Here is a 57,528-nt window from a genome sequence, read left to right as displayed (position 1 = left end):
CTATCACCTCGTCGGGCAATATCGCTGCCGTCGCCAAGGGCAGGGCACGGATTTCCTGCATCGGCACCCGGTCTTTCCTGCTCGAGGCACCGGGCGAATTCGATCTGCCCGCGCAGCGGTGGATCTGGGCTTTGGCGCAGACGGTAAGGGGGTGGGCCGATATAGCGGAAGTGATCCCCGGAATGACCAATCTTCTGGCGATCTTAAAGGAGACGCCCGAAGACCCCGAGATGGTCACGATCCGGCTTCTTGAGGCATGGAACACTGCCGAGAGCCTCGATCTCGCGGGGAAGACCATCGAGATCCCGGTTCACTATGGCGGCGCTCATGCAATCGATCTTCCCGCCATCTGCGATTTCTGCGGCTTGAGCGACCGCGAGGTCGTGCGCCTGCATCACGAGGCGAGCTACCGCGTCTTCGCCTTGGGCAGCGCTCCCGGCTTCGGCTATCTGCACGGGCTCGACCCGCGCATCTATATGCCGCGCAAGACCGTGCCGTCGCTCAGGATGGAGAAGGGCAGCGTGACGATCGGCGGAATGCAGACAGGCGTTGCGATGCTGACAGGGCCGAACGGGTGGAATTCCCTCGGCCACGCGGAGCTGCAGATGTTCGATCCGACTTCGGCGACGCCGGCTTTGATGATGCCCGGGGATATCGTCCGCTTTCTGCCGGCAAGGATCGAGCTATGATCGAGATCATTGAAACCAGCCCGTTCAACACAATCCAGGATCTCGGCCGCCCCGGCTATCGCGACATCGGCGTTACAGCCAGCGGCGCGATGGACCCTCTTGCGGTGAAGATCGGCAATATCCTCGTTGGCAACGACGACGATGCGGCTGCTATAGAGGTTCAGACCTTTCCGTTCAAACTGCTGTTCGTGACGGGTGGCGTCTTTGCGGTCACCGGTGCAGACGGCTGCCCGACATTGGATGGCCGGGAACTGCTTGCCTGGTGCGTCCATCGCGCCGAACCGGGTCAGATCCTCGAATTGAGACAGCCGCCGACATTGGCCCGCGCCTATCTCCTGTTTGCCGGCGGACTGGATGTGCCGGTTCTCATGGGCTCGCGAAGCACATCGCTGCGCGGCGGCTTCGGCGGAAATGCCGGCCGGCCGCTCATCAAAGGCGACAGGATTGAATTCGGCCAGTCTTGGGATGCACTTCCCTTGCCGGCAAGCGGCATTGCGGTCATCGAGCCGGCTGTCGCTTTGCGTGATGTCTTCCCGGCTCCCATCGACGGCGCATTGCCGATCCGTGCGATGCCGGCCGGCGAGCATGAGTTGTTCGCCGGGGATGGCGAGGCCTTCTGGAGCCAGACCTGGAGGATATCGTCGAGCAGCGACCGTACCGGCTATCGCCTGTCCGGGGAACCGATCATACCCACGGCGACGGTCGAGATGCGCTCGCATGGTGTCGTGCCCGGCGTGATCCAGGTCCCGCCAGCGGGCGAGCCGATCATTCAGATGAGCGATGCCAATACGGCAGGCGGCTATCCCAAGATCGCCGGCGTGATCGAGTGCGATCTCTGGCGGCTTGGCCAGGCTCGGATCGGCACCCGACTCCGCTTCGTCCGCTCGACACATGCCGAGGCGCGCGCGGTCGAACAGGCCGTGACCCGCTATGTCGAAGATGTCAGGCGGACGTCGCAAATGGTCAAGCGTGCCTTGAAGGCGATGGCCTGATCAGAATGGCGGGGACGAAGAGGAGGAAGCGGTGAAGATCGATCTGAATTCCGACATGGGCGAAGGCTTTGGCCCCTATCGGCTATGCGATGACGAAGCGATGATGAAGATCGTGTCGTCGGCCAACATCGCCTGCGGCTTTCATGGCGGCGATCCGGAGACGATGGCGCGCATGGTGCGTCTCGCAAAGGAAAACGGTGTGGGTATCGGCGCGCACCCAGGCTTGCCGGACCGGTCCGGCTTCGGCCGGCGCGAGATCCCGTTCCAGCCGGACGAGCTTCGGCAGCAGATGCTTTATCAGCTCGGCGCGCTGATCGCGATCGCCCGGAGCGAGGGCATGACCGTCGGACATTTCAGCTTTCATGCGGCGATGGGCAATATGGTCAACCGCGATCCAGCGCTCGCCGATCTGACGATGAATGCCATTTTCACGATCGACCCACATCTCGTCGTGTTCGTAACGCCTGACAGTGAAATCGAAAAGGCGGCAAAACGTGCGAAACTCAAGACGCTGGCGCTGTTTCTGGCCGACCGCGCCTATGATGCCGATGGCAGGCTCGTCGCCCGCGGTCTGCCGGGCGCACTGGTCAAGGACGAGACTTCGGTTCGGGCGCGGGTGCGCCGTTTCCTGACAGACGGAACCGTCGAGGCGATCGACGGCTCCATATTCGAAATGCCGGCCCGCTCGATCCTTGTCCACAGCGATACGCCCGGCTCACTTGAACTTGCCCGCATCATCCGCAGCGAAATCGAGGCTTCCGGTGCCACGCTCACGGCTGCGGCCGAGCTTGCGTCCTGATTGCCTCTGGCCACCAAGTTTTTCGTTTCCACTGAAAGAGCACGCCAATGCCCTCCACCGCCAATCGACTAAAGAACGTTTCCATCTCTGCTTCTGCCGCCATGACCCAGCGCGCCCGCGAACTGGCCGCCAAGGGCATCAAGGTCGTCAGTCTTTCATCCGGGGAACCGGATTTCCCGACACCAGCCCATGCAATCGAGGCAGCGCATGCAGCTGCACTTGGCGGCGATACAAAATATCCGCCAATGGATGGCACGCCGGCGCTGAAGGCCGCGATCAGCCGAAAATTCAAGCGCGACAACAACCTCGACTACGACGCAAGCCAGATCGTCGTTTCGGGCGGCGGCAAGCAGGTGATCTTCAATGCGATGCTCGCCACCTGCAATCCAGGCGACGAGGTCGTCATTCCCACCCCGTCATGGGTCAGTTATGCCGATATCGTCAAGTTTGCCGGCGGTGTCCCGGTCGCCGTGCCTTGCTTCGAGCAGGCCGGCTTCAAGCTGCGTCCGGAGGACCTTGAGGCGGCGATCACGCCGCGCACCAAATGGCTTCTCCTGAATTTTCCGAACAATCCCACGGGTGCCGCCTGTTCGCGCGCGGACATGGCCGCGATCGCCGACGTCATGCTGCGCCATCCGAACGTCTGGATACTGACTGACGATATCTACGAGCACCTGGTCTATGACGGATTCGAATTCTGCACGATCGCCGATGCCGAACCCAGGCTCTATGATCGCGTCCTGACGATGAACGGCGTCTCGAAGGCCTATGCCATGACCGGCTGGCGCCTGGGCTATTGCGCCAGCGGATCGAAGGAATTGATTGCCGCCATCAGCAACGTCAACGGTCAGAATGGTGGCGGTATCGCCACCGTCTCGCAAGCGGCGGCGATCGCGGCGCTGGACGGTCCTCAGGATCTTCTGAAGGAGCGGGCGGCGATCTATAGGGAAAGGCGCGATTTCGTTCTCGATCAACTGTCGAAGGTCGAGGGATTGCGCTGCCACAAGCCGGAAGGTGCTTTCTACATCTATCCCAATATGTCCGGCTTGATCGGCAAGACCACCAAGGGCGGACGCAAGATCGAGACGGACGTCGATTTCGTCATGGCGCTGGTCGATGAGCACCATGTCGCGACGGTGCAGGGCTCCGCCTATGGAATGAGCCCTTATTTCCGCATCTCCTATGCGACAAGCATGGAAAAGCTTGGCGAGGGCTGTGCCCGTATCGCTGAGTTCTGCCGCGATATGCACTGAGGCGTGACAATGGCTTCCGGCCCAGCTTCCAGGCCGGAAGGCACGAGGCCTATTCCCAGCCTTTAGAGCTTCAACTGCTCGGTCAGCTCGACGAGGATGTCCTTGACGGCAAATGCCGGCTCCGACAGCGAGTTCTGATCGGACGTGCAAAGCGACAGCGTTTCCTCGATCCGCGGCGAAATCAGCCGGCAGACGAGAGGCTCGCTCGATTCCGAGACGATGCGGTCGGCAATCGCCTTCGGCATGATAGTCGCGCCAAGCCCGCTGCCGACAGTGCGCGCCAGGGTTCGCACGATTTCGACCTCGGCCACGACTTTGAGATTGATGCGGCTGCGCGCAAATGCGGCATCGACGGCCCGGCGCACGAAATTGTAAGCTGGCGGCAACAGCATCGGCATCCCATCCAGCGCACTGACGGGCACGGGTTTCTGGTCTGAATCGATCGCGAAATTGCGGTGGGCAACGAGGTAGAATTCCTCCCTCAGGATCGGCTCGAACCGTACGCCCTTGATCGGCCCCGTGCCGTGGATCAGCGCCATTTCCAGCCGGCCGGTCATGATCATCTGGCTGTAGGTCTGACCGACGCTCTCCGTCAGATGAAGCAGAATTCCGGGGTGCCTCTTGCGTGTTTCCGCCAGAAGATCGACCGAAAGCGTGGCGGCGCTGCTGAAGGGCACGAGGCCGACCGAGACGCGTCCGGCAAGCGAATTGCCGGCGGCAGCGGCATCCGCTTGCGCCTGCTCCATCTGGCGCAGAATGATCTGCGCGTGGCGATAAACCGCGTGTCCGGCGTCGGTCATGCTGACGCCCTGCTGGCTTCGGATCAGAAGTTTCTGGCCGAAATGTTCCTCGAGTGCCGCCAATTGCTGGCTCAGAGCCGGCTGGGCGAGATGCAGGATATCGGCGGCCCGCGTTATGCTGCCGCTGTCGACGATGGCGATGAAGGATTTGAAGCGTCTGATATCCATGGCATTGAGTACTGTTCTGTCTTTGCGAGACATGTTTGCAGACGCGCATCTGTTTTGCAACGCGCGTTGATGCCGGAAAACCATCCAGCTTTCATGAGAGGGCACGATTGCCCGTATCCGCGGCCCGCTCGCCCGCGGCCGACCAGTCTCCATAAAACTTGCTTATTGCTCCAAAAGTAATCGGTCTTAGGCAAGGCGTTGAAGCTTCGCTAATGTCCATGACAACAACAAGGGGATCAGAATGCCATTCTCCGATTACAAGACCGCGCTGGTCACGGGCGCTTCCTCCGGTATCGGCGCCGCGGTGGTGGAGCGGCTTTGCCGCGAGGGCATAGAGGTGCATGCGATCGCCCGCAGCGGCGGCGCCCTGAAGGAACTAGCCGAGCGCACGGGATGCATCGCGCACGTCATCGATGTGACGGATCGCGCTGCTATCGCCGATCTTGCGAAGCGCGTAGAGTTCGACATTCTGGTCAACAATGCCGGCGCCGACCGGCCGAAGAAATTCCTTCAGGCGGACGAAGAGGACATCGATCTCCTCATCGACGTCAATCTTCGCGCCGTCCTGCACATCTGCCGTCTGATCGTGCCGGGGATGGTGGCCCGCGACCGCGGGCATGTCGTCAACATCTCCTCGATTGCCGGCAATTACAATTTCGGTGGCAATTCCACCTATCATGCCGTCAAGGCCGGCGTCGCCATGCTGTCGAACCAGCTGCGTATCGATGCATTCGGCAAGCGGGTCCGCGTCACCGAAATCTGCCCCGGCCGGGTCGCAACCGATATCTTCAACCATGTCCATGGCAGTGACCCCAGCGTGCGCGAACGCTTCATCGACGGGTTCGAACTGCCGCAAGCCGCCGATATCGCCGATGCGATCGCCTTTGCGATTTCAGCGCCAGTCGCGGTCAACATCGGCCACATGGAGATCACGCCGACACTACAGGTCATGGGCGGCCTGCAGACGGCAAAGCCCGAGACCTCAGCCGCCACCTATGATGCGGAAGGTGCCAAGCGGTGAGCGGGTTCGATCTGTCGGCCATTCTGAGGAATCCGGATTACGTCTCGATGCTCTTGCAGGGCGTCGAGATGACCTTCGTCATCTATATCGGCTCCTGGCTCCTTGCGATGACGCTGGCCATCCTGCTTTTCGCCCTGCGGGTCTCGCCGCTTCGCATCGGCGATCCGATCGTGAAAGCCTACGTTTCGTATCATCGCAACGTTCCGACGCTCGTGCAGCTGATGTTCTGGTACTTCGGAATTTACACGTTGATGCCGCAGGGTATCACCGACTGGCTTGCCGACCACAATGCCGAGGCGATCTTCGCCATCATTGGGCTGGGATTGTGCCAGGCCGCTTATTTCAGCGAGGATTTGCGCTCCGGCCTGCGGTCCGTCAGTCCGGGACAGATGGAAGCCGCGAAAGCCCTCGGGCACGGCTATATCTCGGCCATGCGTTTCGTCATCATGCCTCAGGGCGTGCGCAACGCATTGCCGCCGCTCATCAATCACAGTGTTTCCCTGTTCAAGAACAGCAGCCTCGCCATTGTCGTAGGTGCGTCGGAGCTTACGCATGCCGTCAAGGAAATCGATAATGTCAGCTTCCGCACCTTCGAGATCTATTTGATCGGTACGGTCATCTATCTGTTCTTCTCCCTCATCATCATGGCTTTGGGCGCATATTTCTCCCTGCGCAGCGATCCGGCGCGGAGGGCGCGCACGTGATCCAGGACGTCATCAAGATCATCCATGACTATTGGCTGCTGTTGCTCATCGGCCAATATCCCAACGGCCCGCTTGGCGGCCTTGCCAATACGCTTATCCTTTCGGCGCTTGCCATCGCGTTCGCATTCCCCGTCAGCATTCTGCTTGCCATGGCCCGTCTTTCCAAGTGGGCCATCCTCAGATGGCCCGCAACCGGCCTCGTCTACATCACCCGCGGCGTTCCGCTTCTGATGTTGATCCTCTGGTGCTATTTCGTCGTTCCGCTGTGGACGGGTGCGGACGTTCCAAGCTTCCTGATCATGCTGGTAACGCTTGTCATCTATGAGGGGGCGTTTCTGAGCGAGGTCGTACGGGCCGGAATTGTCTCGCTTGGTCAGGGGCAAATGGACGCCGCCAGGGCGCTCGGCCACAGTTACATCGGCGCGATGCGCTTCGTGATCTTGCCGCAGGCGCTCTACAATATGATCCCGAGCATGATCTCGACCTTCGTTTCGACAATCAAGGACACGACGCTCGGCTACATCATCAACGTGCCGGATCTGACCTTTGCGGCAAGCCAGGTAAATAACCAGCTTCTGTCGCAGCCCTTCCAGGTCTTCTTCATCCTCGCCGTGGTCTACTATGTGCTCTGCTGGGGCCTGACCTGCATCGCAAACAGTGTCGAAAGGCGAATTGCACGGCGGCGAGCCGGGCCAAAGAAAATGCGCCTGCGCAGCGACGTCGTTCCCTTAAAAACATTTACGGAGCAGCTATGAGCATCCCAGTTTCCGGATCGCAGGACGCTCAGGAGATCCGTCTTCATGCGGTCTGCAAGAGCTACGGTCATTACCAGGTGTTGAACAACATCAATGCCGATGTCAGCCGCGGCGAAGTCGTCGTCATTTGCGGACCGTCCGGTTCCGGCAAGTCGACGCTGATCCGCACGATCAACCGGCTGGAAGAGATCAATAGCGGTTCGATAGATTTTGAGGGAAAGAATATTCATGCCGCGATGGGCGCTGCCGAGCTCAATCGGCTGCGCAGCCGTATCGGCTTTGTTTTCCAGAATTTCAACCTGTTTCCCCATTTGTCCGTCATAGACAACGTTTCCATGTCGCCGATCCGGGTCAAGGGCGTGCCGACAAAGGTGGCGCGCGAAAAGGCTCTGACACTGCTTCATCGTGTGGGTCTTGCCGACAAGGCGAATGCCTATCCCGGCCAGCTTTCCGGCGGCCAGCAGCAGCGCGTAGCCATTGCCCGCGCGCTCGCGATGGAGCCGCCGGTCATGCTCTTTGACGAGCCGACCAGTGCTCTTGATCCCGAAATGGTCGGCGAAGTGCTGAGTGTCATGAAAAGCCTGGCGGCCGAAGGAATGACCATGCTCTGCGTCACCCACGAAATGGGCTTTGCCCGTGATGTGGCCGACCGGATTTGGTTCATCGACGCCGGCGAGATCCTGGAGACTGCGCCTCCAGAAGAGTTTTTCAAGAATCCGCGTCATCCCAGGGCTCAGCGCTTTCTTTCAGATCTGCGCCACTAAGCATCTGAAATCAATAACAAGGAGAACAGCTATGGACTGGAAATATCTTACCGTGACATTGGCGCTTTCCGGCGTCGCCATTGCCCTACCGGCCAAGGCGGATCAGCTCGACACCATCATGTCGGCAAAGACGCTTCGCTGCGCAACCTATGCCGACGTACCGCCGTTTTCCTCGCCCGATCCGAAGACCCGTGAAATGGTCGGCTTCGACGTCGACCTGTGCAAGGCAATCGCAAATGAACTCGGCGTAAAGGCTGAGATCAAGCCGATTTCGGTCGAGGCTCGCGTCCCCGAAGTGAAGCTAGGCCGCGTCGATATCACGGTCGCCAACCTCGCCTATACACTGAGCCGCGCGGAGCAGATCCAGTTCAGCGATCCCTATTATATCGCCAAGGAAATGCTCATCGTTCCCGCGGATGACGCCGGCAAGGGCAAGGCTGACTACGAAGGCAAACGTCTTGCCTCAACTAAGGGCTCGACCTCGGAGCTGGCGATCAAGCTCAACAAGTCCGATCCGTTGACCTTCCAGGATACCGGGTCTGCCTATCTCGCCGTTCAGCAGGGCAAGGCGCGTGGTCTCGTCGCTAATACCATGACGACGACGCTGCTTGTCAACGAATCCAAGACGAAGGGCAAGCAGATGCGCATGATCGACGAACCCATGCTACTGGAACCGGTCGGGATCGGCATGCAAAGGGACCAGCCGGCACTGACTGCAAAGATCAACGCAGCCCTTCACAAGCTTGATGATGCGGGAGAGATCAACAAGATCTGGGGGAAATGGCTCGGCCCCAATACCGAGTACAAAATGACTCGTACCGAAAAGGTGGTACCGATCACCGAATTGAAGTTCGACCCGATCCCCTGACCACGGGCTGCTTGGCCCTGCCAAGCATCCATCCAAAAATTGTCATCGATTAGAGGCGGTGGGCATGACCACCGTCGGCTTAACCATGGGAGGTTTCCGTGACCCACATCAAAGATATTGCCAAACGCCCGAGCAAGGTCGACATCGCCGCGCTTTCCAAATTCTCGCCTGCGACGATCCACGAGGCCCAGGGCCGCCGTGGTGCGCTGTCTTCGCGGCTGAAGCCCGTGGATTATCGCATGAAGCTATGTGGCCCGGCATTCACTGTGAAATGCGCGCCGCGTGACAACATCATGCTGCAGCTTGCGATCAACTACGCCAAACCCGGCGACATCATCGTCGTCTCCGCGGGCGAGTATGAGGAAGCAGGCTCCTTCGGCGATGTGCTCGCCAATGCCTGCCTTGCAAAGGGTATCGGCGGGCTGGTGACCGATACCGGCGTGCGCGATACACTCCAGCTGAGGGAACTTGGGTTCCCGGTCTTCTCCTTTGGCGTGTCCATCAAAGGCACGGTCAAGGAAACGATCGCGGCCGTCAACGATCCGATCATCGTCGGTGGGGAGGTCATCAATCCCGGCGATATCATCGTGGGGGACGCGGACGGTCTCGTTGTCATTCGCCAAGAAGAAGTGCGAGAGGTTGCGCAGCTGTCACAGGCCCGCGACGATGCCGAGGCCGGCTACATAAAAGCTTATAAGCAAGGCAAGTCGGTCGTTGAAGTCAGCAAGCTTGAACCTGTGTTGAAGGCAAAGGGCCTCATTGTCGGGTTCTGACCAGGCAATCGATCTTCGCATTTATTCACGCTTGGGCACGCCGCAATTCTGTCGGCGATTGCCCAAACAGCCTTCGGAAAAGCCTGGCGAAATGTGAGGCGCTGTCGAAGCCGACCTCGAGAGCAATCTCGATGAGCGGCGCCTGCGTCTGGAGAACCAGCTGCCTGGCTCTCTCCATGCGGACGCGCGTATAGACCGCTCCGGGGGAGGCTTTCATCTCCTCCATGAAAAGCCGCTCAAGTTGTCTCCGGGAAAGACCCACGGAAGCGGCAAGTTCTTCCATGGGCACAACATCCTCGATGTGGCTTTCCATGGTAATGAGGACTGCCTTCAGGCGCGGGTCCTCGCACTGGATGGCGAGCGGCTTGCGTGTCTGTATGTCAAACTCGGATCGCGCCCGCTCGATCTGCAGCACCTCCAGCGCGTTTCGTTCGGCGTCTTTGCTGATATGCCGCCGGACGAGATAGGCGGCCATATCGGCTGCACTGCTTCCACCGGCACATGATCCGCGGTTTCGATCGAGATTGAACAAGCGGTCGGAGCGAACGGGATTGTCAGGAAACCGCTCACGGTAAGCCTGATAGTGGAGCCAGCTGACGCAGGTCTGATGGCTTTTCATCAATCCCAGATGGGCCAAGATGAAGGTGCCGGTGCAAACGCCGATCAACGGCACCTTTTGAATGGCTGCCTTTTTCAGATAGTCGGACGTTTGAGTATCAATCGCGGTATCGGAGTTTAAAAGTCCGCCGACCACGACGATGTAATGGAATTCCTTCGGGTCGACGAAATCGGAAGTCGGCGCGATCTGCACGCCGCAGCTGGACGTAATGAGATGCCGCGTGCTCCCCAGGACCTGCCAATCGGCCAGCACCCTTCCGGATCTGTCGGCTTCGTCGCTTGCCAGCCTCAGCGTATCGACGAACAGGGCGAATGCGGAAAGCGTGAACGATCGGGCAAGGACAAATCCTACCTTCAAAGGCCCGTGCTTTGGTCCATCTCCGACGGCTTTTATTGATCGCATTCGCTCACCAGCTTTTCCGACAGGGCCTGAGCCTTGCGAAAGGCGGCCTCCAATCCAAGGCGGATCGCGTTTTCAAATCCATTCTCGCGCATCGCGACAATGCCTTCCGCCGTGGTCCCCTTGTAATCCAGGAAGGACTTTACCGTTTCGGCCGGGGATGCACCATGCAATTCCTGAAGCCGGCCGGCACCGATTATGACCTGTTGCGCGGCACGACATGCAATTTCGCGTGGCAAGCCGCGAGCCGCAGCATCGTTCATCAATGCTTCGGCAAGGAGTGCCGGGAATGCCTCGCCGGAGCCGGACATTGCCGTGAAATAGTCGATGTGTTCTTCTCGAAACACGGTGTCGACCATGCCGCAGCTGCGGAAAAGGACTTCGACGATCTCCCGGTCGTCCGGCTCCGAAGATGCCATAAAGAGAGGCGTGTAGGAGCGCCCGACCTCGGCAGCCGCATTCGGCAAAACGCGGGCGATGCGGGTGCTGCCGGTCTTCCGCCGGATACTCTCCACGTTTACACCGGCCATGACCGAGACCATGAGTTTCCAGGATGCGTGAATATCCACAGCATTCCAGTCTGCGGGCCGAACCGAAAGGATGATGATGTCGGAATTTTCGACCAGCTGCTGATTGTCCTGTGTCCATCTGCACTCGAGCGCGCCATCAGGTTTCCTGTTGCGGAAAGAGCAGGTGAGCTGTTCGGCCGGGACGGTGCCGGAATCGACAAGCGCCTTCGCGATGGCGCTTCCCAGCCATCCGGCTCCACCTATAATTCCCACGCGGCCAATGTCGCCCATTGATCGATCCTTCTAGTCGATCTGGAAACCATGCATCAAGGGATCGCGCTCGTCCACGAAGATCGTGTTGTGGCCGATGATGCGTGCCCAGCCCGCGATGCGTGGCTTGATGCCCCCGAAGCTTCCGACGTGGGTTTCCGCTTCGATACGGCCCTCAAAAATGGTGCCGATCAGGCTTTCCTGGCGGAATGTGTCGCCCACCTTCAGGCGGCCCTTGCCATGCAGTTGCGCCAACCGGGCCGATGTTCCGGTGCCACCCGGCGAACGGTCTATCGCCTTGTCTCCATAGAACACCGCGCCTCGGCCATCGGCATTGCCATTCGTCGCCTTGTCACACCAGAGCACGTGGTGAACGCCGCATATCCTTTGGTCTTCGGGGTGAACGGGATCGCAGATCGGGGCGAGCGCGTCCCGCAGTTTCCGGCTCAGATCGACGATGTCTCCCGCCGACATGCCGTCCAAACCGGCCCAGTTTTCCTGCGGCTCGACGACGGCGTAATAGTTGCCGCCATAGGCGATGTCGACGACGAGAGTGCCGAGGCCCGGTATGTCCACCCTGACGTCCGCCGCATGCAGATAGCTCGCGACGTTGAACATGCGGACGGTCTCGACGAAGTCGCCGGGCTTGTCATAGGCGACGTCCACCCGGCCCGCGGGCGTTTCGATGGAAAGCTTTCCGGGAATGCGTGGCCTGACGAGACCTTCCTCGATCGCGGCCGTCACGAGGCCGATCGTCCCGGCGCCGCACATCGGCAGGCAGCCGCTCACCTCGATGAAGATGACCGCAAAGTCGCAGTCCTCGCGATAGGCGGGGTAGATGATGGCGCCTGACATGATGTCGTGACCGCGAGGCTCGAACATCAGGGCTTGCCGGACCCAATCATGATCGCGGGCGAAGATTTCGCGGCGTTCAGCGATGGGCCTGTGGGGCAGCATGGGAGCGCCACCGGCGACCAGCCGTACCGGATTGCCGCAGGTGTGGGAGTCGATGCAGAAGAAGCTATGGCGCATTTGCGAATCTCTCTGTTCAAGCGCTCTTTGCCGATCGTCGCGACTGCCCCTGCAGTGCAGCCTTTGACAGCCTGTCGAGCAGAATTGCGATGGCGACAATCGCCAGCCCCGCCCGCAGGCCGAGCCCCATTTCCATTCGAGTGAGACCTCTCGTCACTTCAGCGCCAAGTCCTCCGGCGCCGACGAGACCGGCGAGCACGACCATTGCCAAGGACAGGAGAATGCACTGGTTGAGACCGACCAGCAGCGTGGGCATTGCTGACGGGATCTCGATCTTGAACAGGATCGAACGTGGCGGGGCGCCGGTCGCCTGGCCGAGTTCGAGAAGATCTTTCGGCACCTGATTGAATGCCAATGTCGTCAGACGCAGCATCGGCGGTACGCCATAGACGATTGTGGCGATGATCGCCGGCACCCGGCCAAGGCTGAAAAGCATGACGGCCGGTATGAGATAAACCCAGGGCGGAACCGTCTGCATGATATCGAGCAGGGGCCTTATGCCGGCCTCGAAGCGTCTGTGACGCGAGGCGAGTATGCCAAGCGGAAAGGCAATCGCGACGGAAAACGCAACTGCCACGGCCACCAATGCCAGCGTCTGCATGGATGCCGTCCAAAGACCGGCGCCGAAGCAGAAGGCGAGGGCAACCGCCGATACGATCGCGGCCCCGACGTTGATGGTGAGGGCCGCCAGAACAACCACAATCGGTATCATCGCATAGGGAGGCAGATAGAGAAGAGAAGCCTCGATGGTGCTCAGTACCGTTTCGATCAGGCTTGTGACACCCTCGAAAAACGGGTGGAAGTTGGTATTGAGCCAATCGACGCCCGGTGCAAGATAGAAGCCTGGTGAAAATCGGAGAAGGTCGACGCTCATCTTACACCTACCTTGGCGCGGCGGGCCGCACTCTGCGTCAATCTGTCGAGCACCATGGTCAATATGACGATCGCAATTGCGGCGTTGATCGATGTTGCCATATCAAGCGTGCGTACAGCGCTATAGATGGTTTCGCCAAGCCCGCCGGAACCGACGATGCCGGCGATCACCACCATGCCGAATGCCATCATCAGACTTTGATTGATGCCCGCCATGATGCTTGGAATGGCGAAGGGCAGCCTGATCTTCGTGAACATCTGCCACGGCGTCAGCCCGCTTGCCTGTCCGAGTTCGATGAAGGCGTGCGGTGTCATCCGGATTCCGAGTGCCGTCAAACGAACGGCCGGCGGCATCGCGACGATGAACGTCGCAACCAGCGCGGTTGCGGGACCAAAGCCGAGAAGCGCAATGGCGGGAAGAAGATAGATATAGGGGGGCAGCGTTTGAATGAGATCCAGGATCGGCTCGAGCAATCTGTCGAACCAGCGCACGAACCCCGCCAGGATACCGATCGGGATTCCAATGATCAATGCGAGGATCGTGGCGGTGACGACAAGAGCAAGTGTGCTCATGGTTTCGCTCCACAATCCCATGAACGCACAAAAGACGAGCGCTGCCCCGATCACTATGCCGGACATGGTGTTGATGAGGCGCCAGCCGAAAAGAGCCAGGATCGCGGCAATGACGTAGAAGGGTGCAAATTGGAGAAGCCAGAGGATGCCATTATAGGTTCCTTCGAGCGACGCCCTCAACGGATCGAACAGCCAATTGCCATTGTCGCCGATCCACCCAAGTGCATCGTCGGTCCAGGCATCGAAAGTATTCGCAATGACCGAGATGTCCATTTGCGTTTGTCCTTTCAGACTGTCGCGGAGCGTTGTTCCGGAGATCCGGCAACGCCCCGAAGCAGGCCGCGTGTCGTGACGACGCCGATGATGGAGCCGTTCTCGACGACAGCCAGTGCGTCCCGATCGGACTTCATGGTAAGGTCGATCAGTTCGCCGATGTCGGCCTCGGGAGTGGTCTTCAACAGTGCATTCACGTCATGCTGCGGCTGCAGGCTTTTGTACTCGGCGACCGAACGCATCACGGAATGCGCCTTGACGAGGTGGAGCCTGGATATTCCCGCGACGAAATCCGAAACATAGTCGGCGGCCGGGTTGGTGACGATTTCCTCTGCCGTTCCGACCTGAACGATGACGCCATCCTTCATGATGGCGATGCGATCACCGATGCGGATAGCTTCCTCCAGATCATGTGTGATGAACACTGCCGACTTGCCGAGCGACTTCGTCAATTGCCGGAACTCGTCCTGAAGCTGGCGGCGGATCAGCGGATCGAGCGCGCTGAACGGTTCGTCCATGAGAATGATTTCGGGATCTGCGGCCAAGGCCCTGGCCAGGCCAACACGCTGCTGCATTCCACCGGAAAGCTCGGACGGATAGCGTGATGCCCAGTCCGTCAGTCCGACTTTTCCGAGGGCCGCAAGCGCAATCCTGTTGCGCTCCTCCCGGGCAATGCCGCGCACTTCGAGACCGAAAGCGGCGTTTTCCAGGACCGTCCTGTAGGGCAAGAGAGCGACGCTCTGAAACACCATGCCGATATTTCGGGCGCGCATGTCACGCAATTCCGATGCGTTCAGCCTGCTGATCTCTTTGCCCTTGACGACGATCCGCCCGAGGCTTGGTTCAATAAGGCGGTTCAAAAGACGTACCAGAGTGGACTTGCCGCTGCCGGACAGGCCCATGATACAGAAAATCTCGCCGCGGCCGACCTGAAGGCTCGCATTGGATACGCCAACAACGCAGTCGAAATCCTGCAGTACCTGCTTTTTCGACGAACCCTTTTCCGAGATAGCCTTCACAGCATCGGATGCACGGGCGCCAAAGATTTTCCACACTCCTTGGCAGTCGATAAGAATATCGTTCGGATCATTGATCGTAGCGGTCATAGCATTCCCCGTGGGCCAGTCTTGCCGAAGCCCTTCTTGTTCTTGGAGTGTCGAAGGGGCGGACCGACCAGATGTCGGCCCGCTCCAGCAAGGCTAGTTGCTCTTGATGTTTTCCCAGCGCTTCAGGAGATCGGCATGAGAACCGGTCCAGTCCTTGACGGCTTCGTCCATTGTCTTGCCGTCGCTGACGGCACCGTTGATTGCGGTGATATCGGCAAGCGGTACATAGACACTGGCGATGACCTCGCGAGCATGGGGATTGTCAGCCGAGAAGCCCTTCTTGCCGACCCAATAATAGCTCTGCGGCGGCGGAAAGACGCCCTTGGGGTCTTTCAGGAACTTCACCGGATACTTCTGCATCATCCATGACGGTTCCCAGATCGTTACGGCAACCCATTCCTTGCGATCGATGGCCGACTTCAGGGCCGCGGTCATCGCTGCCGTGCTGCCTTCGACAAGCTGAAGCTTGAGCCCATATTGCTTTACGGCATTGGCCGCATCCCGCATCAGGCCCGAGCCTGGCTCGATGCCGACGATCTTGCCGCCGAACTTGTCGGCGTTGTCGTTCAGCTGGTCGACGGAGTCGATCGTTACGTAATTGGGGACGGCGATGGCTTGGTAGAGGCCGTGAGATACAGGCGAGATTTTCTCAAGACGATTCTTGTTCTTGTCCCAATAGTCCTGCGCCACATAGTCTGTCTGGGAGGCCAGAATCTGGACGTCTCCCTTGGTCAGGGCAGCATAGGCGATGCCCCATTCGGAGAAGGGAACGACCTTGACGGTGTAGCCTGAATCTTCAAGGACCTTCTTGGTGATCCCGGTGATCGGCGTCAGATCTTCCCAGGACATGGTGCCAATTGTAATGGTCTTCTCTTCCGCGTGCGCGGAGAATGCGGTCATCCCGACCATCGCAGCGGCGCATAACGCTTTCCACAAAGTCTTCATTTTGTTTTCTCCTAGTTTTTGTTCCCATTTTCGTTGAAGACCTGCAGTCGGCTCAGTCTTCACATTGCACGGCGACGGATCATCCCTCGCGGCCTGCGCGCAATTCCTGCAAACGGATCACCGAATTGATGCCGAGCCACGCGAAGGGTTCCGGCGGCAGCCGGCTCGGCTCGGCGTGATCCATGTATTGTTCGAGTTCGTGGGAGGCCGTGCCGGTCGCCAGTTCGGCGGCCATCATCCCCGCCAAGGTGCTTTTGACTGTGCCGAGGCCGTTTTCGCAGCATGCCGAGTAAAGCCCTTCGTCAAGCTCGCCGAAGGCCGGCACATGATTTCGGCTCAGACACAGGCGCCCCGCCCAGCTATATTCAAACGGGATGTTCTTGAGCCCGGGAAACCGCGTATCAAGCGATTGCCTGTGTTTCTCGGCCATCATGGCCATCCGACGACCAGAAACGGTGATCGTCGTTTCGTAGGTGTATCTTGTGCGAATGACGATACGGGACCGACCACCCGAGGTGATCTTGCGCACGGTCGCGCCCATGGCGTCGGCGGGAAGCAGGGCCCATCTGTCGTCTCCCGAAACCTGGCGGGCGAAATCATCCGCGGGGAAGGATGCGGTCATGGAGGCATAGGCAAAGATATGCATCAACCGGCCGCGGAAGTGACCGAAGTCGTCGATATGACCGTTGACACCCAGGATAACGTTCGGGGCTGTGACCCTGCCGTGAGTGGAGGCGGCGATCCACGTTCCATTCTCGCGCGTCAGGGCGGTAACCGGAGACCCCTCGAATATGTCGATCTTGCGCGAAAGCCCCGCGGCAAATTCTCGGACATAGTCAGCCGGCTGGATCAGTACCGCCCCCGGCGTATGGAGACCGCCAAAATAATAGTTGGAACCGGTAAGTTTGCGCATCTCCGACGCGTCGAGGAAGCGGTGCTCTTCGCCCGCGCTCTTCAAGGATCGACCGAAACTGGCGTTCAATTTCATTCCCCGCGCGGTTGCCGCGGCGTTGATCTTGCCTGCCGGGTCGACAGTTTCGGACGACATGCCATATTCCGCAGCGGCATCTCTTGCGAAGGCGATTGCAGCCCGGTTCTGAGCCATCTCCAGACGTGTGGCGTCCAGGCCAGCGCTGGAGTATTCGCCCGATGACAGGTTATGCGGGACGTCGATCATGAAGCCGGAATTGCGGCCGGATGTGCCTTTGCCCACTTCGCTTGCTTCGAGCACGACGATCTTGTCGTCGGGCCGGAGCTGCAGCAGCCGGCGCGCGGCCGAGAGCCCGGCAAAGCCGGCACCGATGATCAGCCAGTCCGCGGTCATGTTGCCTTCCAGGCTCCGAACCGGGAGAGAACGTCGACTGGTCGCCTCCCAGCCCGAGATGCCGTTTTCTGCCGGCAAACGCTTGACGGACGCCGTGATCATCGGATCGTCTCGTCCACCGAGCGGTCGGAGACATCGATCCAGATCGTCTTCAGCTCGCAATAATTGTCGTGCGCGAAGATCGATTTGTCGCGCCCGCCGAAGCCCGACTCCTTGTAGCCGCCGAATGGTGTCGTCGCGTCGCCTTCGCCGAAGCAGTTGACGGTGACGACACCGGCCCGGATCTCGCGCGACAGCCGGATGGCCTTCTTGAGACTTCCGCTATAGATCGACGCCGTCAGGCCGTAATTGGTGTCGTTGGCAAGTGCTATGGCCTCGGCAAGGGTCTCGAATTTCGTTACCGACAGGATCGGTCCGAAAATCTCTTCCTGGAACAGCCGGCTTGAAGGAGTGACGCCGTCGACGACAGTCGGCTCGATATAGATGCCCTTTTGAGTTTCGCCGCCATAGGCTATCGAAAGCTTTTCGGTCTTCACATCGTCGAGAAAGGACGACACCTTGTCGAAATGGCTTTTGCTGACGAGGGCACCGATGCGGTTTTCCGGGTCGAGCGGATCGCCCGTCTTCCATTCGCGCATATAGGCGCCGATACGCTTCAGCAGCTCGTCCTTGACGCTCGATTGCACGATCAGGCGCGAGGTCGCGGAGCAATTCTCGCCCATGTTCCAGAAGGCACCATTGACCACCTGCTCGGCGACGAGATCCAGATCCTCGGCATCGTCAAGCACGACGGCGGGGTTCTTGCCCCCGCATTCGAGGACGATCTTCTTCAAGTTGGAATCCGCCGCATAGCGCAGGAAGCGCCGCCCGGTCGGGGTGGAGCCCGTAAAGGCCACCATGTCCACATCCATGTGCAGGCCGATCGGCTCGCCGACATCCTTGCCGCCGCCGGGGACGACATTGAAGACGCCGGCCGGTATGCCCGCCTCATGAGCGAGTTCGGCGACGCGCAGCGTGGTCAGCGTCGTTTCCTGGGCAGGCTTGACGATGACCGAGCAGCCCGATGCCAGAGCAGGTCCGATCTTCCAGGCCAGCATCAGAAGCGGGAAGTTCCAGGGCAGCACGCAGCCGACAACACCGATGGGCTCGCGTACGATCATCGTCAGTGCGTTTGCGCCGACCGGGGCGGTATTGTCGTAGAGCTTGTCGATCAGCTCGGCGTGCCAGCGGATGGTATGGATCGTGTCGGGGACGTCGACCGTCTGGCATTCGCGGACCGGCTTGCCGCTATCGAGGCTTTCCATGACGGCAAGCTCGTGGCGGTTGTCTTCCAGCAGTTTTGCGAACTTGATCAGTATGGCTTTGCGGTCGCCCGGTGACTGAAGGCACCAGCGGCCGTCTTCAAATGACTGCCTGGCTTTTGCGACTGCATAATCGACATCCGTCGCATCGCAGGCGGCAATCTCGGCAAGCGTCTCGCCCGTGGCCGGATTGGTTGTCTTGAATGTCTTGCCGGAATGGGAAGGGCGGAAGGCGCCATCGATGAAGGCGTTCGTCGGCAGCTCAAGGCTTGCTGCAATCGCCCTGTATTCGGCGGCGCTCAGAGGTTCATGCATGATTGGCTCCCGACGTGATCTGGGCGACCGTGCGCTTCAAGGTGGCGACGACAGTCTGGAGGGTTGTTTTCTCTTCGAAGGTCATTCCACGCAGCGGCGCGCGGACTGGTCCGGCTTTGAGGCCGATGATCTCGCAGCCATGCTTGATCGATTGCACGAACTTGCCGGTTTCGAGGAAATCCATCAGCGGCAGCATCGCCGACATGATGGCGCGACCCTTGTCGAAATTCTTCTCGATGACGCAGGCTTCGTAGAGCGCGACATGCTCGCGCGGCAGGAAGTTCGAGCCGGCGCATACCCAGCTTTTTGCACCCCAGGCGAAGAATTCGAGAGCCTGGTCATCCCAGCCGCAAGACAATGCGATGTGGGGAAATTTCCGCGCCAGGAGATGGACGTTCGCCATCTCTCCGGAGCTTTCCTTGATGGCCTTCACGTTCCTGGATTTGCCTACGCGCGAGAAATATTCGTCGCCCATCATCACACCCATGCGGGCGGGGTAGTTATAGAGCATGATCGGCAGGTTGGCGGCGCGGTCGACCGTCAATGCGTGAATGGCGTTTTCCTTCTCGGTCGGCAGGGCATAGGGCGGCGACGTCACGAGGATGGCATCGGCGCCGATCTCTTTCGCCGAGACTGCATAGGCAACTGAGTCTTCCGTGCGGATCGCGCCCGTACCGACGATCAGCGCCAGTCGATTGCCGATAACCTGCTTGGCATGGGCTGCGAGGTCGAGCCGTTCCTGCATGGATTGGGCATAATACTCGCCAGTCGATCCGCCGATGATAACGCCATGCACCTTGGCCTCGACGAGGGATTCCAGCACTGCTGCGAATGCGGTTCTGTCTATCTGGCCGTCCGGCCCATGCGGCGTGATCGCCGGGGTATAGATGCCTTCGAAATTCAAGATGATTTCTCCATCGATGCGGCGGGCACTTCGACGAGCGCATCCGCCTTCATTCCCTGCGGCGCGATGAACATCTCCATGTTTTCACGCGACAGTTCCCAGTGCTCGAAGACGAGATCGACGACCGTATCCTCGTCATGCGCGGCAATTGCAGCGATGAAGCCGTCATGATGATCCGCGGCAAGTTGCAGACGTTGACGCATGTCATCGTTCTTCGGCCGAAAGAAGGTATGGCCGATCCGCGCATGGTCGATCAGCAAGCGACCGAGGCTTGGCTGCAGATAGGCGTTGAAGGACATTTCACCGATGATCTCGTGGAAGCGATTGTTTTCCAGAACCATCGAAAGAGCATCGCCCGATGTGGTCGCCGTGCGAAACCGCTCCTGCGTGTCCTTGAGGTCGGTGAGTTGCTTGGGTCTGAAGTTCTGGACCGCGAGGCGACCGATTGCGGCATAGATCATCGGCGCGACGAGAAAGAAGTGCCGCAAGGTCTGATGGTTCATCGGGCTGACACGCGCGCCGCGATTGGCGCGAATGTCGATGTAGCCTTCGCCCTCGAGACGTCGGAAGATTTCCCGAACTGGCGTGCGCGACAGGCCATACTGCTCGCTCAGACTGACCTCGTCGAGGTCTTGATCCGGGTCCAGCTCCATTGTCAGGATCTGGCGCTTGAGATCGTCATAGAGGCTGTTCTTTCCACCCTTCATCGAGACCTTCCTCCTCATGTTTCCGCAGGTGAGCGACGTCGGCGATCCCTGCCCATAAGGGGAAGGTCGCACGGGGCAATCGGCGTGTCAATAAAATTGTATAATCTATGTACACATTAAGTACTACAACAGAACACAATCCGCTGAGGTCGCGCTATCCCTGGGTGCCAAAGGTTCGCGAGCGAGTGCAACCTCTCAGTCCCGACGCCGCGTGACTGGAAGGTCGCTGGTACAAACCAGACTCGGGAGCTTGCTCGCGCGTGGCTTAGATTTCGCTGTTTGATTGGTGAGCAATTCCAAACGCTGCCAGCGGATCGGTTGACGGGGAGGAGATGAGCCCTAAGGTCCCTGCCTCGGGAGCCATGAAAGTTTCATGGGAAGCATTGTGCCCGGTGACCCGATTGCGGGGCCGATAGTTCGCCTCCCTTCAAGAGCAAAGCCTCTTTCCTTCAGGTGGGCCAAGCCTGTTGAGTTGCGCTGTGGCTCGGCACGGGCGGGCAAGCATAAAATCACAATCGGGGGGCGAATTCCCACGAAACTCAACGCATTCGGATCTAACTCAGGCTAGGATTGTGTGGAGCGGTTATGACGATGTGGCGCCTGCCGCTCGTCGTTAGCCCAATGACGAGCTCTGCGGCTTTGCCGACAGTCGCCGCGTGCGCGGTAAGGATTTTCTGCGCCTCCGCCGCATCGTCTTCCGTCAACACGCTCTGCGGCTTGAGCGGGCGGCGCCCGCGCCGAAACTCTGCCGGGCTACAGCCGAACCGAGCTCGGAACTTGTTATAGAAAACCGCGGGATTGCCGAAACCGTTGCGTTCCATGACGATGCCAACGGTCTCGTCTCCGGTACGCAGCTCGTCGGCGGCGTTGTCGAGGCGGAGATTTTGAGAGTAATCCCGATAGCCGATGCCGACATGGCGCTTGAACAATCTCGACAGGTGGCTGAGCGTCAGCCCTTCGGTTTCGGCGATCCGGCTCAGATGCTGGCTTTCATCATTGTCTCCCAGGGTATCCATGATCCGCACGATGCGATGCCGGCTGTCGGAGCGCAGCTGGGCTCCGGCGGGGTCGGATTTTTCGTAAGGTATCCAGCGATAGACATAGCTTGCCAGCAGATTGGCGACGGTCTGGCGCGCCATGGGTTCATCGGGATGGCTCGTTTGGTCGAGTATCAAACGCGCCATAAGCGCCTTGATCGGCGCGACTTTCGTCATGAACGATCGGCTGTGCAGGAAGGTGCGGCACAGATATTGCCGGGAGCTGAAACCGGGCAGGCCCATGCGCTCGAAATGGGCGGCATCGAGATGGACGCCGCAGATCAGCGCATCGCGCGAAATCGAGGTCGAATTGTGCGGAACGTCGCCGTTGATGATGATCATGTCATCCTCGCCCATCTCGCAGGTCTGGCCGTCGACGACTAGCCGAAAGCTTCCGCGCAGAACGAAAAGTATCTCCATCTCGCGATGCCAATGATAGGGAACGTCCGCATAGCCATGGACGAAGGGACGGCAGTGCGATTCCGCCGAAGGCCCGTGGTTCTGGAAGCCACAATCCATGTTTTCATGGGGCGGGCTGGTCCTCAGATAGGCGATATTCATTGTCATCCTCCTCACTTCCGTGGGTAGTAAATATCAAAAACTGTCGTAATTCCAGAGCAATTTTCGCGGCTAGATGACGGCGTTTTCCTGTGTCATCAATTCATCGTTCTTTGATGCGGACGATGGTTCCGCACAGGCGAGGAGGCCTGCAAAGGCTGCCGGATCGCCTGGCATAATGGGATGGAGTACCGATGACGTGGAATATTTCCGATAAGGAACTTGGGCAGCTCGTCGAACAGATGACGCTCGAGGAAAAGGTCGCGATGGTGAGCGGCTGCGGCCTCTGGCGCACCGCTGCCAACTACCGCCTCAATATCCCGGAAGTCCTGATGACCGACGGCACCTACGGGGTGCGCTACTCGATCGAGCAGATCGATGGCCCGCAGGACAGCGAAAGCCAGCTTGCCGCCTTCCTCGGCGTCGTCAATGCGGACCTGTCGCGCGGTGTCGAGGGTGCTTTCGGTTCGACCCGCCCGGCCACCTGCTTCCCGAACGGGTCCTCCTTCGCCTGCTCCTGGGACGTCGATCTGGCGCACGAACTCGGCGAGGCGCTGGCCGCCGAATGCCAGGCCTTCGGCGTCAACATCCTGCTGGGGCCTGGGATCAATATCCGTCGTACTCCGCTTGCCGGCCGCAGCTATGAATATTACTCCGAAGACCCTGTCGTCACCGGCGAAATTGCAGCCGCCGTCATCAACGGCATGCAGGAAAACGGCGTCGGCGCCTCACTCAAGCATTTTGCCTGTAACAATTCCGAGGTCCAGCGCACGACGATGAGCTCGGTGGTCGAGGAGCGTGCCCTGCGCGAAATCTATCTCGCAGGCTTCGAGCGCGCCATCCGCAAGTCCAATCCGTGGACTGTGATGAGTTCCTACAATCGGCTGAACGACGTGCAGGCGGCGGAAAACCATTGGCTCTTGACGGAAGTCCTGCGGGACGACTGGGGCTATGACGGGGTCGTGGTTTCCGACTGGCATGGGATCAAGGATCGTCCGGCGTCGCTCAACGCCGGCAACGATCTCGACATGCCAGAAAGCGGGGCTCGCAAGCAGGAATTGCTGGAGGCGGTCGAGGCCGGCCGCGTTCCGACTGAAGTCCTTGATCGCTCCTGCCTGCGGATGCTGAAGCTGGTGCGGCTCGCCCGCAACAACATCAAGCCGAACGCGACAGCAGACTACAAGAAGCATCATGCTCTTTCGCAGCGTATGGCGGCGGAATCGATCGTTCTTCTGAGAAATGAAGGGGCTCTGCTGCCCCTGGACGGCGGCCAACTCCGCAAGATTGCGCTTGTCGGTGCGGCTGCCACCGAACCGGTCATCCAGGGATCGGGCTGCGCCACCACGCGGCCGACCGAAGTCGACATCCCGCTTGCTGAAATCCGCCTGATGGCGCCGGGCGCGGAGATCAGTTTCCATGTGGTTTCTGATTTCGAGGCCGGCACTTCGACGGAAGCATCCGCGCTCGCTGCGGTCGATGGCGCCGATGTCGTCCTGTTCTTCGGCAATACCGAAGTCGGCTACGACGGCGAGGGCTCGGACCGCACGCATCTCAATCTGCATGATGGCCAGGACGAGCTGATTGAGCGCCTATCTCGGCGCAACGGCAAGTTTGTCGTCATCCTCGCAACGCCGGATGCGGTCGTCATGCCCTGGATCGACCGGACCGCGGCCGTGCTTGCTGCCTTCTTCGGCGGGCAGGGGGCCGGACATGCCGTCGCCCAGGTGTTGTTCGGCAAGCAGAATCCTTGCGGCAAGCTCACCGTTACATTCCCCGTGCAGCTCGAAGACACGCCCGGCTTCCTCACCTATCCGGGTGAAAACAACCGGCACATCTATAGTGAGGGGATCAATGCAGGCTATCGTTCCTACGACAAGCGCAAACTCGCGCCGCTGTTCCCCTTCGGCTTCGGCATGAGCTTCACGTCGTTCGAATACGCCAACATCGCCATCGACGTCGATACGATCGACGCATCGAGCACCTTCAAGGTTTCCTTCGATGTCACGAATACGGGCAGTGTTGCAGGCAAGGAAATTGCCCAGATCTATGCCCGGCCGCACGCGCCGCGCCTGATCCGTCCGATCCGCGAGCTCAAGGGTTTTGCAAAGATTGCCCTGCTACCGGGCGAAACCAGGCGTGTGGAGGTGACGATCGAGGCGCGTGATCTGCGATACTATGATCCGGACCACCGCCAATGGCTTCTGGACGCCGGCGATCTGATCATAGAAGTCGCGGCATCTTCACGTGACATTCGCCTCGAAGCGGTGCTTCGCGCGCAGGCGCCGGCGCTGCCATCAAGCATCCTCAATGTCGAAAGCCAGCCATATCTCGTGCTGGAGCAGGAGTTTGCCCGCAAGCGTTTCGGCACGTTCCTCAAGGAGCAGCTCGGCCTGGACGACGAGGAGACCGAGAAGATGCTTGAATATTGCGGCGGTTCGTTCCTTGGCATCCACAACACTGTTGCCTGGGTGGCTGGGGACAAGATCTCCAAGACCAACATGGCGGCATTTCTGGACAACCTCAACAAGGAAATGGGCGTGGTCGTCGGCAAGGCGGCATGACATCCGGAGGCGCCGGCCTCCCGGCGCCTCCCAACCAATCAACAATAAGAACTCCAGAGCTAGGGTAGTGATATGAACATCAGACATTTCTCCTCGGCCGCCGTGTTGCTCGGCATGCTGGCGGCTTCGACGTCAGCTTTCGCACAGACGGTGGACGTGCTGCAGTACTGGACCAGCGCCAGCGAATCCAAGGCGATGAACGCGATTGCCGATGCCTACAAGGCGCGCGGCGGTAAGTGGATCGACAGCCCGGCGGCGGACTTCGATTCCGCCGTTGCGGCAGCGACTAGCCGTATTGCCGGCGGCGAGCCTCCTTCGGCGGTGCTGATGACACCGAGCGCGGCCATGCGCGATCTTGCAAAGGCCGGTCAGCTGCGGAATTTCGACGATCTTGCCGCTGCCGGCGGGTGGCAAAAAGTGATGCCGCCGCTCGTATGGGACAAGCTCAGCGTGGATGGTCACCTTGTCGCGCTGCCTGTCGGCATCCACGCCGACAACTGGATCTGGTACTCCAAGCCGCTCTTTGCCAAGCTAGGCATCGAGGAACCGAAGAACCTCGACGAGATGTTTGTCGCCGCCGACAAGCTCAAGGCGGCCGGCTACACGGGCTTTGCCGTTGGCGGCGAGCCGTGGCAGGAAGTCTCCATTCTCACCGATATGATCATCTCGCTCGGCGGTCCCGAGTACTGGAACCAGCTCTTCATCAAGCGCGATCCCGAAGCGATGAAATCGCCGATCCTGCCAAAAGCCTTCGATCTGTTCCGGAAGGTGTCGACCTACGCTGATCCGGCAAGTCCCGGCCGGTCGTGGAACGATACCACCAACATGGTCATCACCGGCAAGGCGGGGATGCAGTTCATGGGCGACTGGGCAAGGGGCGAATTTCTCGCCGCAGGCCAGGTGGCGGAAAAGGATTTCGGTTGCTTCCTGGCACCTAGCGACAAGCCCGCTTACGCCGTGATCGTCGATATCTTCGCCTTCCCCGCCAATAAGGATGAAGACCGCATCAAGGGGCAGACGATGCTTGCGGAGACCGTCATGGACCCTGGGGTCGAAGCGAAGATTGCCGCCGTCAAGGGCTCCGTACCATCGCGGTCCGATGTCGACACCAGCAAGCTCGATGCCTGCGCCGTAAAGGGTGCCAAATTGCTGGCCAATCCGGCGACCGCCGTGTCGGCAGCCTATGATGCCCTTACCGGCGATCTGAACGGCCAGATGACCGACCTTGCGACGCAGTTCTGGACCGATCCGTCCATGACAAGCGATGCTGCGGTGGAAAACTTGACCACCATCCTGATGAGCAAGTGAACCCCGGACGCCGGGGAGGGAGGGCGACCTTCTTCCCCGGCACCCGTTTCATCGGAGGAGCGGCAGGATGAATTTTCACGCACGGCGCGTCACGGGAACTGCGGTTGCCGCAGGCTGCGACCATAAGGGACTTGCAATGACGACATGGCTTAACCGGCAAGCCTTCCGGCCGGATATCACGGTGGTGATCTTCTTCGCCATCGTGGCGCTTTTCTTCTACGGCTCGATCGCCTGGACATTCTATATGTCGTTGACGCGCTCGACGCTGCTTCCATCCTACGAGATCGTCGGCTTCGGGCAGTATGTGCAGCTCTTTACAAATCACCGCTGGCTCGTTTCGTGCCTGAACATGGTGATCTTCGGCGTGCTCTATATTGTCGGTACGCTGGCCTTCGGGATGCTGCTGGCCGTCTTTGCCGATCGACAGATCAAGGCGGAGTCGCTCTTTCGCACCATCTTCCTTTATCCGCTCGCCGTTTCGCTGATCGTGACCGGACTTTCCTGGCGATGGCTTCTCGACCCGGTCAACGGTTTGCAGGCTCTGATGCACAGCCTTGGCTGGGAGGGCTTCGTCTTCGACTGGCTGACAAGGCCGGATCGCGCCATCTACACGCTCGTCATCGCCAGCATCTGGCATTCGGCGGGGCTTGTCATGGTGATCGTGCTCGCCGGCCTGCGCGGGATCGATAGCGATCTCTGGAAAGCCATCCGCATGGAGGGCATTCCGATCTGGCGGGCCTACCTCCAGGTCATTTTTCCCGGCATGCGCCCGGTGATTGCGTCCTGCGTCGTGTTGCTGATGTCCGAAGTCATCCGTGGCTATGATCTGATCATTGCCATGACCAAGGGAGGGCCGGGCATATCGACGGAAATGCCCGCCAAGTTCGCCGTCGACTTCTATTTTGCCCGCGTCAATCTCGGCCTCGCCTCGGCTGCATCGATCATGATGCTGGTGCTATCCCTCGTCTTGCTGACGCCTTATTTCCTGAGCGAATTCCGGAGGCGCACATGATAGCCGCCGCACAAAAACCGCCCTTTGGCCCCGCCCGCATCGGTCTCTATATCTTCCTCGTCGTCTCCGCGATCTTCTTCCTGCTGCCGCTGCTGGTGGTGGTGATGAATTCGCTGAAGCCGATGGAGGAGATCCGGCAGGGCAATCTGCTTGCGTTTCCCGTCAATCCGAATTTCGATGCCTGGATTGCGGCCTGGAAGACGGCCTGCACCGGTCTTGAATGCGCCGGCGTTCGCCCGGGTCTTTGGAATTCGATCAAGATCACCTTGCCCGCCGTCGTCATTTCGACCCTTGCGGGCGCTCTCAACGGCTATGCTCTGGCACAATGGAAGTCGCGCCACGCCAACATGACCATGTTCCTGATCACGGTTGGGCTGTTCATCCCATATCAGGCGATGCTCTATCCGACGGTCAAGATCCTCAGCAATGTCGGGCTTTTCCGCACCTATCTCGGCATCGTGTTCGTACATGTCATCTACGGACTACCCTATACGACGCTTCTGTTCCGAAATTTCTATGTCGGCGTTCCAGACGAGATCAGCCGCGCGGCGCGCATGGAAGGCGCAAGCTTTCTGCGGACCTTCTGGTCGATCATCCTGCCGATTTCGACCAACATTCTCGTGGTCGTGGCGATCCTGCAGTTCACGGGCATATGGAACGACTACCTGCTTGGCCTGATCTTCGCCGGCAACGACAACCTGCCCATGACCGTGCAACTCACCAATATCGTCAACAACACCCGCGGCGCCGCCAATCCGAACATCAACATGGCCGCGGCGCTGATCACCGCCATCCCGACGCTCGTCGTCTATTTCCTCTCCGGCCGCTATTTCGTCCGCGGCATCGCCGCCGGCGCCGTAAAGGGTTGAACATGTCCAGTATTTCTCTTCGCCAGATCAAGAAATCCTTCGCTGCCCTCACCATCCTGCAATCGGTCGACATGGAGATCGAAAAGGGCGAGTTCATCGTCATCCTCGGCTCGTCGGGCTGCGGCAAGTCCACCTTGCTCAACGTCATTGCTGGCCTCGACGATTGCGATGCCGGCGAGATCGTGATCGACGGCAAGGATGTGAGCGGGCTGGAGCCGAGCCAGCGCGGGCTTGCGATGGTATTCCAATCCTACGCGCTCTTCCCAGCCATGACCGTGCGGCGCAACCTGTCCTTCGGCATGGAGATTGCCGGCACGCCGAAGCAGACGATCGCCGAGAAGGTCGCCTGGGTCGCCAAGCTCTTGCAGATCGAGGCGTTGCTCGACCGCAAACCCAGCCAGCTTTCGGGTGGGCAGCGTCAGCGCGTTGCGATTGGCCGTGCCCTCGTGCGGTCTTCCAGCATCTGCCTGTTCGACGAACCGCTATCAAACCTCGATGCGAAGCTGCGCGCCGAAACCCGGGTCGAGCTCAAGCAGCTTCACGAGACGCTCCAATCCACGATGATCTATGTCACCCACGACCAGATCGAGGCGATGACCATGGCCGATCGCGTGGCGGTCATGCACAAGGGCAAGGTAGAGCAATTCGCTCATCCGCAACTCGTCTATGAAAAGCCAGCAAGCCTGTTCGTGGCCGGCTTCGTCGGGTCACCAGCCATGAACTTCCTGGAGGGCAGGCTTGAAGAGAACGGGCGCTTCGTGAGCGGCGATACCTCGATCGATGTGTCCGCCTACAATTTTGAGAGGCCACGGCAGGAAGGCGAGGTTGTTCTCGGTATTCGCTGCGAAGACGTTTCGGTCGTCTCGATCGGAGCTCCCAACTCCATAGCCGCCAGGCTTGCCTTCACGGAACTGCTGGGTGCAGACGCCTTGGGCTGGTTCGATTGCCTCGATAAGCGTTTCAGTGTCCGCCTCAGCATCGAGAGCGCTCGATCAGTGAGCAAGGACGTCGGACTCAGCTTCAACGTCGGCAATGCGTCGATCTTCTCCAAGAGCAGCGGGCTGCGACTTTGAGCCTGGCGTGCCTTCCCGAGACATTCCTCCAGGCCTTCTCTGTCATGCTCCCTGCGAGTTGACTGGCCCAGTCATGAATCTCAAGTCGGATTCTGAGGCGTTTCCAATAACCCACGGGCAGGCATAATAGTCTTCGATGCGATCAATGACGCGGCCGGCGACATGAACGCGAATTGGCCACGCGACCTGCCATCGGTCGTCTCGCTGGAAGAGCACGAGCATGACAAGCTCCCCGCCGATCGTCCCGAATTCCATGGTCCACCTCTCCGGGTTGCGCTCGTATTCGAGGAAGTAGGGAGAGCTTTTGAGCTGGCCGTCGAAACAGTCGGCGACGCGCAGCCGAGCATCGGCGCTGGTGAGGCCTCGTACGCCATCCCAGTCATGGTGGTTGAAGAGATCAACATAGCGCTGCAAGAGCCTCGCAGTGTCGGGATCAAGCGGACGGCTCGGTTCGCGAGCAGGTTCAGCGGGCAAGTCGGCGAGCTTGGCTCTTCCACGGGAGAGCGCGGATTTGACGCCGCCAATCGTCGAACCCACCAGTTCCGCGGTTTCTTCCAGCGAATAGTCGAATACATCCTTCAGGAGGATGCAGGCACGCTCCTTGGGCGGCAGGTGGCCAACCAGGCGTTCGATCGCGCGATGTGCATCGGTCGTCGCCGGCTCTGCAGCGACGACGGCGACGTCGTCGGAATAAGCACTCTCCGCACGCTCGCGCGCACCCCGCTGCCTCAGAAAATCAATGCAGCGATTGTGAGCGATACGAAACAACCAGGGTTTTAGCCTGCTGATATCATGGAGGCTCTGGATTTTCGTGTAGGCCTCAAACAGTGTCTCCTGCATGAGATCCTCACCATCAAGCCGTGAGCCAGTCATGCGGGCGCAGTAGCGATGCAATTGAGCGCGGAGGTCTGACACCGTCACGAGGAAAGCTCGGTACTGCGCGTCGAATAGGCCACTCGGTCGCTCATGCATATCCTTCACCTTACACATTTTAGGGTCGTTGACGAAGCATCACGCCATTTTGGAAGCGACGCCGACCAGATTGAGCTTGGGACGAACCCACTGTGCAAACTGCCTTATCGCGTCGTCGGCTTCGGGCGCGCGGCCGGCCATCATCTGGAAGGAGTGCAGCATCCCTGGAAATACCTCTAAGCACACCTCGACGCCGGCCGCCTTCGCCCGGTCGGCGAGTGCTCGGCTGTCGTCGAGCAGGGTTTCATCTTCGCCCGCTTGCAGATAGATCGGCGGCAGGCCCTTGAGATCGGCAAAGATTGGGCTGGCGAATGGGTGTCGGGCATCGGCGCCTCCAAGTACTTGTGATGCCAGCATATCCACGCTCGCCTTCTGGAAGAAGGCGTCTTTCTCGCGGTTAGCTTCGTAAGTGAGCCCGCTTGCCGACAGATCATGCCAGCCAGAGATACTGAGGAGCGCGGCCGGCAGCGGACGTCCCGCATCACGGAGGTTCATAGCGGCTGCAATGATCAGGCCCGCGCCAGCGGAATCGCCCGCACCAATAGTGTGATTAGGCGCAAAACCCTGTTCGGCCAGCCACTCGAACGCGGTCACGGCCTGCTGGATTTGGCGCGGGAATTTGCTCTGAAACGAGTAGTCGTACGTGGCGAGCAAAGCGTAACAGCCAATCGCCTTGGCGATGTGTCCAACCATCTTGCGATGGGTCCAGATCGACCCGCCAACATAGCCACCGCCGTGGAGGTAAAGCATGACCCGGTCCTTTGCCGCCAGTTTTGGCTGAACCCACAGTGCGGTCTTGTCGCCAAGGTTTGTCTCGACGTAGTCAACGCCGCCCGGTTCTGCCGTCAAAGCGGACCACTCGGAGACCTCAGGCGGCAATTCCCGACCGCTGCGCCAGGCCTCCGCGAGCGTTTCGAAGTGTATCTTGTTCGCTAAGCTCTGCTTGCTATCCATTGTCACGCTCCAATCCGTTTAGAAGGACGATGGTGATTACGACCGCCCATGAACAGCTAAGACGGATGAAGCCAGCAAAAGGATACGTCGCCGGCAGACATAACGCGCTGACGGTTGCAATTGCCTCGGATCTGGATGCTAGCACGGCGGGGCTGCCCCAGTTGCGGCGTCGGGAATGAGGCCCGTGGGAGCGGGCTTCTTTCCTTTGGGCTCTGAAAATGATGTCTCAAAGCCGCTCTTTTCGCGGATGATGACAAAAGCGTCTACAAATCTCGGGGCTATTCGCACGTCCTCTTCGAGCTAGGCGAACGATTTCGAATAGCGCCTGTCTTAACGCTGAATGAGCATCGAGCATGAAATATATTTCTCATTATGAATTATATTGACATTGCGACTCCATAGAGGCTAGCTGTCATCACCGGGCTCGAGGAGGAGACCCGGCTTCACGAACAGGGCGCAATATGCGCCATCGGCTTTTTGGGAGGGGCTTCGGCCTCGGGGGAGGAATCTTGCGCAAATTTCTAAGCACGACCGCGATGGCTATTCTGGCCGCAGCGGCATTCGTCTCGACGGCGTCCGCAGCCGAGACGGAAAATCCGTTTCGCTGCAAGCCCGGCGAAAAATACGTCATGAACGTCATGGTGTCCGGTGTCGAATACTGGTTCCCGGTCTATGAGATGTTCAAGCAGGCCGGCCGTCAGCTCGGCTGCGAGACCGCCTATACCGGAACGCCGGAATACGACGTCAACAAGCAGATCGCCACGTTCGACCAGGCACTTGCCCAGAACCCGGCCGGCATTCTCGTCCATCCGATGAACTCCGACCCCTTTATCGAGCCGATCAACCGCGCGATCGATCAGGGTACGGCGGTCGTCACCTTCGCCGCGGACTCGCCGCTTTCCAAGCGCATCTCGTTCATCACCTCGGACAATACGCGTGAGGGCACCTACGCTGCCGACGCGATCGCCGCGAAGCTTGGCGGCAAAGGTGAGTACGCGGTTCTGGAAAATCCTGGGCAGGATAATCACGACAAGCGCATTGCGGCTTTCATCGCCCGCATGGAAACAAAATATCCTGACATGAAGCTCGTCGGACGGGCCGCATCCAACCAGGATCCCAACAAGGCCTATCAGGGTCTCATGAGCCTGGTGCAGGCGCATCCGAACCTCAATGCCGTCTTCATGCCCGAGGCGAACTCGGCAATCGGCGCAGCCCAGGCCAACAAGGAAAGCGGCGGCAAGATCCTTGTGATGTGCGCTGATGTCAACGCCAATATTCTCGACATGATCAAGGCCGGCGAAGTATTCGGCTCGATCAACCCGAACCAGGGCATGCAGGGCTACATGGGCTTCATGATGCTCTGGTTTGCCAAGCATCCGGAATTGATCGACCCGATGAACGACGCCAAGCGCTCCGGCTTCAACCCGATGAGCATTCCCTTTGTCGATAACGGCCTGTCGATCGTGACTGCCGCCAATGCCGACGATTTCTATTGGGACAAGTACCTGAAGCGTCGTGGCACGAAGGGCATCGAGGAATAAGCCTTGCAAGGCGGCTGTCCGGGATGAGGAAATCCCGGACAGCCCATACTGGGCAGGGAGGGGAGAGAATGTCATGACGCCAGCGCCGGTCTTGGAGATACGCAATGTCAGCAAACGCTTCGGCGCCATCAAGGCGCTGACGGATGTCACATTCGCCCTGGAAAGGGGCGAGGTGCATGCGCTCTGTGGCGAGAACGGCGCGGGCAAGTCGACGCTCATGAACATTATCGCCGGCGTGCTGCAGCCGAACGAAGGAGAAATTCTCCTCGATGGCGCGCCCGTGAAGATCGCGTCTCCAGCCGCCGCCCAATCTCTGGGAATAGGTCTCGTCCACCAGGAAATCGCGCTCTGCCCGGACGCCACCGTAGCCGAGAACATGTTCATGGCGGCAACCAACCGTCGCCGCTCGCCTTTCATGAATTTTGCCCGGCTGGAGCGGGAGGCACAGGCTGTCATGAACCGTCTTGCCCCCATCGATGTTCGCCAGAAGGTCAGTGAGCTGCCGATCTCAAGCCAGCAGTTGGTCGAGATTGCCAAGGCGCTGACGCTCGACTGCCGGGTACTCATCTTCGACGAGCCGACGGCGGCGCTGACGGTCGCGGAAGCGCAGGTGCTCTTCGGCATCATCAACGATCTGAAGGCCCAGGGCATATCGATCGTCTACATCTCTCACCGCATGGCCGAGATTTTCAGCCTCTGCGACCGCGTCACCGTCTTTCGTGACGGACGCTATGTTTCGACGGAACAGGTGTCGGACATCACTGCCGAAGATGTGGTACGCCGCATGGTCGGACGCGAGATCACCCAGCTTTATCCGGAGAAGCAGAGCGACAGCGAACACATCGGCGAGGCCATTCTTTCCGTTCGCAATCTTGGCGACGGCAAGCGCTTCCACGATGTCAGCTTCGAGCTGCGCAAAGGCGAAATTCTCGGGATCGGCGGTCTGATCGGCTCCGGACGAACCGAAATAGCCGAAGGCATCTGCGGGCTGCGCCAGACGACCTCAGGTCAGGCTCGATTGCAGGATAAGCCGCTCCGGCTAACGTCCTATTCGGATGCAGTGCGGGCAGGCATTGTTTATCTTTCCGAGGATCGCAAGGGTTCTGGCGTCTTTCTTGACCTATCGATCGCGCAGAACATCGCCGCTCTCGATCTGAAGTCGCTGACCGGACGGTTCGGGCTCCTGAATGCAGAGGCGGAAGCCGAACGGGCGGGGGAGCTGGCCCGCCGCCTCGGCGTTCGCATGGGTGGCATCGACATGCCCGTCTCATCGCTTTCAGGCGGCAATCAGCAGAAGGTCGCCATCGCCAAACAACTGGCGGTCGATCCGAAAGTCATTCTTCTCGACGAGCCGACGCGCGGCATCGATGTCGGCGCGAAGTCCGAGATTCATCGCTTGCTGCGCGACCTCGCGCGCTCCGGGATCGGCATCGTCGTCATCACTTCGGAATTGCAGGAGCTTCTCGGCCTCTGCGACCGGGCGATCGTCATCCGCGAAGGCACCGTCGCGGGCGAAGTCGAAGGCACGGCGATGACGGAAGAAGCCATCATGCGGCTCGCATCCGGCGTCGGTGCAGGGCAACACATCACATCGAAGGCATCAGAGCATGCCGTCTGAGGAAAAAGCAGAGGCGGGGGATAAGCCAATGACAGATCACGCATTGACGGTGACGAGGGAGAGCGCTTCTTCCTGGCGGAAGCTTGGCACGATGCGGGAAGCGGGGCTCATCGCCATCATTCTCGCCCTCTGCATCCTCATGAGCTTCGCCTCCCCGCACTTTCTGACGCTCGGCAATTTCAGGGCGATGCTGATGTCATTCTCGGTGGAGGGCATCGTCGTCGTCGGCATGACGATCCTTCTGATCGTCGGCGGCATCGACCTCTCTGTGGGGTCGGTCGTCTGCTTCTCGATGGTCCTGTCGGGATCGCTGTTCCTGATGGGCGTGGACCCCTGGAGCGCATCGCTGATCGGCATTCTCGCCAGCGGTCTGATCGGCTGTGCCATGGGCTTCTTCGTCACCGTCATCGGCCTCAATCACTTCATAACGTCGCTGGCCGCGATGGTGATCGTGCGGGGTATCTGCCTCATTATCACCAAGGGAACACCGCTCTCGCTGTTCACGCTGCCGGCCTCGTTCAAGGCTGTCGGGCAGGGCACGTTCTACGGGATACCCTACGTGATCCTGATCTTTGTCGCCGTGGTCGCCATCTTCGATTTCCTGCTGCGCCGGGCAACGGCCTTCCGCAAGGTCTTTTATACCGGCAGCAACGAGAAGGCGGCGCTCTATTCCGGGATCAAGACCAACCAGGTGAAGTTCTGGGTCACCGTCCTCTGCGCTACGCTGTCGGGCGTTGCCGGCGTCATCTACATGTCGCGGTTCGGCGCTGCTACCCCGACCTTCGGCGTCGGAATGGAGCTCAACATCATCGCAGCGGCCGTTATCGGCGGCGCGTCCCTGAGTGGCGGTTCCGGCACGATCCTCGGCGCCATCCTCGGCATCGCACTTCTGTCGGTGGTCTCAAGTTCGCTGATCCTGCTCAATGTATCGGTCTATTGGCAGGACATGATCAAGGGCTGCATTCTTCTGACTGCCGTTTCCATCGACCATTTCCTTCACAAGCGGAAGGCTGCCTGACATGCCGATTGCAAAGCCGAAATCCCCCTCCGTGCCTCGCGAAGAAATCGTCATCGCGCGCCAGATGCACCAGGCTCTCGTTCTCCACTTCCTCGAAGGCCTGACCCAGGCGCAGATCGCCGATCAGCTCGGCCTCTCGCATGCCACGGTCAACCGGCTGATCAAGCGTGGTCGCCAACTCGGTCTCGTCGAGATCAAGATCAAATCTCCCGTCGAGCCACTGGTCGACATGGAGGAGCAGCTTCTGGCCCTTGGCGGCATCAGCCGCGCCATCGTCGTGCCGACGGTATCCGATAATCCGCAAACCGCGCTGCAGACGGTTGGCGAAGCAGCGGCCCGTCTGCTTCTCGAGCAGATTGTGGATGGCGACACCATCTGCATCACCGGCGGCAAGGGTGTCAGCGCGGTCGTGGCCGGCCTTCAGACGTCGCGCCGCTTCGATGTCGCCGTCATCCCGGCAACCGGCTGTGTTCAGGGCAAGCACTATACCGATGTGAACCACGTCTCGACGATGATGGCTGATCGGCTCGGCGGCCACTCGTTCCAGATCCATGCGCCTCTGTTTGCCGATAGCGCCGCGGAGCGCGACATGCTGATCAACATGCGCTCCGTTGCCGATGTCTTCAGGCAGGCGCGAGACGCGAAGGTCGCAATCGTCGGCATCGGCTCAATTCTCTCCGACGACTCCAGCTACTATGATCTGCATCCCTCATCGAGTACCGACCGCGCAGCCATCGAGCGCTCTGGCGCCTCGTGCGAATTGCTGGCCCATCTGCTCGATGATGAGGGCCGCGTCTGTGACTACAGCCTCAATCGATCATTGGTCTCGCTGACCCTTCGGGAGTTTGCCTCGATCCCGACGAAGATCGGTGTGGCAAGCGGTCCGAACAAGGCGGGCCCGATCCTCAGCGTCATGCGCGGTCATCATCTCGATACGCTGGTCACGGACGAGGCGACCGGCGCGCGTGTTCTCGCTCTTGCAAACGGAGAAGGACAACGCGCATGAGCGGGCAACAATTGATACGCAAGATAGGCGGCTCAGACGTTCGTGCTTCGGCGGTCGGCCTCGGAACATGGGCAATCGGCGGCTGGATGTGGGGGGGCACGGACGAGGCGGAATCGATCGCCGCAATCCAGGCGTCATTGGATGCCGGTGTCACGCTGATCGATACCGCGCCGGCCTATGGGCTCGGCCGATCCGAGGAAATCGTTGGCAAAGCGCTTGCCGGCCGTCGCGACAGGGCTGTCGTAACAACCAAATGCGGTCTCGTGTGGCATACTGAGAAGGGCCGGCATTTCTTCGATCAGGATGGCAGGCCGGTTCACCGCTACCTTGGCCGCGATGCGATCTTCCACGAAGTTGAGCAAAGCTTGCGGCGTCTCGGCACCGATTACATCGACCTCTATATCACCCATTGGCAGGACCCGACGACGCCGATCGAGGAGACGATGCGGGCGCTGGAAGACCTGAAGACTTCGGGGAAGATCCGGGCGATCGGTGCCAGCAATGTCAGCGCCGTCGAGCTCGCAGCCTATATTGCAACCGGCGGTCTCGATGCCATCCAGGAACGCTTTAGCATGATCGACCGGGAGATCGAGGGCGATCTGCTGCCGCTAACGCAGGCGAACGGCATTGCGACGCTGAGCTATTCCTCGCTGGCGCTTGGCCTCCTGTCCGGCACTGTCGGACCCAACCGGGTGTTTTCAGGCGACGATCAACGGCGCGACAATCCGCGTTTCTCCGTTTCCAACCGAGAAAGGGTATTGGCCTTCGCGGCGGTCATCCGGCCCGTTGCCAACAAACATGGGGCCAGCATCGCCCAGACCGTCATCGCCTGGACGCTTGCCCAGCCTGGCGTCACCTTTGCCCTTTGCGGCGCGCGCAATCCCGCGCAGGCGCTCGACAATGCGCGAGCCGGAACCATTCGGCTGGATGCAGACGATCAATCAGCCATCGGTGCGGCCATTTCAACAAATCTGACTGATATGGACAGGTAACGGATCGCCATCATGAATCGTGAAGAGACGTTGGACGGGCTTCGCCGAAGCCCGAAGGTGGACGTGTGTGTCATCGGAGGCGGCATCAACGGCATCAGCGTCTTTCGGGAGCTGGCGCTGCAGGGGCTGAACGTGCTTCTGATCGAGAAGCACGACTATTGCTCCGGAGCGAGTGCGGCACTGTCGCGCATGGTGCATGGCGGCCTTCGCTATCTGGAGAATGGCGAGTTCAAGCTGGTACAGGAATCGCTCATCGAGCGTGATCGCCTGCTGCGCAACGCCCCGCACTATGTCGCACCGCTGCCGACGACGGTGCCGGTCTTCGATATCTTCTCCGGGCTTGCCAATGGACTGGTCCGCTTCCTTGGGCTGTCCCGCCGGCCCAGCCGCCGCGGTGCCATCGCCATCAAGGCGGGCCTCAGCATCTACGATTTCCTGACGCGCAAGCGGGCGATGATGCCGCGCCATCAGTTTCGCGGTCGGCGCAGCACGCTCGCCAAGTGGCCGGCGCTCAACGCCGACATCAAGAGTTCCGCCACCTATTACGACGCCTGGGTCAGTCACCCGGAGCGCCTCGGCATCGAATTGCTGGACGACGGGCTGTCTAGCGGATCGAGGGCGCTGGCGCTGAACTACGCCGAGATTCGTGTGTCGGGCGGGGGCCGATATCTCGTGCATGACACCATCACCGGCTCTTCGGCGACGATCGAGCCGTCACTCATCATCAATGCAACTGGCGGATGGATAGACATTACCAACGGCACGCTCCTTAAACCCGAAATACGGACAATCCCTCTGATGGGCGGAACCAAGGGATCTCATCTCATCATCGACAATGCGGCGCTTTACGAGGCGCTCGCCGGTCACATGATCTACTACGAGAACGAAGATGGCCGGATATGCATCCTGTTTCCTTACCTGGGTAAGGTCCTGGTCGGGTCGACCGATATCCGCATCGACGATCCCGACAGCGTGCGCTGCGAGGCAGACGAGCGGGATTACATCTTGCAATCCCTGTCCTTCGTTCTTCCCGATATCAAAATCCGGCCCGAAGAGGTCGGCTTTCAGTTCTCGGGCGTGCGTCCGCTACCGGCGAGCACCGACAGCTTCACCGGCCGCATCCCGCGCGATCATTTCTGCACGGTCATCGATGCCGCCGATGGCGGTCCGTCGGTGGTGTGCATGATCGGTGGCAAATGGACGACCTTTCGCTCCTTCGGCGAACTTGCGGCCGATCTCGCCCTCGAGCGGCTTGGCAAAGAACGCCGCATCTCGACAGCGGATCGGGCGATCGGCGGAGGTCGGCGATTTCCGCTCGACCGCGCCGCATGGATCGCTCAGGTGGCGACGGAAAAGGGAATTGCGGGCAGCCGCATGGCGGTGCTCTTCGGCCGCTACGGCACGCAGGCCGAAGCGGTCGCCGGGTTCATTGCGATAGCAGCCGACAGGCCCATGCCGCACCCGGACTACACGGAGCGCGAGCTGCTTTTTCTCATCCGCAACGAAGCAGTGGAGCATCTCGACGATCTGCTGCTGAGGCGCACCACGCTTGCCATATCGGGCAATCTTTCACAGCAGATGATGGACGCGGTGCTCGATCTTCTCGCGGCGGAAAAGGCGTGGACACCGGCACAGCACAACGCCGAGCGTGACCGCTTTCTCACCCTCTTGCGTGAACGCCATGGCGTCACCGAGAGCACCCTTTCCGAACGGAACGAACAAAGGAACATAGAATGCGAAGCAACAGCAAAGTCCGGATGAACCGGCTGTTCAATGGCGGCCGCTGCCTGGATGTGGCCATCGATCACGGCGTCTGCAACGAGCCTTCCTTCCTCAACGGCCTCGAAGATATGCCGGCCGTCGTGGAGACACTGGTGAAGGCGGCACCCGATGCAATCCAGATGAATTACGGGCAGGCAGATCTGCTGCAGAATGTTGCTGCCAAGGATAAGCCGGCGCTCGTCATGCGCATCGACATGGGAAATCCTTACAACCGGACGCGTCACAGGGATATGTGGGCCGTGCTCCAGAATGAGGCCGAGCCACTGATCGGTGCAATCGAGATGGATGCGGCCTGCGTCGTCGTCAATCTCTTCATGCTGCCCGACGAGCCAGATCTGTTTCGCCAATGCGTGCAGAATATTGCCCGCGTGCGCGCGGACTGCGACAAATATGGCCTGCCGCTGATGATCGAGCCTCTTGTGATGCAGCCGGTCGACCAGGCCGGCGGCTACATGGTCGATGGCGACGCGGACAAGATCGTGACTCTGACGCGGCTTGCCCGTGAGATGGGAGCGGATATCGTCAAGGCCGACCCGACGACGAATGCGGAGGATTTTCATCGGGTTGTCGAGGCGGCCCGCTGCCCGGTCCTGGTTCGCGGCGGTGGCAAGGAAGACCTTCGCGCCGTCTTTGACAAATCGGCGGCCTTGATGCGGCAGGGCGCCATGGGCATGGTCTATGGACGCAACATCTATCAGCATGCCAATCCGAGCGCTGTCGTGCGCGGGCTGATGGCGATCATACATGACGATGCAAGCGGCGAGGGCGCCTTCGCGCTTTACCAGCGCGGCTGATCGTAAAGACTGGGGCCTTGGGAGGGGCTTTGCATGGCAGATTATCTCTTGGGGCTCGACGCCGGCAACACCGTCATCAAGGCGGTAATCTTTGACCGGGAGGGCAACGAAATCGCGGCGGCGGCAGAAGAGGGGCATAGCCGCATGCCATGCGCCGGACAGGTGGAACGCGGGCTCGACGAACTCTGGGCCAATGCCTGCAAGGTCATCCGAAATTGCATCGAACAGGCCGCGATCCAGCCGCAGGACATCGCCGCAGTGGGCTGTGCCGGCCACGGAAACGGGCTTTATGCGCTCGATCGTGATGGTCAGCCGCTGCTCGGCATTCAGTCGCTCGATACGCGCGCGGCTGGCCTTGTCGAGGAATGGCAGGCTCAAGGCGTCGGCGACCGCACCTATCCGATCGGCCAGCAGCGGCCCTGGCCGTCGCAGACGCCGACATTGCTCGCCTGGCTGAAGCAATATCGGCCTGAGACCTTCGCAAGAATTGGCACGGTCTTTCTGTGCAAGGACTTCATCGTCAATCGGATCACCGGCGTGCGGGTCAGCGAAGTGTCCGATATGACCGGCTGTGGTTTGCTCGACGTTGCCAACCGCCGTTACGATCGCGTGCTGATGGAGGCCTATGGCCTTGGCGACTGCATGGAGCTTCTGCCGCCGTTGATCGAGAGCGCCGATATCGCAGGACACGTCACCGAAGAAGCCGCCAGTCAGACAGGGCTTGCCGTCGGCACACCTGTCGTCGGCGGACTGTTCGATGTCATCGCATCGGCCATCGGCTCCGGCATCACGCGGACGGGTGACGCCTCGATCATCGCCGGAACCTGGAGCATCAATCAGGTCATTATCGACAGGCCGCAATTGGCAGGCCCCGTCTTCATGTCCTCAACCTTCGATCGGCAGCGTTATATGGCGATCGAGTCGAGCGCCACCTCGGCGGCAAACCTCGAATGGCTGGCGCGGGAATTCTTTTCCGACGTTGCGACAGACGGGCGCTCGCCCTTCGATCTCTGCGGCGAGCTTGCCGCCGCTATTGTACCGGCTGCGGACGACCCGATCTATCACCCGTTTCTCTATGGGGCACAGCAGAACGGCAGCGCCCGCGCCGGTTTTTACGGTGTTGCCGGCTGGCACACGAAGGGGCATCTGGTGCGCGCCGTCCTCGAAGGCGTCGCTTTCGGCCATCGCGAGCATATAGAGACGATGCGCGGCGCAGGCGCAGTCTTCAACGAAGCAGTGCTTTCGGGCGGCGGTTCACGAAGCTTGATCTGGCCCCAGATATTTGCCGATGTGCTGGGATTGCCGGTGTCGATCGCACGCTCTCGCGAAACAGGCGCGCTCGGGGCAGCGATCGTGGCGGGAACGGGCGCCGGTATCTTTGCGAATTTTACAACGGGTGCGGCCTCGATGGTGCGGATGGAACGCAGCTACGTTCCGAACAGGCATCTGGAAGCGCACTATGCACGGCGCTACGGCCTCTACCACGATATCGCCGAAGCGATGGCCCCGATCTGGCGCCGTCTTGCCATGGGCAACGAACCGGTCGCGGGAGCCATAAAATGAGCAAGTCTTCGAACGGGGAGATTGCCGGCGCCGGCTCATATGACTTCATCATCGTTGGAGCGGGATCGGCAGGATGCGTCCTGGCCAACCGCCTCTCCGCAAATCCGGCAAACAGTGTCCTGCTTCTAGAGGCAGGAGGCAGCGACCGCTATCATTGGGTCCACATTCCGATCGGATACCTCTTTTGTATGGGTAATCCGCGCACGGATTGGATGATGAAGACCGTGCCGGAGGCGGGGCTCAACGGCCGTTCGCTTCCCTATCCGCGCGGCAAGTTGCTCGGCGGCTGCTCCTCGATCAACGGCATGATCTATATGCGTGGCCAAGCTGCCGATTATGATGGATGGCGGCAGGCGGGCAATGTCGGATGGGGCTGGGATGACGTGCTGCCCTACTTCCTCAAATCCGAAGATAATTACCGCGGACGCTCCGAAACGCATGGGGCCGGCGGAGAGTGGCGGGTGGAGCGTCAGCGCCTTTCCTGGTCGGTTCTCGATGCGTTTCGAGATGCGGCGGAGGAGCTCGGTATCCCGAAGACGGACGATTTCAACGGCGGTGACAACGAGGGCTCGGGCTATTTCGAAGTTAATCAGCGCGGTGGGCTGCGCTGGAACACCACGAAGGCGTTTCTCCGCCCGGCACTGAAGCGACCCAATCTGCGGGTCCTTACTGGTGCGGAAACGGAGACGCTTCAGTTCGAGGGCTTGCGAGCCACCGGCGTCCGGTTTCGCCTAAACGGAAAGATGCATGAAGCGCGTGCCCGTCGTGAAATCATCCTTTCCGCCGGTGCGATTAATTCACCGAAGATATTGGAGTTCTCCGGCATAGGCAGGCCCCAGATACTGCAGGCGGCCGGCATCGACGTCATGCATCCGCTGAATGGGGTCGGTGAGAACCTGCAAGACCACCTGCAAATCCGCACAGTTTTCCGCATCGAAGGCGCAAAGACGTTGAACCAGCTCTACCACAACCTCTTTTCCCGCGCCGGCATGGGCTTGGAATATGCGCTTCGCCGCTCTGGCCCGCTTTCCATGGCGCCGAGCCAGCTCGGTATCTTTGCCAAGAGCGATCCGGTCTTGGCGACCGCTGATCTCGAATACCATGTCCAACCGCTCAGCACCGACAGATTGGGCGAGCCGCTGCACCGCTATCCAGCCGTCACGGTCTCGGTTTGTAACCTGCGACCGGAAAGCAGAGGCACTGTTCATGTCTCCGAGCCAGATGTCCGGACGGCACCTGCGATAAGGCCAAACTATCTCTCGACCCACGGTGATCGCATCGTTGCAGCAAGATCGATACGCCATGCGCGCAGATTGATGCAGGCAAGGGCAATATCGAGGTTCGCACCTAAGGAACTGCTGCCAGGCGTCGAGTTTCAAAGCGATGAAGAACTGATCCAAAGGGCAGGGGACATCGCAACAACCATTTTTCATCCCGTTGGAACGTGCAGGATGGGAGGTGACGACGATGCCGTCGTTGACCAGGAATTGCGCGTCCGTGGTCTCTTGGGAATTAGGGTCGTAGATGCCTCCATCATGCCGACCATTGTTTCAGGCAACACCAATTCGCCCGTCATCATGATCGCTGAAAAAGCGGCTGACATGATCGCCAATTGAAACAACGCGTCCGCGAGAAAATGCGAGTAACATCGATTTGTTTCACATTTTGAAATACCGCGATGGTTCTCAACTTCGACGAAGCAGAGCGTCATTTTCCAACGACGAATCAACACCCCAAGGTAACGTTTCGTAGGATTTCGGGACGGGGCGCCGATATCCAAAAAGCGCATCATGGCCAAATCGCGCAGAAAGCTGAATACGCAGCCAGGAATCCGGCGGATCGCGAGGCGATGTAAAGAACTGATTAAGGTCAAATCGGCCTCAGTAGCGCATTAGTATGATAAATATTGGTGCCGACGTTGAAGCCAAGACATTTCATTTTATGTGATTATCTCATTGCGCTCTTGCGAAGGCTGCTTCGAAGCGAGCACGGCAATGTCGCGATTGTCGTCGCCCTCTCTCTGGTTCCGATGATACTCGCGGTCGGCGCAAGCCTCGATTACATCCGTGCCTATAATGCCAGGCAACGTATGCAAAGCGATCTCGATGCGGCGTTGATCGCAGCAGTGAAGCAGATCAATACAGCTGATACAGATGCGCTCAAATTAAAGGTAGCGGATTGGTTCAGCGCTCAATCGGAAAGCAGCTACTCAGTTGGCAATATCGATATAGATACGAGCAATCACAAGATAACCGCGACCGCGAGTGGTGTCGTTCCGACAACGCTCATGAAGATCGCTGATATCAACAATGTTCCGGTGAGTGTTGCAAGTTCCGTAAAAGGTCCGGCAACGTCCTATCTGAATGTCTATATTGTCATCGACAAATCCCCATCGATGCTTCTAGCGGCAACAACCGCTGGCCAACAGGCGATGTATAGTGGAATCGGTTGCCAGTTCGCCTGTCATACGGGGGATGCACATACGGCCGGAGGCGTCAGCTATAGTGACAACTATGCTTATGCTCATGCCAAGGGGATAAAACTGCGAGCCGATGTCGCCGTGGATGCCGTCAATGAGGTCATCGATCTGATCGACAAGGCAGATAGCAGCCACACGCGTATCAAAGTCGGGCTTTACAGTCTCGGAGATACGACCACGGAAGTTCTGCCTCCAACACTGGAGACAACCGACGCACGCAAGCGCTTGTCGGATGACAGCTATGGGCTGACGAGCGCAACATCCACGACCTACACTTACTTCGACGTCGCTCTGCCGGCACTGCAGCAGAAGGTCGGAACCGGCGGAGATGGCAGCTCCTTGGCCAAGCCACTCAAATTGGTCCTGTTGCTGACGGACGGCGTTCAATCGAAGCGCGAGTGGGTGACGGACGGTGCTAAATCCTGGAACAAGGTTGCCCCGTTCAATCCTGACTGGTGTGCCTATCTGAAGAACCAGTCGAGCACCATGGCGGTTCTTTACACCGAATATCTGCCCATTACCACCGACTGGGGTTACAACGCCACGGTTGGTTCGACGATGTCGAGCGCCAATTGGCATAGCACCTGGGGCGGTACCATGGATAGCGGCGTGCCTTCGAGCATCACACGACGAGATTACATTCCTTACGCACTTGCCGACTGCGCGTCGTCCAAGAGCCTGTTTATCTCGGCCTCTTCGTCGACGGATATTGTTTCCGGGCTATCGGCTCTGTTCACGCAGTATCTTGCATCAGTACGGCTGACCCAATGAGCTGGCTTCGATCGTCGAGAGTTCTGGTTGGTCTGATTACGGATCGCAAGGGTGCGGCGGCGGTCGAATTTGCATTGCTGATCCTGCCTCTATCTCTGATCATCTTCGCCATCATAGAGGTATCGGTGATGTTTTTCGCAGCGTCGAGCCTCGATGCCTCGGTGAAGAAGATCTCTCGCATGATCCGCACAGGCGAGGCTGCGTCCGCCAATATGACGCTGACCGATTTCAAGGCGAAGATCTGTGCCGACATGCTCCTTGCCTTCAGCTGTTCGGATAATCTCCTGGTCAAGGTCGATGTCATCTCCAACCTGTCGGCCGTCACCAGCACCGCTCCGATTGACAGCACAGGCAATCTCACCGTCACCGAGACCTTCGCCACCGGCAAGGCGAGCGACTACATGTTGGTACAGGCGTTTCTGCCCTGGAGTTCCGTCGTCAACTATTTCACCTTTTCCAACGCAAAGCTGGCGGACGGTCGATATCTCCTCGGCGCGACCGTTCTATTGCGCAACGAGCCTTCCTGACATGACAATCGAGCATCATCATCCGCGACCCCGGATCGCCGTCACCCGTCTTCGGCGCTTGATGAAGGATCGTGCCGGCGTCTCAGGTGTGGAGTTTGCGCTGGTTTTGCCGCTCCTGCTCCTGCTTCTGGCGGCGAGCGTCGACCTCGGCCATGCCTTGACGGTCAGCCGCAAGATCGATGAAATTGCCTCCACGACCGGTGACGTCATTTCGCAGCAGGGCACATGGACAAAATCCAATGTCGCGGGACTGCTCTCGGGGATGAGCTTCATCCTGCAGCCTTACGATACCACGGCATTGAGGATCACGGTCGCGGTGGAGGATGTGCCGACAAACGGCAATGCGACGGTCAATTGGTCGGCTGCGTTCAACACCTCTGCGCCTGGCTCCGGCTCTGCAAGCGCCATTGCCGTGCCTGCAAAGATACAGGAGGCAGGCGTGCAGGTCGTCCTGACCCGGGTGCAGTACACCTTTACAACGCCGCTTTCCGCCTTTCTCGGCAGCTTCACGGGGATCAGTGGCTATAGCTTTGATCGCTACTTTTTTAATAGGCCGCGAACAGCCGATAAAATCGCCTATAACTAGTCGCCATCCTGATCGGCATGTCCGAAGCCGAAGGCTCTGGTCACAGGACGGTCTCAAATAGCGGAATCAAGGCCGCCCCGGTAGCGCCGGGAGCGTCAAGCACTTCAGCCACGGCAAGTCTGGGGACGTCGCGCAACGCGCCGTGCCGAGGTAGATTATTCATCTCAGTCCGCTCGATGAGCATTTTTGCCAATGGGGGCGGGAGTTCGCCGCCAAGGACGATCAAGGCCGGGTCGAATACCGCGCAGATCGCGTTGATGGCGCGGTTGTGCGCCGGCGCAACGCGATCGATCCACTCGGTAACGCCGTCCCAGGTCGAGACGCCTTCGCCTTTGAGATCCCGCAAGGTCAGATCCGGCCGCCCTTTGGTGCGCAGATGCTCAAGCAGCAGGCCAAGCGCCGGGCGGTCATCGTAGTCCTTGCGATCGAAGAGAACGGAAAATTCGCCGGCATTTCCGAAATTGCCGCGAAATGGCATGCCTCCGGAAACCAGGCCACCGCCGTAACCGTGAAGATGGGCGATATAGGCGAAATCCGCGACCTCGCGACCGACGCCGAAGATTGCTTCCGCCAAGGCCGCCGTCCGGGCGACATTGTCTGCCCACACCGGCAGGCCAAGCTGTTTTCCAACGAGTGGAGCCAAGTCGATCAATGACCAATGGGCAAGCGGCAGGGGACAATTGAAAGCGGTATCGAGCATACGATGGCCGCTGACGGCAAGACCGACGCCAAGGATATCCCGCCGCTTGGCATTCCGCCGGGCAAGAAGATCCTCGACCGCGGCTTCGATACGATCCATCTCCGTGGAAAGGGACGATCCCGCTTGCGGAATTTCCATTTTCTCCAAGGGTTCTCCAAACCCCATGAGGCAAAGACCGATCGAACCGACATTTATGGAAATGCCGAGTGTCAAACACCAGTCCTTGCAAAGACTGAGCTCCGGACTGGGGGGACCAGGGCGGCGAGCGTCCGACGACGTGAAAACAATCATTCCCCGGTCGTGGAGCCGCGCGACGATCCTGTGCAGCGATTGCTGGGTAAGGTCGAGCGGCTCGGTCAGATCGGAGCGCTCGATCCCCGGAGACTTCCAGATCAGCCGCAACAGGTCGCGTTCGTTGCGAGAGGCAACCCGTAAAGGTTGTAAATCTCGCAAAAAATGGGCCGCAACATGGTCTAACGGATCATACTTCATTTTTGAATCGTTGTGATTTACACTGCGAGTGTAAAACCTACTTGAGGGTGCCTGCTTCCAGCAAACGGAGGGATTTCGTTTCTAGCTTCTGGCTCTGCTTACCTGAACAAGATCGGTCAATCCAGTTGCGATGATGGCTTTTTGCGGGTGGCTGAAAGAAGGAACGATATCAGCGCTGCGACGGCGTCGAACACTCTGCGGGAGAGGGCAAAAGGTAAGGCGAGCCATATAAAGGGGAAAGACAGAATTGCATGATATCACTAAGATTCGAGAATCTGGCGCGCGCTCCCTTGCATGCGGTCGACGGCTTTACACCAACGCATGAAGGCAATGATTTCGAATCGATGGTTCGGGCTTTTTCGACCAGCTATGGGGCCTTTGGCGCCAGGCCCCTGATCAACGAGCGAGCCTTTGCCTGGGAAGCGGATGTGCGAACGAGCGGAGCGTTCACCGTCGTTCACTCCGCTTATCAGAGCCCCTGGGAGGTGCAAACTCTCGAGGAGACCCCGCAACACCTGGCGTTTTATATTCCACACACGGGTTCGTTGCGGCTGACCGTTGGCAAAAAGATTGCGGAAGGCGGGGCGGGCCATCTTCTCATGGCCAATAACCATGAGGCGGGCAATCGCTATGTCCAAGGCGGCCCGCACCGTTCGGATGCCCTCCTTCTCGATTGGAAGGTGGTGAGGCGAATGCTCGTTTCGCTCTTTGAAACGCCGATTCTTGGGGCGCTTGACCTGGAACCAGTTATCGACCTCTCAATGCCTTCAGGCCGGCTTATTGGCAATCTGGTGCTAACGATCGTGCAGGGCATGCGCAATAACGGCCCGCTTCTGTCTTCGCCTCTTGCCGTGTCGACAATGAGTGAGACGCTCGCCGATCTCGTGATCCGATGCGCTCCTCATCGTCTTTCCGGCTATTTGGAGGAAAAGAAGGTATCGATGATTGCACCTTGGCATGTCCGGCGCGCCATCGATTACATGCATGTGAATATCACCGAGCCCTTTACCATATCGATGGTTGCGGATGATGTCGGCGTTTCGTTGCGCGCGCTGCAAATGGGCTTCAAAGCTTTCAAGGGAACATCTCCGGGGGCATACCTACGCTCAATGAGGCTGAGTGCGGCACGCGATCAACTGCGCGACCCTATGAACCAACAGTCTGTTCGCGAGATCTGCACCAGATGGGGTTTCTTTCACCCGGGAAGGTTTTCCGTTATCTATCGCAGCGCCTTTGGAGAGAACCCAAGCGACACGCGCGCACGAGCCGCAGCCTCGCGATGGGAAGCTCTTGGCGCTGCCAAGATCGTGTAAAATACTAGGCTCTCGTCATCCTGGCTGGACCGTGGACGCTCCAGTTATGGAATAGAAGTGTGATCCTTTCGGAGGAGAAGGTAGAGCCTGCCTGCAGGGACAAGGGTTCCCGCTTCGGCGTTACCGCAACTCTTCTGACGATCGTCTCTACCATTTCGTGTCTGAGCGGTTCGCATGTAGTCACGCTCCTTGGAAATGATCCACCATTTCATATCTCCTGAAGAGGACGGTAGCGATGTCTTCCCACACCCCAACAGGCAACGTGCGATAGAGCGGATTGTGGTCGAACGCACTATTCAAATCAGCCGTTGAGGCAGGGTACTTTACAAAACGAACTAGTTCGTACATTATTTTCCATGAGGAGTGGCGAGTGTGGCTGCAGGCAGTGCCAGTGACCACCAGGCAATCTTGGATGTCGCACAGAAGGGCGTGGCGAAAGCTGGCGCTCAAGGGGTCGGCATGTCTTCGCAACGGAAATGCTCTGGGGAGGAGTAATGATGAAAACACCAGTCGAACATAAAACGCCAAAGCGCGCCGCCTTGGCGAGCTGGCTTGGAAGTGCCGTCGAATATTACGATTTCTTCGTCTACGGGACGGCGGCGGCCTTGATCTTTCCAAAGATATTCTTCTCTGCGGAAGATCCGCAGACCGCAGCAATCGCCTCGTTCGCCACTTTTGGCGTCGCCTATATCATGCGCCCGCTGGGTGCCGTTATCCTCGGGCACGTCGGCGACAGGTTCGGCCGCAAGAAGGTGCTGACGTTCACCCTGTTGCTCATGGGTTTTTCGACCTTCGTCATCGGCTGCCTGCCGACCTATGATCAGGCCGGCATCCTGGCGCCGATGCTTCTGGTTCTGGCACGTCTGCTGCAGGGCATTTCCGCTGCTGGCGAGCAGGCCGGCGCCAGCTCGATGACGCTTGAACATGCTCCCGAACACAGGCGTGCCTTTTTCACCAGTTTCACGCTGAGCGGAACTCAGGCCGGATTGATCCTTGCAACCCTGGTCTTCATACCGCTGGGGAGGCTCGATGAAGCTGCACTGTTGTCTTGGGGGTGGCGCATTCCGTTCTTCCTGAGCTTCGTCGTCGTCATCGTCGGGTTCTGGGTTCGTCGCACGCTCGCCGAAACGCCAGCCTTCCTGGAAGAAAACAAGAAAGGCGAGGTCGTTAAGCTTCCGTTGGTGTCGCTGATCACGAACTATTGGGCCGATGTCCTGCGCATCATCTTTGCCGCATTGATTTCGGTCGTCAGCACGATCTTCAGCGTCTTCACCTTGTCCTATGCGGTCAACACCATGCATATCGACCGCTCCACCATGCTGACCGTGCTGGTCCTCGCCAATCTCGTGGCGCTCGGCGCCATCCCGCTATGGGCGATCCTGGCCGACCGCATCGGCCGCAAGCCCATCTTCATCTTCGGCGCCATTGGCTGTGCAATTCTGATCTGGCCTTATATCTGGGCAATCAGCCAGAACAACCTGACGCTCGTTTTCGCGCTGGGCATTCTGCTTTCGGGCGTGGTCTACAGCGCCTCCAACGGCATCTGGCCGGCGCTTTACGCCGAAATGTTCGATACGCGCGTGCGCTTGTCCGGCATGGCGGTCGGCACGCAGATCGGCTTTGCGCTCGGCGGCTTCGCGCCAACGATCAGCGCGGCCTTGATGGGCACCGGGCCGATGGGATGGGTGCCGGTCGCGGCATTTACCTCGATCACAGCGCTGATTGCGGCTGTTTCCGCTGCAACCGCAACCGAGACCTATCGGACGCCGATCGATCAACTCGGCAAGGATGCGCGCCGTTTCGCCGCTGTGCCACCGCATACCAAACGTGCCGTCTGAACCTGAACGGGTGCCGGCGCATTGTGCCGGCACCTCGCCGTAGTAGCTGGGCACGCGATCGCGGATGAGTTTGTTGGAAATCACCAAATGGATGGGATGACACAATGAAGACCTCGATCGCGACCGTCTCGATCAGCGGTGACCTCAAGGAAAAGCTTCACGCCATCGCAAAGGCCGGCTTCGATGGCGTCGAAATCTTCGAGAACGACTTCCTTGCCTTCGATGAATCGCCTCGCCAGGTCGGCCAGATGGTTAGGGATTACGGCTTGGAGATTACCCTCTTTCAGCCGTTCCGCGATTTCGAGGGTATGCCCGAGCCGCTGCGAAGCCGTACTTTCGATCGTGCCGAGCGTAAATTCGATCTCATGCAGGAAATGGGCACGGATCTTGTGCTGGTATGCTCGAACGTCTCCTCGGTGGCGCTCGGCGGCATCGACCGTGCCGCCGCCGATTTCTTCGAGCTCGGCGAACGCGCGGCAAAGCGCGGCCTGCGGGTCGGATACGAGGCGCTCGCATGGGGACGGCACATTCATGATCACCGCGATGCCTGGGAGATCGTCCGCCGTGCCGATCATCCGAATATCGGGGTGATTCTCGACAGCTTCCATACGCTCTCGCGCAAGATCGACGTCAATTCGATCCGGTCGATCCCCAAGGAGAAGATCTTCATCATCCAGCTTGCCGATGCGCCGCTGATCGACATGGATCTCCTCTACTGGAGCCGTCATTTCCGCAACATGCCGGGCGAGGGCGATCTGCCCGTGCTCGATTTCATGAATGCGGTGGCGGCGACCGGCTATGACGGTTATCTCTCGCTGGAGATTTTCAACGATCAGTTCCGTGGCGGCTCGCCGACGGCCATTGCCGTCGACGGCCGACGTTCGCTCATCTATCTCGGTGACCGGGTTCGCCAAGCAGAGAGCGACAACAATCTGACCCTGGTACCCATGCCTCCCCGTGCCGAAGTCGAGGCTGTCGCCTTCGTCGAGTTTACCGTTGACGAAGGCGAGATATCGACCCTTTCCGACCGATTGCGAACGCTCGGCTTCCGGCATGTGGGTCGCCACAAGACCAAGCGCGTCGATGTTTTTAGCCAAGGCGGCATCAATCTGGTCGTCAACGCAGATCAGGGTGGGTTCGCGGGTGCGTCCTACGCCATGCACGGGCAGTCGGCCTACGCGATGGGACTATGGGTCAATGATGCGCAGGCGGCTCTTGCGCGCGCCGTTGCGCTTGGTGCCGAGCGATTCGAACAATCGCTCGACCCCGGCGAGATCGGAATGCCGGCGATACGCGGTGTCGGCGGCGGCATCCTGTATTTTCTCGATCGCAAAAGCTCGCTCGGCCGAATCTGGGAGATCGAGTTCGATCCGGTCAACGACGATACCGTGCTGCAGCCGGTCGGCCTGAAGCGCATCGACCACGTCGCGCAGACCATGAAATATGAAGAGCTACCGACCTGGCTACTGTTCTATACTTCGATCCTCGATGTACATAAGACGCCGATGGTCGATATTATCGATCCCGCCGGTGTCGTTAGAAGCCAGGTTGTCGAAAATGGCCAGGGTACATTGCGGATTACGCTGAACGGCGCCGAGAACCGCAATACACTGGCCGGGCATTTCATTGCAGAGACATTCGGCTCGGGCATTCAGCATCTGGCTTTCGCCACCGACGACATCTTCGCGACGGCGGCGGCCCTATCGGCCAATGGTTTTGCCACATTGGGGATCTCGCCGAATTACTATGATGATCTGGAAGCCAGATTCGGCCTCGATCCGGATTTCACCGACAGCCTGAAGACGTATAATATCCTTTACGATCGGGACGAGCATGGCGAATATTTCCAGCTCTACAGCCCGACCTATGGCGAGGGCTTTTTCTTCGAGGTCGTCCAGCGCAGCGGCTATCGCGGCTATGGCGCAGCGAACGCCATCTTCCGGATCGCGGCGCTGAGGCGGCATCTGCGACCGATTGGTCTGCCGAAGCTTTAAGCTCTCCCCATTCGCGTGAAGGCTGTGTTAAAGCTTTGATCTTCGATGGCCGACATGGACGAATCCAGGAAGACGAGCAAGGCATGACCAAAGCGCAAGCGGCCAAGATCGCGCGCCTCCCGCGAAAAAACGACCCAGACGCGACCAAGGAAAATATCCTGAAGATTGCGACGGAGGAGTTTGTCGCTGCAGGCTTTTCCGGCGCACGCGTCGACGAGATCGCCGAGCGCACCAAGACCTCCAAGCGCATGATCTACTATTATTTCGGCAGCAAGGAGGGACTCTATCTCGCCGTTCTCGAACAGGCCTATACCAAGATCCGCACCCTGGAGAGCGAACTCGATCTCCAGAAGATGCCGCCCGTCCGGGCCATGGCGCAATTGATCGAAAGCACCTTCGATCACGACGATCAGAACCCTGATTTCGTCCGTCTCGTCAGCATCGAGAACATTCATCGTGCCGAGCACATGAAGCGCTCGGTCGTCCTGTCGCAAATGAATATCGCCGTAATCGATATCATTACCGAGATCCTGGCACGAGGCTATGCCGACGGCAGTTTTACCCGCCGGGTTGACCCGGTCGACCTGCACATGATGATCAGCGCGCAGTGCTTTTTTCGGGTGTCCAATCGTCACACCTTCGGCGCGATATTTGAACGAGATCTGTCGTCTGACGAATTGAAGAGGCGACACAAGGCATTGATCGTTGATGCGATCCTGGCTTTCTTAAAGGCGGCCCCCTCGGAGATTTTATGAGAGGCTGAAGCCCGATGATGGTGTCGTCGAGCGTTGCCAAGGATAGGTTTTTGCGTTGTTTGTTGACTTTACGTACTAGTTCGTACATTTTGATTTCGAGCTGTGATATGGCTAAGACTCGCTGCTCGGGAGGATAGATTGAACACTCAGGTTGCCATCAGTTCGCGTCAGCTTCGCGTCGGTCTCATTGGTGCTGGCATCGGCCGTTCACTGACGCCGACCATGCACATGCGCGAAGGCGAGAATTATGACCTTTCATATCGCTATGATCTCATCGACCTGGAGGCGCGTGGCCTCGGCGTATCGGATCTGCCAGCCCTTATCGATGAGGCTGAAGCCGAGGGTTTTGCCGGCCTGAATATCACACACCCCTGCAAGCAGGCGGCTGTCGCCCTGGTCGACGAGCTGTCGCCGGATGCGCAGACGCTGCACTCGATCAATACAATCGTCTTTCGCGGCGGGCGCAGGATAGGCCATAATACGGATTGGTGGGGATTTGCGGAAAGCTTTCGTCGCGGGTTGGCCGGAGCCTCGCTCGAATATGTCGTGCAGCTCGGGGCTGGCGGCGCTGGTGTCGCTGTTGCTCACGCCGTCGCGCAAATGGGCGCGCGCGCGATTGAGATATTCGATCTCGACCCGTCTCGCGCGCAAGCGCTTGCAGATCAACTGCAGCGAGCACATCGCAAATGCTCTTTCTCGGTCGGCAACGATCTCGCCGCCGCCTTAAATGTCGCCGACGGTCTGGTCCATGCGACGCCGACTGGCATGGCTGCGCATCCCGGTTTGCCGCTTGAGGCGCGACTCGTTGTAGATCGCTTATGGGTTGCGGAAATCGTCTATTTCCCGATCGAAACGGAATTGGTGAAGCTCGCAACGCAAAGCGGATGCCGCGTTCTCGATGGCGGCGGCATGGCAGTTTTCCAGGCGGTCAAGGCCTTCGAATTGTTCACCGGGATTCGCCCCAATGCGGAGCGCATGATGCAGCATTTCAACTCGCTGCGTGCCTAGAGACAAGCTCATCGGCTAGCAACTATCTAAAACTCCATAAATAAAGACCGGGATCAGGCCGTCGACGCGGTATTCGTGGCGGCATGAGCATCGTGTGATCGGCATGTTGAAGCTCGGTAGCCTCCTTTCTGCAAATTCGTCTAACCGGGCAATTTACAGATTCGACGCCAGAACGGCTTCGCCATTGGCGGCAATCAGCCATTCGCGAAAGATTTGCGCCTGGTCGGAAAGACGGCTGGCCTCGAGCAGCCAATAGGACTTGTCCGTGTCCAGCGGCGTGTCGAACAGGGTGACCAATGTGCCATTGGCCAGTTCTTCCGAAATCAAGGCGCTCGGGCAGAGACCGACGCCCTGGCCGCCGATAACAGATGCGATCATCAGGCTGAAATCGGCAAAGATCGGACCGGGCTTCAGAGGCTGGTGGATATTCTCAAGCGCGAACCAGCGTGTCCAGGCGGCCGTCGTTTCATCGTGCAGGAGATCCAGTCCGAGAAGATCGGCTGGTTTTCCGATCGGTCCGTGACCGTGTTCATACTGCGCCGAACAGGTCGGCCGCGTTTCGGCTGTCAGTAGCGAGATGGCATGCGCTGCCGGTCTTGGCCCGTGGCGGATCAGCAGATCGACGCTTGCGGCCTCCGGTGTCCTTGCGTCGAGCGCGTAGACGATGTTGATCTGGATCTCGGGGTATTCCCTCCTGAAGGCCGGCAGTCGCGGTATCAGCCAGCGGGTGGCGACGGATGCAATGCATGCCACGCTGACTGGTCGGGTATTGCCGGCAAGCCGCAATTGCCGGGCGGCGATGTCGATATGTCCGAGACCGTTTGCAACAGCCGCTCCGAATTCGCGACCGGATATCGTCGCTGTCACGCCGCGGGCATGGCGCGTAAACAGCTTGACGCCGAGCCATTCCTCCAGCGTGCGCACATGCTGGCTTACGCCCGCGGCCGTGAGATGGAGTTCGGCAGCCGCTTTGGCGAAACTCTCGTGACGGATGGCGGCCTCGAAGGCGCGAAGGGAGGCAAGTGGGACATGTTGCATTCCGCAAGGCTAAGTAAGGCTTAGCCAAAGCACAAGGCCAATCGCCGTTGCGCAAGGGCGAGGTATCCTTACATTGCTGCCAAAATCAATGTCTCGGCTCTAAACCGGTGAGGAATGAAAAGTCGCCATGAACAGTATTTTCGATATGCCCGCTCCCGCCGATGCCGAGGAACGGCGCGGCAAGCCGCCTGTTGTCGTCTACCCGAACGGCACACTGCCGCCGGCTGACTTGGATGTGCTGCAGGCGGTAAGGCAGACAATGACCAAAATTGCCGAAGTCATCGTGGCCCCGCGCGAAGGCGCCGGCTTCCGCGTGCCGAAGGGGCATTTCTTCCGCATTGTCAGCGTCGAGGGGGCGCAGGTGGGGGACCTCAATCTGTGGAACGCCGCCGATCTCTCGGAGCGCTTCTTCAGCGGCAAGACGCGGGCTCTGCACGCCACCCATGTCGGTGTCGGCGATCGGCTATGGAGCACGCTGCCTTACCTGCGCCCGATGGCAACGATCACCCACGATACGCTTGGCTGGTACGGTTGGGACGCGGACGGAGCCGGCGTCCACGACGTCATCGGCACGCGCTGCGACCCCTACACCAACCGGCTGCTGAAGGGCGACGACTATCATTATTGCTGCCATTCGAACCTGTCGCGGGCCCTCGCAAAGGAAATGAACATCCCCGTCCAGGAGGCGGAGCTCCATGTTCACGACGTGCTGAACGTCTTCATGTGCACCGGCTTTACGCGCGACACGCATCAATATTTCATGAAGGCGAGCCCGGTGCGGCCGGGCGATTTCATTGAATTCTTCGCGGAGATCGACCTTCTCGGCGCGCTCTCGGCCTGCCCGGGCGGGGATTGCGGCAGCGAGCATTCGAGCGATAGCGTGCCCTGCTATCCACTGCAGGTGGAGATTTGGCGACCCGAACCTGAGAGCCTTGCCGGTCGAGTTTTCCCGGAGCGCAACGCCTACCCGAGGACGCATGGACTGTAATTTGTCGGCCGTCGCCGCAGGCATAAAATAGTTTACCGGCGGTTTTGGGCCGCCGGTAAATCTAAAGTCATCTATCGAACTATGCGTACACTCAAGGCAGACGCATCGTTGATTGCTTAGTTACAAACGCGAACGCGCTCGTAATGCCAACCGTCGTCATACTGGTTCTCGACCTGGCGGCTTTCGAACCAGCATCTCGGCGGTGGGGGAGCTACCTCGTAAACCGGGCCCCTGTTTGCAAGGGCGCCACCGACGATCAAGCCGCCGAGGAGACCTGCGGCAACACCGCCGGCAATGGCACCGCCATTGCCGTGGTGATGGCGACGCCAATCGTCATGGCCACGCCAGTCGCCTCGATAGGGGCCGCGGCCGTCGTAATACTGCGCCTGTGCGTAGCTGACAGGCGCCAATGCGCCACCTACCACCGCAGCAGCCAGCAAAACCGTAAGAACCGTCTTCTTTATCATGACTACCTCCAAAGCAGCCTTTATGCTCAGCGAATGCGCGAGTCATTTAATCAACGTCTTAAGCATGATTATGTTCAGCTGAATATTTTATGAATACGCCGTTCATCGGGCGACAGACGCTGAAAATCGCACTTTTGCACGGTGCTATTGCCCCGATCTTGTCAATTTCGAGGCAATCGCCGTGTGGTTTTGATCCATTCGAGCGTTCGCGATTCGGGGTCGCGGTTGCGCGTGATGTCAGTCACGACGGCCGCAATGTCGGCGCCGTGCTCGAACACGCCGGCGATACGCTCGACGGTCAGGCCACCGATTGCGACAAGCGGGAGATCGCCGATGCGGGCCTTCCACTGGCCGATGCGTTCCAGCCCCTGGGGCGCCCAGGGCATGGCCTTGAGGATGGTCGGATAAATCGGCCCGAGCGCTATATAATCGGGTTCGGCAGCGAGCGCCGTCGCCAGTTCCGCCTCGTCGTGCGTTGACAGCCCCAGCTTCAGTCCGGCTGCCCGTATGGCAGAGAGATCGGCGGTCGAGAGATCCTCCTGGCCGAGATGGATGAAGTCGCAACCCTCCTCAATCGCGAGCTGCCAGTAGTCGTTGACGATCAATTGGCACCCGTGGGCGGCGCAAATTGCCTTCGATTCGCGAATTTCGGCGCGGATCTCGGACAGCGGGCGATCCTTGATGCGCAACTGCACCAGTTTGACGCCGAGCGGCACCAGCCTCCTTATCCAGGCGGCACTATCGACAATCAGATAGAAGGGGTCGAGCGTCACGAGAAGACCGCCTTTCCAATAATGGGCGTCGAGGGCACGGCCATATCGCGCGGCTCCAGCATACCGGCGCCAGACGCCTGCCGGCCGGCATCGATCGCCTTGGCGAAGGCTTCCGCCATCGCCGCCGGGTCGCCGGCGCCGGCAACGGCTGTGTTCAAGAGCACGGCATCGAAGCCGAGTTCCATGACGACAGCCGCATGGGAAGGCCTGCCGATACCGGCGTCGACGATCAGCGGCACCTCGGGGAAATGTGCCCGTATCGAGCGCAGCGCCGAGAGGTTGAGCGGCCCTGCAGCCGTGCCGATCGGCGCGCACCATGGCATCAGCACCTTGCAGCCGGCGTCCAGCAGCCGCTCGGCGACGACCAGATCGTCCGTCGTATAGGGAAAGACCTCGAATCCCTCG

General features: G+C 59.5%; 53 protein-coding genes (2 of these 53 running past the window's edge). 33 read left to right on the top strand and 20 right to left on the bottom strand.

The annotated features are described in order from the left end of the window. The 4 genes in view from pxpB to ACIQWP_RS27750 are tightly spaced (at most 47 nt apart) and all read left to right on the top strand, a layout consistent with a single transcriptional unit that may run on beyond the window. Window positions 1-689: the 3' portion of a 5-oxoprolinase subunit PxpB gene (gene pxpB, locus ACIQWP_RS27765; protein ID WP_402794544.1), read on the top strand. The gene continues 19 nt to the left of window position 1, outside the view; the window shows 689 of its 708 coding nt (coding positions 20-708); the start codon falls outside the window, past its left edge; it ends in the stop codon at window positions 687-689. Continuing rightward, on the top strand, window positions 686-1,681 hold the full coding sequence (locus tag ACIQWP_RS27760) for a biotin-dependent carboxyltransferase family protein (RefSeq protein ID WP_402794516.1): 996 nt from the start codon (window positions 686-688) through the stop codon (window positions 1,679-1,681). Before pxpB ends, ACIQWP_RS27760 begins: the two co-directional genes overlap by 4 nt. Window positions 1,682-1,712: 31 nt before the next feature. Then, complete coding sequence (locus tag ACIQWP_RS27755) at window positions 1,713-2,480, top strand: 5-oxoprolinase subunit PxpA (protein ID WP_402794514.1); 768 nt, start codon at window positions 1,713-1,715, stop codon at window positions 2,478-2,480. 47 nt (window positions 2,481-2,527) lie between these two features. Beyond that, window positions 2,528-3,733 carry a pyridoxal phosphate-dependent aminotransferase gene (locus tag ACIQWP_RS27750; RefSeq protein WP_402794511.1) on the top strand — a complete coding sequence of 402 codons (1,206 nt, stop codon included), beginning with the start codon at window positions 2,528-2,530 and terminating at the stop codon, window positions 3,731-3,733. A gap of 62 nt (window positions 3,734-3,795) precedes the next feature. On the opposite strand, the gene nac is transcribed toward ACIQWP_RS27750, so the two are convergent. Then, window positions 3,796-4,701, bottom strand: coding sequence for a nitrogen assimilation transcriptional regulator NAC (gene nac / locus ACIQWP_RS27745; protein ID WP_402794509.1), 906 nt, complete (start codon window positions 4,699-4,701; stop codon window positions 3,796-3,798). Between the two features lie 241 nt (window positions 4,702-4,942). Here nac and ACIQWP_RS27740 point away from each other — a divergent pair, with 241 nt between their 5' ends. The 6 genes from ACIQWP_RS27740 (at window position 4,943) to ACIQWP_RS27715 (ending at window position 9,586) form a co-directional block, all read left to right on the top strand. Then, the gene (locus tag ACIQWP_RS27740; RefSeq protein WP_402794506.1) at window positions 4,943-5,722 is read left to right on the top strand and encodes an SDR family oxidoreductase; all 780 of its coding nucleotides are present in this window, start codon (window positions 4,943-4,945) and stop codon (window positions 5,720-5,722) included. Next, on the top strand, window positions 5,719-6,426 hold the full coding sequence (locus ACIQWP_RS27735) for an amino acid ABC transporter permease (protein ID WP_402794503.1): 708 nt from the start codon (window positions 5,719-5,721) through the stop codon (window positions 6,424-6,426). The genes ACIQWP_RS27740 and ACIQWP_RS27735 overlap by 4 nt, the downstream gene beginning before the upstream one ends. After that, window positions 6,423-7,181: an amino acid ABC transporter permease gene (locus tag ACIQWP_RS27730; RefSeq protein WP_402794500.1), complete on the top strand. Its 759-nt coding sequence runs from the start codon at window positions 6,423-6,425 to the stop codon at window positions 7,179-7,181. The genes ACIQWP_RS27735 and ACIQWP_RS27730 overlap by 4 nt, the downstream gene beginning before the upstream one ends. Next, on the top strand, window positions 7,178-7,945 hold the full coding sequence (locus tag ACIQWP_RS27725) for an amino acid ABC transporter ATP-binding protein (RefSeq protein ID WP_402794497.1): 768 nt from the start codon (window positions 7,178-7,180) through the stop codon (window positions 7,943-7,945). The genes ACIQWP_RS27730 and ACIQWP_RS27725 overlap by 4 nt, the downstream gene beginning before the upstream one ends. A 31-nt stretch (window positions 7,946-7,976) precedes the next feature. Further along, on the top strand, window positions 7,977-8,813 hold the full coding sequence (locus ACIQWP_RS27720) for an ABC transporter substrate-binding protein (RefSeq protein ID WP_402794495.1): 837 nt from the start codon (window positions 7,977-7,979) through the stop codon (window positions 8,811-8,813). A gap of 98 nt (window positions 8,814-8,911) precedes the next feature. Beyond that, window positions 8,912-9,586 (top strand): 4-carboxy-4-hydroxy-2-oxoadipate aldolase/oxaloacetate decarboxylase, encoded by a 675-nt coding sequence (locus ACIQWP_RS27715; protein ID WP_402794493.1) that lies wholly within the window; start codon window positions 8,912-8,914, stop codon window positions 9,584-9,586. Window positions 9,587-9,611: 25 nt separating this feature from the next. Here ACIQWP_RS27715 and ACIQWP_RS27710 read toward each other — a convergent pair whose 3' ends face one another. The 12 genes from ACIQWP_RS27710 to ACIQWP_RS27655 all read right to left on the bottom strand — a co-directional run bounded on the left by ACIQWP_RS27710 (window position 9,612) and on the right by ACIQWP_RS27655 (window position 22,334). Then, window positions 9,612-10,607: a GlxA family transcriptional regulator gene (locus ACIQWP_RS27710; RefSeq protein WP_402794491.1), complete on the bottom strand. Its 996-nt coding sequence runs from the start codon at window positions 10,605-10,607 to the stop codon at window positions 9,612-9,614. Beyond that, window positions 10,595-11,404, bottom strand: a complete 810-nt coding sequence (locus tag ACIQWP_RS27705; protein ID WP_402794489.1) for a pyrroline-5-carboxylate reductase family protein — start codon at window positions 11,402-11,404, stop codon at window positions 10,595-10,597. The genes ACIQWP_RS27710 and ACIQWP_RS27705 overlap by 13 nt, the downstream gene beginning before the upstream one ends. A 12-nt stretch (window positions 11,405-11,416) precedes the next feature. Next, window positions 11,417-12,415, bottom strand: coding sequence for a 4-hydroxyproline epimerase (locus tag ACIQWP_RS27700; RefSeq protein ID WP_402794486.1), 999 nt, complete (start codon window positions 12,413-12,415; stop codon window positions 11,417-11,419). A 16-nt stretch (window positions 12,416-12,431) separates the two neighbouring features. Beyond that, a complete protein-coding gene (locus ACIQWP_RS27695) occupies window positions 12,432-13,289 on the bottom strand; it encodes an ABC transporter permease (protein WP_402794483.1) in 858 nt (285 codons plus the stop codon). Then, window positions 13,286-14,134: an ABC transporter permease gene (locus ACIQWP_RS27690; protein ID WP_402794481.1), complete on the bottom strand. Its 849-nt coding sequence runs from the start codon at window positions 14,132-14,134 to the stop codon at window positions 13,286-13,288. The genes ACIQWP_RS27695 and ACIQWP_RS27690 overlap by 4 nt, the downstream gene beginning before the upstream one ends. A 14-nt stretch (window positions 14,135-14,148) precedes the next feature. After that, window positions 14,149-15,240, bottom strand: coding sequence for a glycine betaine/L-proline ABC transporter ATP-binding protein (locus ACIQWP_RS27685; RefSeq protein ID WP_402794478.1), 1,092 nt, complete (start codon window positions 15,238-15,240; stop codon window positions 14,149-14,151). A 93-nt stretch (window positions 15,241-15,333) separates the two neighbouring features. Then, on the bottom strand, window positions 15,334-16,185 hold the full coding sequence (locus ACIQWP_RS27680) for a glycine betaine ABC transporter substrate-binding protein (protein ID WP_402794477.1): 852 nt from the start codon (window positions 16,183-16,185) through the stop codon (window positions 15,334-15,336). 79 nt (window positions 16,186-16,264) lie between these two features. Further along, window positions 16,265-17,611, bottom strand: a complete 1,347-nt coding sequence (locus ACIQWP_RS27675) for an NAD(P)/FAD-dependent oxidoreductase (protein ID WP_402794474.1) — start codon at window positions 17,609-17,611, stop codon at window positions 16,265-16,267. Continuing rightward, window positions 17,608-19,125 (bottom strand): aldehyde dehydrogenase, encoded by a 1,518-nt coding sequence (locus ACIQWP_RS27670; RefSeq protein WP_402794471.1) that lies wholly within the window; start codon window positions 19,123-19,125, stop codon window positions 17,608-17,610. The genes ACIQWP_RS27675 and ACIQWP_RS27670 overlap by 4 nt, the downstream gene beginning before the upstream one ends. After that, entirely contained in the window at window positions 19,118-20,029 is a 912-nt protein-coding gene (locus ACIQWP_RS27665) for a dihydrodipicolinate synthase family protein (RefSeq protein WP_402794469.1), read from the bottom strand. The genes ACIQWP_RS27670 and ACIQWP_RS27665 overlap by 8 nt, the downstream gene beginning before the upstream one ends. After that, entirely contained in the window at window positions 20,026-20,736 is a 711-nt protein-coding gene (locus ACIQWP_RS27660; protein WP_402794466.1) for a GntR family transcriptional regulator, read from the bottom strand. The genes ACIQWP_RS27665 and ACIQWP_RS27660 overlap by 4 nt, the downstream gene beginning before the upstream one ends. A gap of 554 nt (window positions 20,737-21,290) precedes the next feature. Continuing rightward, window positions 21,291-22,334, bottom strand: a complete 1,044-nt coding sequence (locus ACIQWP_RS27655; RefSeq protein WP_402794463.1) for a helix-turn-helix domain-containing protein — start codon at window positions 22,332-22,334, stop codon at window positions 21,291-21,293. A 191-nt stretch (window positions 22,335-22,525) separates the two neighbouring features. Here ACIQWP_RS27655 and ACIQWP_RS27650 point away from each other — a divergent pair, with 191 nt between their 5' ends. The 5 genes from ACIQWP_RS27650 to ACIQWP_RS27630 all read left to right on the top strand — a co-directional run bounded on the left by ACIQWP_RS27650 (window position 22,526) and on the right by ACIQWP_RS27630 (window position 29,154). Beyond that, the gene (locus ACIQWP_RS27650; protein WP_402794460.1) at window positions 22,526-24,892 is read left to right on the top strand and encodes a beta-glucosidase; all 2,367 of its coding nucleotides are present in this window, start codon (window positions 22,526-22,528) and stop codon (window positions 24,890-24,892) included. A 72-nt stretch (window positions 24,893-24,964) separates the two neighbouring features. Next, entirely contained in the window at window positions 24,965-26,200 is a 1,236-nt protein-coding gene (locus ACIQWP_RS27645) for an ABC transporter substrate-binding protein (protein ID WP_402794458.1), read from the top strand. A gap of 67 nt (window positions 26,201-26,267) precedes the next feature. Continuing rightward, entirely contained in the window at window positions 26,268-27,212 is a 945-nt protein-coding gene (locus ACIQWP_RS27640) for a carbohydrate ABC transporter permease (protein WP_402794455.1), read from the top strand. Next, window positions 27,209-28,081, top strand: a complete 873-nt coding sequence (locus ACIQWP_RS27635; RefSeq protein ID WP_402794452.1) for a carbohydrate ABC transporter permease — start codon at window positions 27,209-27,211, stop codon at window positions 28,079-28,081. Before ACIQWP_RS27640 ends, ACIQWP_RS27635 begins: the two co-directional genes overlap by 4 nt. Window positions 28,082-28,083: 2 nt before the next feature. Then, on the top strand, window positions 28,084-29,154 hold the full coding sequence (locus tag ACIQWP_RS27630) for an ABC transporter ATP-binding protein (RefSeq protein WP_402794449.1): 1,071 nt from the start codon (window positions 28,084-28,086) through the stop codon (window positions 29,152-29,154). A gap of 42 nt (window positions 29,155-29,196) precedes the next feature. Here the strand turns inward: ACIQWP_RS27630 and ACIQWP_RS27625 are convergent, their stop codons facing one another. Further along, the gene (locus tag ACIQWP_RS27625) at window positions 29,197-30,126 is read right to left on the bottom strand and encodes a sigma-70 family RNA polymerase sigma factor (RefSeq protein ID WP_402794542.1); all 930 of its coding nucleotides are present in this window, start codon (window positions 30,124-30,126) and stop codon (window positions 29,197-29,199) included. 39 nt (window positions 30,127-30,165) lie between these two features. Beyond that, window positions 30,166-31,080 (bottom strand): alpha/beta hydrolase fold domain-containing protein, encoded by a 915-nt coding sequence (locus ACIQWP_RS27620; RefSeq protein WP_402794446.1) that lies wholly within the window; start codon window positions 31,078-31,080, stop codon window positions 30,166-30,168. Between the two features lie 509 nt (window positions 31,081-31,589). Here ACIQWP_RS27620 and ACIQWP_RS27615 point away from each other — a divergent pair. From ACIQWP_RS27615 to ACIQWP_RS27560, 12 genes are all read left to right on the top strand, one after another. Then, window positions 31,590-32,621, top strand: a complete 1,032-nt coding sequence (locus tag ACIQWP_RS27615; RefSeq protein WP_402794444.1) for a substrate-binding domain-containing protein — start codon at window positions 31,590-31,592, stop codon at window positions 32,619-32,621. A gap of 73 nt (window positions 32,622-32,694) precedes the next feature. Next, complete coding sequence (locus tag ACIQWP_RS27610; protein ID WP_402794441.1) at window positions 32,695-34,239, top strand: sugar ABC transporter ATP-binding protein; 1,545 nt, start codon at window positions 32,695-32,697, stop codon at window positions 34,237-34,239. Window positions 34,240-34,267: 28 nt separating this feature from the next. Further along, a complete protein-coding gene (locus ACIQWP_RS27605; RefSeq protein ID WP_402794439.1) occupies window positions 34,268-35,257 on the top strand; it encodes an ABC transporter permease in 990 nt (329 codons plus the stop codon). Between the two features lies 1 nt (window position 35,258). After that, window positions 35,259-36,263 carry a sugar-binding transcriptional regulator gene (locus tag ACIQWP_RS27600; protein ID WP_402794437.1) on the top strand — a complete coding sequence of 335 codons (1,005 nt, stop codon included), beginning with the start codon at window positions 35,259-35,261 and terminating at the stop codon, window positions 36,261-36,263. Further along, window positions 36,260-37,255 carry an aldo/keto reductase gene (locus tag ACIQWP_RS27595; protein WP_402794435.1) on the top strand — a complete coding sequence of 332 codons (996 nt, stop codon included), beginning with the start codon at window positions 36,260-36,262 and terminating at the stop codon, window positions 37,253-37,255. Before ACIQWP_RS27600 ends, ACIQWP_RS27595 begins: the two co-directional genes overlap by 4 nt. Window positions 37,256-37,267: 12 nt before the next feature. Continuing rightward, window positions 37,268-39,016: an FAD-dependent oxidoreductase gene (locus tag ACIQWP_RS27590; protein WP_402794432.1), complete on the top strand. Its 1,749-nt coding sequence runs from the start codon at window positions 37,268-37,270 to the stop codon at window positions 39,014-39,016. Next, on the top strand, window positions 38,989-39,831 hold the full coding sequence (locus tag ACIQWP_RS27585; RefSeq protein ID WP_402794429.1) for a class I fructose-bisphosphate aldolase: 843 nt from the start codon (window positions 38,989-38,991) through the stop codon (window positions 39,829-39,831). The genes ACIQWP_RS27590 and ACIQWP_RS27585 overlap by 28 nt, the downstream gene beginning before the upstream one ends. Window positions 39,832-39,864: 33 nt before the next feature. Beyond that, entirely contained in the window at window positions 39,865-41,394 is a 1,530-nt protein-coding gene (locus ACIQWP_RS27580) for an FGGY-family carbohydrate kinase (protein WP_402794425.1), read from the top strand. After that, complete coding sequence (locus ACIQWP_RS27575; protein ID WP_402794423.1) at window positions 41,391-43,010, top strand: GMC family oxidoreductase; 1,620 nt, start codon at window positions 41,391-41,393, stop codon at window positions 43,008-43,010. The genes ACIQWP_RS27580 and ACIQWP_RS27575 overlap by 4 nt, the downstream gene beginning before the upstream one ends. Before the next feature lie 302 nt (window positions 43,011-43,312). Then, window positions 43,313-44,644: a TadE/TadG family type IV pilus assembly protein gene (locus ACIQWP_RS27570; protein WP_402794539.1), complete on the top strand. Its 1,332-nt coding sequence runs from the start codon at window positions 43,313-43,315 to the stop codon at window positions 44,642-44,644. Beyond that, complete coding sequence (locus ACIQWP_RS27565) at window positions 44,641-45,171, top strand: TadE/TadG family type IV pilus assembly protein (RefSeq protein WP_402794421.1); 531 nt, start codon at window positions 44,641-44,643, stop codon at window positions 45,169-45,171. Before ACIQWP_RS27570 ends, ACIQWP_RS27565 begins: the two co-directional genes overlap by 4 nt. Before the next feature lies 1 nt (window position 45,172). Beyond that, a complete protein-coding gene (locus tag ACIQWP_RS27560; RefSeq protein ID WP_402794419.1) occupies window positions 45,173-45,757 on the top strand; it encodes a TadE/TadG family type IV pilus assembly protein in 585 nt (194 codons plus the stop codon). Between the two features lie 40 nt (window positions 45,758-45,797). On the opposite strand, the gene ACIQWP_RS27555 is transcribed toward ACIQWP_RS27560, so the two are convergent. Next, window positions 45,798-46,949, bottom strand: a complete 1,152-nt coding sequence (locus tag ACIQWP_RS27555; RefSeq protein ID WP_402794416.1) for an ROK family transcriptional regulator — start codon at window positions 46,947-46,949, stop codon at window positions 45,798-45,800. Window positions 46,950-47,200: 251 nt separating this feature from the next. Between ACIQWP_RS27555 and ACIQWP_RS27550 the strand changes: the two genes are divergently transcribed. From ACIQWP_RS27550 to ACIQWP_RS27530, 5 genes are all read left to right on the top strand, one after another. After that, a complete protein-coding gene (locus ACIQWP_RS27550; protein WP_402794414.1) occupies window positions 47,201-48,262 on the top strand; it encodes an AraC family transcriptional regulator in 1,062 nt (353 codons plus the stop codon). A gap of 494 nt (window positions 48,263-48,756) precedes the next feature. Beyond that, window positions 48,757-50,100, top strand: coding sequence for an MFS transporter (locus tag ACIQWP_RS27545; RefSeq protein ID WP_402794411.1), 1,344 nt, complete (start codon window positions 48,757-48,759; stop codon window positions 50,098-50,100). Between the two features lie 104 nt (window positions 50,101-50,204). After that, window positions 50,205-52,094: a bifunctional sugar phosphate isomerase/epimerase/4-hydroxyphenylpyruvate dioxygenase family protein gene (locus ACIQWP_RS27540; RefSeq protein WP_402794408.1), complete on the top strand. Its 1,890-nt coding sequence runs from the start codon at window positions 50,205-50,207 to the stop codon at window positions 52,092-52,094. 83 nt (window positions 52,095-52,177) lie between these two features. Further along, window positions 52,178-52,849 carry a TetR/AcrR family transcriptional regulator gene (locus ACIQWP_RS27535; protein WP_402794406.1) on the top strand — a complete coding sequence of 224 codons (672 nt, stop codon included), beginning with the start codon at window positions 52,178-52,180 and terminating at the stop codon, window positions 52,847-52,849. A 138-nt stretch (window positions 52,850-52,987) separates the two neighbouring features. Further along, window positions 52,988-53,857 (top strand): shikimate dehydrogenase, encoded by an 870-nt coding sequence (locus ACIQWP_RS27530; protein WP_402794403.1) that lies wholly within the window; start codon window positions 52,988-52,990, stop codon window positions 53,855-53,857. A gap of 153 nt (window positions 53,858-54,010) precedes the next feature. Here the strand turns inward: ACIQWP_RS27530 and ACIQWP_RS27525 are convergent, their stop codons facing one another. Further along, window positions 54,011-54,895, bottom strand: coding sequence for a LysR substrate-binding domain-containing protein (locus ACIQWP_RS27525; RefSeq protein ID WP_402794401.1), 885 nt, complete (start codon window positions 54,893-54,895; stop codon window positions 54,011-54,013). A gap of 127 nt (window positions 54,896-55,022) precedes the next feature. Here ACIQWP_RS27525 and ACIQWP_RS27520 point away from each other — a divergent pair, with 127 nt between their 5' ends. Beyond that, window positions 55,023-55,883, top strand: coding sequence for an urea carboxylase-associated family protein (locus tag ACIQWP_RS27520; RefSeq protein WP_402794400.1), 861 nt, complete (start codon window positions 55,023-55,025; stop codon window positions 55,881-55,883). A gap of 116 nt (window positions 55,884-55,999) precedes the next feature. Here ACIQWP_RS27520 and ACIQWP_RS27515 read toward each other — a convergent pair whose 3' ends face one another. From ACIQWP_RS27515 to ACIQWP_RS27505, 3 genes are all read right to left on the bottom strand, one after another. Then, a complete protein-coding gene (locus ACIQWP_RS27515) occupies window positions 56,000-56,350 on the bottom strand; it encodes a hypothetical protein (RefSeq protein WP_402794397.1) in 351 nt (116 codons plus the stop codon). A 161-nt stretch (window positions 56,351-56,511) separates the two neighbouring features. After that, window positions 56,512-57,123 (bottom strand): thiamine phosphate synthase, encoded by a 612-nt coding sequence (locus ACIQWP_RS27510; protein ID WP_402794394.1) that lies wholly within the window; start codon window positions 57,121-57,123, stop codon window positions 56,512-56,514. Further along, window positions 57,120-57,528 carry the 3' portion of a thiazole synthase gene (locus ACIQWP_RS27505; protein WP_402794392.1) on the bottom strand. 365 nt of this gene lie beyond the right edge of the window, so 409 of the gene's 774 nt are visible here — the last part of the coding sequence; its start codon lies beyond the right edge, outside the window; the stop codon is at window positions 57,120-57,122. Before ACIQWP_RS27505 ends, ACIQWP_RS27510 begins: the two co-directional genes overlap by 4 nt.

The organism is Rhizobium sp. NPDC090279 (assembly GCF_044769665.1).
Taxonomy (GTDB): domain Bacteria; phylum Pseudomonadota; class Alphaproteobacteria; order Rhizobiales; family Rhizobiaceae; genus Rhizobium.
This window is presented reverse-complemented; position numbering and strand designations above follow the sequence as displayed.

Coding starts and splice junctions, on each gene's coding strand:
- ACIQWP_RS27555 (WP_402794416.1), bottom strand. CDS start 46,949: ATGAAGTATGATCCGTTAGACCATGTTGCGGCCCATTTTTTGCGAGAT.
- ACIQWP_RS27525 (WP_402794401.1), bottom strand. CDS start 54,895: ATGCAACATGTCCCACTTGCCTCCCTTCGCGCCTTCGAGGCCGCCATC.
- ACIQWP_RS27650 (WP_402794460.1), top strand. CDS start 22,526: ATGACGTGGAATATTTCCGATAAGGAACTTGGGCAGCTCGTCGAACAG.
- ACIQWP_RS27760 (WP_402794516.1), top strand. CDS start 686: ATGATCGAGATCATTGAAACCAGCCCGTTCAACACAATCCAGGATCTC.
- ACIQWP_RS27610 (WP_402794441.1), top strand. CDS start 32,695: ATGACGCCAGCGCCGGTCTTGGAGATACGCAATGTCAGCAAACGCTTC.
- ACIQWP_RS27540 (WP_402794408.1), top strand. CDS start 50,205: ATGAAGACCTCGATCGCGACCGTCTCGATCAGCGGTGACCTCAAGGAA.
- ACIQWP_RS27695 (WP_402794483.1), bottom strand. CDS start 13,289: ATGAGCGTCGACCTTCTCCGATTTTCACCAGGCTTCTATCTTGCACCG.
- ACIQWP_RS27565 (WP_402794421.1), top strand. CDS start 44,641: ATGAGCTGGCTTCGATCGTCGAGAGTTCTGGTTGGTCTGATTACGGAT.
- ACIQWP_RS27660 (WP_402794466.1), bottom strand. CDS start 20,736: ATGAAGGGTGGAAAGAACAGCCTCTATGACGATCTCAAGCGCCAGATC.
- ACIQWP_RS27710 (WP_402794491.1), bottom strand. CDS start 10,607: ATGCGATCAATAAAAGCCGTCGGAGATGGACCAAAGCACGGGCCTTTG.
- ACIQWP_RS27680 (WP_402794477.1), bottom strand. CDS start 16,185: ATGAAGACTTTGTGGAAAGCGTTATGCGCCGCTGCGATGGTCGGGATG.
- ACIQWP_RS27655 (WP_402794463.1), bottom strand. CDS start 22,334: ATGAATATCGCCTATCTGAGGACCAGCCCGCCCCATGAAAACATGGAT.
- ACIQWP_RS27580 (WP_402794425.1), top strand. CDS start 39,865: ATGGCAGATTATCTCTTGGGGCTCGACGCCGGCAACACCGTCATCAAG.
- ACIQWP_RS27605 (WP_402794439.1), top strand. CDS start 34,268: ATGACAGATCACGCATTGACGGTGACGAGGGAGAGCGCTTCTTCCTGG.
- ACIQWP_RS27600 (WP_402794437.1), top strand. CDS start 35,259: ATGCCGATTGCAAAGCCGAAATCCCCCTCCGTGCCTCGCGAAGAAATC.
- ACIQWP_RS27550 (WP_402794414.1), top strand. CDS start 47,201: ATGATATCACTAAGATTCGAGAATCTGGCGCGCGCTCCCTTGCATGCG.
- ACIQWP_RS27670 (WP_402794471.1), bottom strand. CDS start 19,125: ATGCATGAACCTCTGAGCGCCGCCGAATACAGGGCGATTGCAGCAAGC.
- ACIQWP_RS27575 (WP_402794423.1), top strand. CDS start 41,391: ATGAGCAAGTCTTCGAACGGGGAGATTGCCGGCGCCGGCTCATATGAC.
- ACIQWP_RS27560 (WP_402794419.1), top strand. CDS start 45,173: ATGACAATCGAGCATCATCATCCGCGACCCCGGATCGCCGTCACCCGT.
- ACIQWP_RS27590 (WP_402794432.1), top strand. CDS start 37,268: ATGAATCGTGAAGAGACGTTGGACGGGCTTCGCCGAAGCCCGAAGGTG.
- ACIQWP_RS27725 (WP_402794497.1), top strand. CDS start 7,178: ATGAGCATCCCAGTTTCCGGATCGCAGGACGCTCAGGAGATCCGTCTT.
- ACIQWP_RS27685 (WP_402794478.1), bottom strand. CDS start 15,240: ATGACCGCTACGATCAATGATCCGAACGATATTCTTATCGACTGCCAA.
- ACIQWP_RS27515 (WP_402794397.1), bottom strand. CDS start 56,350: ATGATAAAGAAGACGGTTCTTACGGTTTTGCTGGCTGCTGCGGTGGTA.
- ACIQWP_RS27635 (WP_402794452.1), top strand. CDS start 27,209: ATGATAGCCGCCGCACAAAAACCGCCCTTTGGCCCCGCCCGCATCGGT.
- ACIQWP_RS27520 (WP_402794400.1), top strand. CDS start 55,023: ATGAACAGTATTTTCGATATGCCCGCTCCCGCCGATGCCGAGGAACGG.
- ACIQWP_RS27690 (WP_402794481.1), bottom strand. CDS start 14,134: ATGGACATCTCGGTCATTGCGAATACTTTCGATGCCTGGACCGACGAT.
- ACIQWP_RS27535 (WP_402794406.1), top strand. CDS start 52,178: ATGACCAAAGCGCAAGCGGCCAAGATCGCGCGCCTCCCGCGAAAAAAC.
- ACIQWP_RS27705 (WP_402794489.1), bottom strand. CDS start 11,404: ATGGGCGACATTGGCCGCGTGGGAATTATAGGTGGAGCCGGATGGCTG.
- ACIQWP_RS27740 (WP_402794506.1), top strand. CDS start 4,943: ATGCCATTCTCCGATTACAAGACCGCGCTGGTCACGGGCGCTTCCTCC.
- ACIQWP_RS27675 (WP_402794474.1), bottom strand. CDS start 17,611: ATGATCACGGCGTCCGTCAAGCGTTTGCCGGCAGAAAACGGCATCTCG.
- ACIQWP_RS27585 (WP_402794429.1), top strand. CDS start 38,989: ATGCGAAGCAACAGCAAAGTCCGGATGAACCGGCTGTTCAATGGCGGC.
- ACIQWP_RS27720 (WP_402794495.1), top strand. CDS start 7,977: ATGGACTGGAAATATCTTACCGTGACATTGGCGCTTTCCGGCGTCGCC.
- ACIQWP_RS27645 (WP_402794458.1), top strand. CDS start 24,965: ATGAACATCAGACATTTCTCCTCGGCCGCCGTGTTGCTCGGCATGCTG.
- ACIQWP_RS27640 (WP_402794455.1), top strand. CDS start 26,268: ATGAATTTTCACGCACGGCGCGTCACGGGAACTGCGGTTGCCGCAGGC.
- ACIQWP_RS27545 (WP_402794411.1), top strand. CDS start 48,757: ATGATGAAAACACCAGTCGAACATAAAACGCCAAAGCGCGCCGCCTTG.
- ACIQWP_RS27595 (WP_402794435.1), top strand. CDS start 36,260: ATGAGCGGGCAACAATTGATACGCAAGATAGGCGGCTCAGACGTTCGT.
- ACIQWP_RS27630 (WP_402794449.1), top strand. CDS start 28,084: ATGTCCAGTATTTCTCTTCGCCAGATCAAGAAATCCTTCGCTGCCCTC.
- ACIQWP_RS27750 (WP_402794511.1), top strand. CDS start 2,528: ATGCCCTCCACCGCCAATCGACTAAAGAACGTTTCCATCTCTGCTTCT.
- ACIQWP_RS27700 (WP_402794486.1), bottom strand. CDS start 12,415: ATGCGCCATAGCTTCTTCTGCATCGACTCCCACACCTGCGGCAATCCG.
- ACIQWP_RS27620 (WP_402794446.1), bottom strand. CDS start 31,080: ATGGATAGCAAGCAGAGCTTAGCGAACAAGATACACTTCGAAACGCTC.
- ACIQWP_RS27625 (WP_402794542.1), bottom strand. CDS start 30,126: ATGCATGAGCGACCGAGTGGCCTATTCGACGCGCAGTACCGAGCTTTC.
- nac (WP_402794509.1), bottom strand. CDS start 4,701: ATGGATATCAGACGCTTCAAATCCTTCATCGCCATCGTCGACAGCGGC.